Origin of the sequence: Microbacterium tenebrionis (assembly GCF_020682665.1) — a bacterium.
GTDB classification, from domain to species: Bacteria; Actinomycetota; Actinomycetes; order Actinomycetales; family Microbacteriaceae; genus Microbacterium; species Microbacterium tenebrionis.
The window spans coordinates 170,506-227,087 of sequence record NZ_JAGTTM010000003.1; the positions used below are offsets into that span (position 1 = coordinate 170,506).

The 56,582-nt window shown below is 68.6% G+C and carries 54 protein-coding genes, 1 tRNA gene and 1 pseudogene (2 of these 56 only partly in view); 37 read left to right on the forward strand and 19 right to left on the reverse strand.

Annotated features, from left to right (window positions below; genetic code table 11):
• The 5 genes from leuS to KEC56_RS09965 form a co-directional block, all read left to right on the forward strand.
• On the forward strand, window positions 1-20 hold the 3' end of the coding sequence (gene leuS, locus KEC56_RS09945) for a leucine--tRNA ligase (RefSeq protein ID WP_227530832.1). It extends 2,560 nt beyond the left edge of the window; only the last 20 of its 2,580 coding nucleotides appear in the window; its start codon lies beyond the left edge, outside the window; its stop codon occupies window positions 18-20.
• Window positions 21-137: 117 nt separating this feature from the next.
• On the forward strand, window positions 138-734 hold the full coding sequence (locus KEC56_RS09950; RefSeq protein ID WP_227530833.1) for a ComEA family DNA-binding protein: 597 nt from the start codon (window positions 138-140) through the stop codon (window positions 732-734).
• Between the two features lie 11 nt (window positions 735-745).
• Complete coding sequence (locus KEC56_RS09955) at window positions 746-3,130, forward strand: ComEC/Rec2 family competence protein (RefSeq protein ID WP_227530834.1); 2,385 nt, start codon at window positions 746-748, stop codon at window positions 3,128-3,130.
• Window positions 3,131-3,139: 9 nt separating this feature from the next.
• Window positions 3,140-4,198, forward strand: coding sequence for a DNA polymerase III subunit delta (gene holA, locus KEC56_RS09960; protein WP_227530835.1), 1,059 nt, complete (start codon window positions 3,140-3,142; stop codon window positions 4,196-4,198).
• Between the two features lie 22 nt (window positions 4,199-4,220).
• Complete coding sequence (locus tag KEC56_RS09965) at window positions 4,221-4,904, forward strand: histidine phosphatase family protein (RefSeq protein WP_227530836.1); 684 nt, start codon at window positions 4,221-4,223, stop codon at window positions 4,902-4,904.
• A 58-nt stretch (window positions 4,905-4,962) separates the two neighbouring features.
• On the opposite strand, the gene rpsT is transcribed toward KEC56_RS09965, so the two are convergent.
• On the reverse strand, window positions 4,963-5,223 hold the full coding sequence (gene rpsT / locus KEC56_RS09970) for a 30S ribosomal protein S20 (RefSeq protein WP_175988163.1): 261 nt from the start codon (window positions 5,221-5,223) through the stop codon (window positions 4,963-4,965).
• Between the two features lie 206 nt (window positions 5,224-5,429).
• On the opposite strand from rpsT, the pseudogene KEC56_RS09975 reads away from it, so the two are divergent.
• A pseudogene (locus tag KEC56_RS09975) lies at window positions 5,430-5,741 on the forward strand (MFS transporter); the annotation flags it as partial.
• A gap of 62 nt (window positions 5,742-5,803) precedes the next feature.
• Here the strand turns inward: KEC56_RS09975 and KEC56_RS09980 are convergent.
• The 5 genes from KEC56_RS09980 to KEC56_RS10000 all read right to left on the reverse strand — a co-directional run bounded on the left by KEC56_RS09980 (window position 5,804) and on the right by KEC56_RS10000 (window position 12,323).
• Window positions 5,804-6,556: an alpha/beta fold hydrolase gene (locus KEC56_RS09980; protein ID WP_227530837.1), complete on the reverse strand. Its 753-nt coding sequence runs from the start codon at window positions 6,554-6,556 to the stop codon at window positions 5,804-5,806.
• A gap of 83 nt (window positions 6,557-6,639) precedes the next feature.
• Complete coding sequence (locus KEC56_RS09985) at window positions 6,640-8,349, reverse strand: ABC transporter family substrate-binding protein (RefSeq protein ID WP_227530838.1); 1,710 nt, start codon at window positions 8,347-8,349, stop codon at window positions 6,640-6,642.
• Window positions 8,350-8,482: 133 nt separating this feature from the next.
• Window positions 8,483-10,411, reverse strand: coding sequence for an ABC transporter ATP-binding protein (locus KEC56_RS09990; RefSeq protein ID WP_227530839.1), 1,929 nt, complete (start codon window positions 10,409-10,411; stop codon window positions 8,483-8,485).
• Entirely contained in the window at window positions 10,408-11,328 is a 921-nt protein-coding gene (locus KEC56_RS09995) for an ABC transporter permease (RefSeq protein ID WP_227530840.1), read from the reverse strand. Before KEC56_RS09995 ends, KEC56_RS09990 begins: the two co-directional genes overlap by 4 nt.
• A gap of 11 nt (window positions 11,329-11,339) precedes the next feature.
• Window positions 11,340-12,323, reverse strand: a complete 984-nt coding sequence (locus KEC56_RS10000) for an ABC transporter permease (RefSeq protein WP_175988171.1) — start codon at window positions 12,321-12,323, stop codon at window positions 11,340-11,342.
• Between the two features lie 232 nt (window positions 12,324-12,555).
• Here KEC56_RS10000 and lepA point away from each other — a divergent pair, with 232 nt between their 5' ends.
• The 15 genes from lepA to KEC56_RS10075 all read left to right on the forward strand — a co-directional run bounded on the left by lepA (window position 12,556) and on the right by KEC56_RS10075 (window position 28,181).
• Window positions 12,556-14,406: a translation elongation factor 4 gene (gene lepA / locus KEC56_RS10005; RefSeq protein WP_227530841.1), complete on the forward strand. Its 1,851-nt coding sequence runs from the start codon at window positions 12,556-12,558 to the stop codon at window positions 14,404-14,406.
• Between the two features lie 54 nt (window positions 14,407-14,460).
• Complete coding sequence (locus KEC56_RS10010; protein WP_227530842.1) at window positions 14,461-15,111, forward strand: DUF1990 domain-containing protein; 651 nt, start codon at window positions 14,461-14,463, stop codon at window positions 15,109-15,111.
• Window positions 15,111-16,328, forward strand: coding sequence for a radical SAM family heme chaperone HemW (gene hemW / locus KEC56_RS10015; RefSeq protein WP_227530843.1), 1,218 nt, complete (start codon window positions 15,111-15,113; stop codon window positions 16,326-16,328). The genes KEC56_RS10010 and hemW overlap by 1 nt, the downstream gene beginning before the upstream one ends.
• A gap of 54 nt (window positions 16,329-16,382) precedes the next feature.
• Window positions 16,383-17,417 carry a heat-inducible transcriptional repressor HrcA gene (gene hrcA / locus KEC56_RS10020; RefSeq protein WP_175988179.1) on the forward strand — a complete coding sequence of 345 codons (1,035 nt, stop codon included), beginning with the start codon at window positions 16,383-16,385 and terminating at the stop codon, window positions 17,415-17,417.
• A 39-nt stretch (window positions 17,418-17,456) separates the two neighbouring features.
• Window positions 17,457-18,569, forward strand: coding sequence for a molecular chaperone DnaJ (gene dnaJ / locus KEC56_RS10025; RefSeq protein WP_227530844.1), 1,113 nt, complete (start codon window positions 17,457-17,459; stop codon window positions 18,567-18,569).
• A 40-nt stretch (window positions 18,570-18,609) separates the two neighbouring features.
• On the forward strand, window positions 18,610-19,338 hold the full coding sequence (locus KEC56_RS10030; protein ID WP_227530845.1) for a 16S rRNA (uracil(1498)-N(3))-methyltransferase: 729 nt from the start codon (window positions 18,610-18,612) through the stop codon (window positions 19,336-19,338).
• A 335-nt stretch (window positions 19,339-19,673) separates the two neighbouring features.
• Entirely contained in the window at window positions 19,674-20,021 is a 348-nt protein-coding gene (locus KEC56_RS10035) for an HIT domain-containing protein (protein WP_227530846.1), read from the forward strand.
• A 52-nt stretch (window positions 20,022-20,073) separates the two neighbouring features.
• Window positions 20,074-21,102 carry a PhoH family protein gene (locus tag KEC56_RS10040; RefSeq protein WP_227530954.1) on the forward strand — a complete coding sequence of 343 codons (1,029 nt, stop codon included), beginning with the start codon at window positions 20,074-20,076 and terminating at the stop codon, window positions 21,100-21,102.
• Window positions 21,096-21,557 carry an rRNA maturation RNase YbeY gene (ybeY, locus tag KEC56_RS10045; protein WP_175988311.1) on the forward strand — a complete coding sequence of 154 codons (462 nt, stop codon included), beginning with the start codon at window positions 21,096-21,098 and terminating at the stop codon, window positions 21,555-21,557. Before KEC56_RS10040 ends, ybeY begins: the two co-directional genes overlap by 7 nt.
• Window positions 21,554-22,828, forward strand: coding sequence for a hemolysin family protein (locus tag KEC56_RS10050; RefSeq protein ID WP_175988187.1), 1,275 nt, complete (start codon window positions 21,554-21,556; stop codon window positions 22,826-22,828). The genes ybeY and KEC56_RS10050 overlap by 4 nt, the downstream gene beginning before the upstream one ends.
• Entirely contained in the window at window positions 22,821-23,717 is an 897-nt protein-coding gene (gene era / locus KEC56_RS10055; RefSeq protein ID WP_175988189.1) for a GTPase Era, read from the forward strand. Before KEC56_RS10050 ends, era begins: the two co-directional genes overlap by 8 nt.
• 1 nt (window position 23,718) lies before the next feature.
• Entirely contained in the window at window positions 23,719-24,654 is a 936-nt protein-coding gene (locus tag KEC56_RS10060; protein ID WP_227530847.1) for an NADP-dependent oxidoreductase, read from the forward strand.
• Between the two features lie 189 nt (window positions 24,655-24,843).
• The gene (gene leuA / locus KEC56_RS10065) at window positions 24,844-26,598 is read left to right on the forward strand and encodes a 2-isopropylmalate synthase (RefSeq protein ID WP_175988193.1); all 1,755 of its coding nucleotides are present in this window, start codon (window positions 24,844-24,846) and stop codon (window positions 26,596-26,598) included.
• A gap of 36 nt (window positions 26,599-26,634) precedes the next feature.
• Window positions 26,635-27,375 (forward strand): DNA repair protein RecO, encoded by a 741-nt coding sequence (gene recO, locus KEC56_RS10070; protein ID WP_227530848.1) that lies wholly within the window; start codon window positions 26,635-26,637, stop codon window positions 27,373-27,375.
• Window positions 27,372-28,181 (forward strand): isoprenyl transferase, encoded by an 810-nt coding sequence (locus KEC56_RS10075; protein ID WP_227530849.1) that lies wholly within the window; start codon window positions 27,372-27,374, stop codon window positions 28,179-28,181. The genes recO and KEC56_RS10075 overlap by 4 nt, the downstream gene beginning before the upstream one ends.
• Here KEC56_RS10075 and KEC56_RS10080 read toward each other — a convergent pair.
• Window positions 28,115-28,744, reverse strand: a complete 630-nt coding sequence (locus KEC56_RS10080; RefSeq protein WP_227530850.1) for a P-loop NTPase family protein — start codon at window positions 28,742-28,744, stop codon at window positions 28,115-28,117. The two genes, KEC56_RS10075 and KEC56_RS10080, sit on opposite strands and share 67 nt — an antisense overlap.
• Before the next feature lie 53 nt (window positions 28,745-28,797).
• Between KEC56_RS10080 and KEC56_RS10085 the strand changes: the two genes are divergently transcribed.
• Window positions 28,798-29,484, forward strand: coding sequence for a DsbA family oxidoreductase (locus tag KEC56_RS10085; protein ID WP_227530851.1), 687 nt, complete (start codon window positions 28,798-28,800; stop codon window positions 29,482-29,484).
• A 6-nt stretch (window positions 29,485-29,490) separates the two neighbouring features.
• Here the strand turns inward: KEC56_RS10085 and KEC56_RS10090 are convergent, their stop codons facing one another.
• Window positions 29,491-30,015, reverse strand: a complete 525-nt coding sequence (locus tag KEC56_RS10090) for a glutathione peroxidase (protein WP_227530852.1) — start codon at window positions 30,013-30,015, stop codon at window positions 29,491-29,493.
• A 62-nt stretch (window positions 30,016-30,077) separates the two neighbouring features.
• Here KEC56_RS10090 and dusB point away from each other — a divergent pair, with 62 nt between their 5' ends.
• The 5 genes from dusB to KEC56_RS10115 all read left to right on the forward strand — a co-directional run bounded on the left by dusB (window position 30,078) and on the right by KEC56_RS10115 (window position 35,398).
• Window positions 30,078-31,232: a tRNA dihydrouridine synthase DusB gene (dusB, locus tag KEC56_RS10095; protein WP_227530853.1), complete on the forward strand. Its 1,155-nt coding sequence runs from the start codon at window positions 30,078-30,080 to the stop codon at window positions 31,230-31,232.
• On the forward strand, window positions 31,222-32,586 hold the full coding sequence (locus tag KEC56_RS10100) for a deoxyguanosinetriphosphate triphosphohydrolase (RefSeq protein WP_227530854.1): 1,365 nt from the start codon (window positions 31,222-31,224) through the stop codon (window positions 32,584-32,586). Before dusB ends, KEC56_RS10100 begins: the two co-directional genes overlap by 11 nt.
• On the forward strand, window positions 32,586-34,436 hold the full coding sequence (gene dnaG / locus KEC56_RS10105; RefSeq protein WP_227530855.1) for a DNA primase: 1,851 nt from the start codon (window positions 32,586-32,588) through the stop codon (window positions 34,434-34,436). The genes KEC56_RS10100 and dnaG overlap by 1 nt, the downstream gene beginning before the upstream one ends.
• Before the next feature lie 14 nt (window positions 34,437-34,450).
• Window positions 34,451-35,227, forward strand: a complete 777-nt coding sequence (locus tag KEC56_RS10110; protein WP_227530856.1) for an ATP-binding cassette domain-containing protein — start codon at window positions 34,451-34,453, stop codon at window positions 35,225-35,227.
• A 95-nt stretch (window positions 35,228-35,322) separates the two neighbouring features.
• A tRNA-Asn gene (locus tag KEC56_RS10115) sits at window positions 35,323-35,398 on the forward strand.
• Window positions 35,399-35,450: 52 nt separating this feature from the next.
• Here KEC56_RS10115 and KEC56_RS10120 read toward each other — a convergent pair.
• Both KEC56_RS10120 and def read right to left on the reverse strand, forming a co-directional pair.
• Window positions 35,451-35,987 (reverse strand): septum formation family protein, encoded by a 537-nt coding sequence (locus KEC56_RS10120; protein ID WP_227530857.1) that lies wholly within the window; start codon window positions 35,985-35,987, stop codon window positions 35,451-35,453.
• A gap of 56 nt (window positions 35,988-36,043) precedes the next feature.
• A complete protein-coding gene (gene def / locus KEC56_RS10125; protein WP_227530858.1) occupies window positions 36,044-36,610 on the reverse strand; it encodes a peptide deformylase in 567 nt (188 codons plus the stop codon).
• Window positions 36,611-36,671: 61 nt separating this feature from the next.
• On the opposite strand from def, the gene KEC56_RS10130 reads away from it, so the two are divergent.
• Window positions 36,672-37,670 carry a DMT family transporter gene (locus tag KEC56_RS10130; RefSeq protein ID WP_227530955.1) on the forward strand — a complete coding sequence of 333 codons (999 nt, stop codon included), beginning with the start codon at window positions 36,672-36,674 and terminating at the stop codon, window positions 37,668-37,670.
• A 3-nt stretch (window positions 37,671-37,673) separates the two neighbouring features.
• Here the strand turns inward: KEC56_RS10130 and pgl are convergent, their stop codons facing one another.
• The 6 genes from pgl to tkt are packed head-to-tail and all read right to left on the reverse strand — an operon-like array spanning window position 37,674 to window position 45,781.
• Entirely contained in the window at window positions 37,674-38,453 is a 780-nt protein-coding gene (gene pgl, locus KEC56_RS10135; protein ID WP_227530859.1) for a 6-phosphogluconolactonase, read from the reverse strand.
• A 5-nt stretch (window positions 38,454-38,458) separates the two neighbouring features.
• Window positions 38,459-39,394 carry a glucose-6-phosphate dehydrogenase assembly protein OpcA gene (locus KEC56_RS10140; RefSeq protein ID WP_227530860.1) on the reverse strand — a complete coding sequence of 312 codons (936 nt, stop codon included), beginning with the start codon at window positions 39,392-39,394 and terminating at the stop codon, window positions 38,459-38,461.
• The gene (zwf, locus tag KEC56_RS10145; RefSeq protein ID WP_227530861.1) at window positions 39,391-40,938 is read right to left on the reverse strand and encodes a glucose-6-phosphate dehydrogenase; all 1,548 of its coding nucleotides are present in this window, start codon (window positions 40,936-40,938) and stop codon (window positions 39,391-39,393) included. Before zwf ends, KEC56_RS10140 begins: the two co-directional genes overlap by 4 nt.
• 27 nt (window positions 40,939-40,965) lie before the next feature.
• Complete coding sequence (locus KEC56_RS10150) at window positions 40,966-42,573, reverse strand: phosphoglucose isomerase-related protein (RefSeq protein WP_227530862.1); 1,608 nt, start codon at window positions 42,571-42,573, stop codon at window positions 40,966-40,968.
• Complete coding sequence (gene tal, locus KEC56_RS10155) at window positions 42,570-43,682, reverse strand: transaldolase (protein WP_175988219.1); 1,113 nt, start codon at window positions 43,680-43,682, stop codon at window positions 42,570-42,572. Before tal ends, KEC56_RS10150 begins: the two co-directional genes overlap by 4 nt.
• Entirely contained in the window at window positions 43,679-45,781 is a 2,103-nt protein-coding gene (gene tkt / locus KEC56_RS10160; protein ID WP_264675230.1) for a transketolase, read from the reverse strand. Before tkt ends, tal begins: the two co-directional genes overlap by 4 nt.
• Window positions 45,782-45,994: 213 nt before the next feature.
• On the opposite strand from tkt, the gene KEC56_RS10165 reads away from it, so the two are divergent.
• The gene (locus KEC56_RS10165) at window positions 45,995-46,909 is read left to right on the forward strand and encodes a heme o synthase (protein WP_372456271.1); all 915 of its coding nucleotides are present in this window, start codon (window positions 45,995-45,997) and stop codon (window positions 46,907-46,909) included.
• On the opposite strand, the gene KEC56_RS10170 is transcribed toward KEC56_RS10165, so the two are convergent.
• Complete coding sequence (locus tag KEC56_RS10170; protein WP_227530864.1) at window positions 46,855-47,307, reverse strand: hypothetical protein; 453 nt, start codon at window positions 47,305-47,307, stop codon at window positions 46,855-46,857. The genes KEC56_RS10165 and KEC56_RS10170 overlap by 55 nt on opposite strands.
• 45 nt (window positions 47,308-47,352) lie before the next feature.
• Window positions 47,353-48,456 (reverse strand): COX15/CtaA family protein, encoded by a 1,104-nt coding sequence (locus KEC56_RS10175; protein ID WP_227530865.1) that lies wholly within the window; start codon window positions 48,454-48,456, stop codon window positions 47,353-47,355.
• 231 nt (window positions 48,457-48,687) lie between these two features.
• Between KEC56_RS10175 and sufB the strand changes: the two genes are divergently transcribed.
• The 6 genes from sufB to KEC56_RS10205 are packed head-to-tail and all read left to right on the forward strand — an operon-like array spanning window position 48,688 to window position 53,862.
• Window positions 48,688-50,106, forward strand: coding sequence for a Fe-S cluster assembly protein SufB (gene sufB, locus KEC56_RS10180; protein WP_227530866.1), 1,419 nt, complete (start codon window positions 48,688-48,690; stop codon window positions 50,104-50,106).
• A 2-nt stretch (window positions 50,107-50,108) separates the two neighbouring features.
• Entirely contained in the window at window positions 50,109-51,263 is a 1,155-nt protein-coding gene (gene sufD / locus KEC56_RS10185) for a Fe-S cluster assembly protein SufD (RefSeq protein ID WP_227530867.1), read from the forward strand.
• Entirely contained in the window at window positions 51,260-51,586 is a 327-nt protein-coding gene (locus tag KEC56_RS10190; protein ID WP_227530868.1) for a non-heme iron oxygenase ferredoxin subunit, read from the forward strand. The genes sufD and KEC56_RS10190 overlap by 4 nt, the downstream gene beginning before the upstream one ends.
• A gap of 1 nt (window position 51,587) precedes the next feature.
• Window positions 51,588-52,358, forward strand: a complete 771-nt coding sequence (sufC, locus tag KEC56_RS10195; protein ID WP_175988237.1) for a Fe-S cluster assembly ATPase SufC — start codon at window positions 51,588-51,590, stop codon at window positions 52,356-52,358.
• Between the two features lie 9 nt (window positions 52,359-52,367).
• On the forward strand, window positions 52,368-52,697 hold the full coding sequence (locus KEC56_RS10200; protein ID WP_175988239.1) for a metal-sulfur cluster assembly factor: 330 nt from the start codon (window positions 52,368-52,370) through the stop codon (window positions 52,695-52,697).
• Between the two features lie 7 nt (window positions 52,698-52,704).
• Complete coding sequence (locus KEC56_RS10205) at window positions 52,705-53,862, forward strand: MalY/PatB family protein (RefSeq protein WP_227530869.1); 1,158 nt, start codon at window positions 52,705-52,707, stop codon at window positions 53,860-53,862.
• A 95-nt stretch (window positions 53,863-53,957) separates the two neighbouring features.
• Here KEC56_RS10205 and KEC56_RS10210 read toward each other — a convergent pair whose 3' ends face one another.
• The gene (locus KEC56_RS10210) at window positions 53,958-54,194 is read right to left on the reverse strand and encodes a hypothetical protein (protein WP_227530870.1); all 237 of its coding nucleotides are present in this window, start codon (window positions 54,192-54,194) and stop codon (window positions 53,958-53,960) included.
• Window positions 54,195-54,220: 26 nt separating this feature from the next.
• On the opposite strand from KEC56_RS10210, the gene KEC56_RS10215 reads away from it, so the two are divergent.
• Together KEC56_RS10215 and KEC56_RS10220 are read left to right on the forward strand one after the other, a co-directional pair.
• Entirely contained in the window at window positions 54,221-55,819 is a 1,599-nt protein-coding gene (locus tag KEC56_RS10215) for an ABC-F family ATP-binding cassette domain-containing protein (RefSeq protein WP_175988246.1), read from the forward strand.
• Window positions 55,820-55,922: 103 nt separating this feature from the next.
• Window positions 55,923-56,582, forward strand: partial view of a class I SAM-dependent methyltransferase gene (locus KEC56_RS10220; protein WP_227530871.1) — the 5' portion only. Its footprint extends 90 nt past the window's final position; only the first 660 of its 750 coding nucleotides appear in the window; it begins with the start codon at window positions 55,923-55,925; its stop codon lies off the right edge, out of view.

Here is a 56,582-nt window from a genome sequence, read left to right on the forward strand (position 1 = left end):
ACTTCGCCGTGAAGGGCTGAGCGAGCCCGGGGCGAATCGCAGCCGTTCATCCTGCACATCCGGCTCGGACGCTCGGGTATCCACGGAACGGGTGCATCCGGCATCCGATGATGCGCACGCGCGTCTAGCGTGGCGGGGTGCCAGCGACTGAACCCGCGCCTGCGCCCCGCGCGCGTCTGCGGTTGAGCATCGGCGCAGCCGTCGTGCTCGGCCTCGTGGTGCTCTCGGGTGCGGTCGGACTCGGCATCATGCGCGGGCAGGCGCAGCCGACGCAGACCGTTCAGGTCGACGCCTCCGACGAGGGAGTCGTGGCCGGCGGAGAGCTGTACGTGCACGTGCTGGGCGAGGTCGCACGTCCCGGCCTCTACGTCCTCGAGCCCGATGCCAGGGTCGTCGACGCCATCGCCGCTGCCGGCGGAACGCTCGACGACGCCGATCTCCAGGCGGTCAACCTCGCGCGACCCCTCAGCGACGGCGAGCAGCTCATCGTCCCGGCGGTGGGCGCCGCCCCGGAAGGAGGCGAGGGCACCCCGGTCGGCGACGGCCTCGTCGATCTGAACAACGCGGATCAGGCGGCGCTGGAGACGCTGCCGAGGATCGGCCCGGCGCTCGCGCAGCGGATCATCGACTGGCGCGAGACGAACGGACGCTTCGCCTCCGTCGATGACCTGCTCGCCGTTCCCGGCATCGGCGAGAAGCTGCTGGCGGGGCTGCGCGACCTGGTGCGGGTGTGACGGGTGGAGTCGTGAACGCCGTGACCGGAGTGCGCGACCTGCGTCTGGTCCCGTTCGCGCTGCTCGTGTGGGGCACGGCGCTCGCGTGCGTCTTCGTGCCGGAGCTCTCCTGGTGGTTGGCCGGTCTTGCGACGGCAGCGGGAATCGGGGTGCTCCTCCTCATGCTCCGCCGGAGCCGTCGCGGGGAGGCCGGCCCGGCGCTACCGGGCCCGGCGCGCCGTGACCGTGCGCGAGGCGGGCTCGCCGTCGTCGTGCTGTTCGGGGCGGCCGCGGCGTCGGTGACCACGGGCCTCGCGGTGCCCCAGCGGGCCGCCGCATCCGATCTCGACGGCCGCGTGGTCGAGGTGATCGCCGAGGTCTCGTCCTCGTCGTCCGTCGGCAGCGACGGGCGGATGTGGTTCGACGTGCAGAGCGTGCGCGCTGGAACGCTCGGTGCGCCGGAGCCCCTCGTCGTGCCGATGCGGGTGGGCGTCGATCCGGCTGCCGGTCTCGATCTCGGCGCTCTGATCCGCGTGACCGGCGACGCCATGGCGACCGATCCGGGGGAGCGGGCCGCCGTCGTCGTGTTCGGCATGCGGGTCGAGATCCTCCGCCCGGCGGAAGGTGCCTTCGGCATCGCGGCGCAGGTCCGCGAGGACTTCGTCGAGCGGGCGAAGCGGCTTCCCGAACCCGGCGCAGGTCTGCTGCCGGGTCTCGCCGTGGGCGACACGAGGGCCGTGAGCGAGGAGCTCAACGCCGCGATGCTCACGAGCGGGCTCAGTCATCTCACCGCGGTGAGCGGGGCGAACTGCGCGATCGTGGTGGGAGCGGTCTTCTGGCTCGTCGGCCTGTGCGGCGGCGGTCGGCGGTTGCGGGTCGTTCTCGCGCTGACCGCGCTGGCCGCTTTCGTCGTGCTCGTCACTCCCGAGCCGAGAGTGGTCCGCGCCTCGGTGATGGCGGCACTGGCGATGCTGACGCTCCTGTGCGGCAGACCGAGCGCGGGCGTCGGCGTGCTGTGCCTGGCCGTGACGGGCATCCTCATCTCCGATCCATGGCTCGCGACGACGCCCGGCTTCGCGCTGTCCGCGGCGGCGACGGCCGCTCTGATCGTCCTCGCCCCGCCGCTCGCGCGAGGGATGTCGCGATGGATGCCGCAACCGCTTGCCCTGGCGATCGGCATCCCCGTCGCAGCCCAGTTGACGTGCGGGCCGATCATCGCGCTGTTCGCGGAGCAGCAGTCCATCATCGGCATCCCCGCGAACCTGCTGGCCGACCCCGCCGCACCCATCGCCACGGTCGTCGGGCTGCTGGCGTGCCTCGCCGCGCCGATTCCGCCGATCGCCGACCTCTTCGCGGCCTCAGCCTGGCTCCCCGCCGCATGGATCGCGACGACGGCGACCGTCTCGGCGGCCGTACCGGGCGGCACGGCGCTGATCGTCCCGGGGATCGGCTCGGCTGTCGTGGTGGCCGTGCTCAGCGCAGCGATCGGGATCGCACTCGCAGGGACGACGCCGTTCGCAGGCGGTCTCGATCGGTGGTCGCGCGTGGCCGCCACGGCGGTCCTCGTGTTCGCCGGCGGTCTGCTCGGTGCGCGGATGCTGGTGACCGGACCGCTCGTCACGGCAACGGTGCCCGAGGACTGGACGATCGCGGCGTGCGATGTCGGGCAGGGCGACGCGCTGGTCGTGCGCTCGGAGGGCCGCATCGCGCTGATCGACACCGGCATGGAGCCCGAGCCGCTCCTGAGCTGTCTGGCGGCTCTGGGAGTGGACCGGATCGACCTGCTCGTCCTCACCCATTTCGACGCGGATCACGTCGGTGCGGCCGGGGCGATCGTGGGCCGCGCCGGCATCGTCCTGCACGGCCCGGTGCAGGAAGTCGGCGAGCAACGTCTGCTCGCGCAGTTCCGGGAGGCCGGTGCGGAGGTCGTCGAGGCATCTGCCGGCATGCACGGGTCGCTGGGCTCGGCGCGATGGCGGGTGCTGTGGCCGCAGAAGGACTCGGCGGCGTTCCCGGCCGGCAACGACGCCAGCCTCGTCCTGGACTTCGAGGGCGGCGGTGTTCCGCGCTCGCTCCTCCTCGGCGACCTGTCCGAGACGCCGCAGCGCATGCTCTCCACCCGGCTGCGCACCACCTACGCGGTCGTGAAGGTCGCCCATCACGGGAGCGCCGATCAGGACCCTGCGCTGTACGCGCGCATCAGCCCCGCCGTCGCGATCTTCAGCGCGGGCGCCGACAACGACTACGGGCATCCGCGCGATGAGACCATCGCGATCACGGAGGGCACTGGCGCAGTCACTCTTCGCACCGACCGTCAGGGGCGCATCCTCATCGGACTCGACGGCGACCAGCTCGCCGTCTGGACCGAGCGCGAAGACAGCCCCGCCGAGACCGCCGATGTCGATCACCCCGAGTAGGCTCGGATCATGGCCGCTCCTCGTTCTTCAGCCCGTGGTGGCACAGCCCGCGGCGGAGCGAAGGCGACCAGGATTCCGCAGATCTCCTGGCGCGAACCGCGTCCGGCACCGGTCGCGCTCGTCTCGGGTCCTGAAGAGGTCTGCGCCGAACGGGCGATCGCCGGCATCCGCGACTACCTGCGCGCCGAGGATCCGGCGCTCGAGGTGAGCGACGTCCGCGCCGACGACTACGCGCCCGGCACGCTCCTCTCGCTGACGTCTCCGTCGCTGTTCGGCGAGCCGCGCCTGGTCCGCGTGTCCGGTGTCGAGAAATGCAACGACGCGTTCATCCAGGAGGCCGTGGCCTACCTCGATCATCCGCAGGAGGGGGCGACCGTCATCCTCCGCCACACCGGGGCGAGTGTGCGCGGCAAGAAGCTGCTCGACGCACTCCGTGCCGGATCGGGCGACGGCATCGAGATCGCCTGCCCGACGATCAAGCGCGACAGCGACCGAGTCGACTTCGCTTCAGGGGAGTTCGCCGCGGCGCGGCGCCGGATCGCGCCCAACGCGCTGCGCGCCCTGGTCTCGGCTTTCGCCGACGACCTCACCGAGCTCGCCTCGGCCTGCCAGCAGCTCATCCGAGACGTCGACGGCGACATCTCCGAAGAGACGGTCACCCGCTACTACGGCGGGCGCGTCGAGGTCTCCGCCTTCGTCGTCGCCGACACCGCGATCGCGGGGCGGTACGGGGAGGCGCTGATCGCGCTGCGGCATGCGCTCGACTCCGGCGCCGATCCCGTGCCCATGGTGGCGGCCTTCGCGATGAAGCTGCGCACCATGGCCAGGGTCGCCGGCCACCGCGAGCCCAGTCGCAGCCTTGCGCAGCGCCTCGGTATGAAGGACTGGCAGGTCGATCGCGCCCGGCGCGACCTCAGCGGCTGGAACGAGCGATCCCTGGGACTGGCGATCCAGGCGACCGCACGAGCCGATGCCGAGGTCAAGGGTGCCGCCCGCGACCCGATCTTCGCACTCGAGCGCATGGTCACCGTCATCGCGACCCGGGCGCCGTTCGGCGAACAGGCATAGGCTCCGCTCGTAGGCTGGGAGCATGAGACTCCTGCTCATCCGTCATGGCCAGACCCCCAGCAACGTCGCCGGCGCGCTCGACACGGCGCGGCCCGGCGCCCCGCTGACCGCGCTCGGTCGTGCGCAGGCCGCCGCGATCCCCACCGTGCTCGCGGCGGAGTCGCTCGACGCGGTCTACGCGTCGCCGCTGATCCGCACCCAGCTCACGGGTCGCCCGCTCGCCGACGTCCGCGAACTCGACATCGTCGTCCGGGAGGGGCTGGAGGAGATCTCGGCCGGAGACTACGAGATGCACACGGACGCGGACGCCGTCCAGGCGTACGTCGAGGCCGGATGGCGCTGGGTGAACGGCGACCTCGATCACGCCATCGCCGGCGGCGAGAGCGGTCACGACTTCTTCGACCGATACGACGCGGCGATCGCCGAGATCGCACGGTGGCACGAATCCGCCGTCGTCGTGAGCCACGGCGCGGCGATCCGCGTGTGGGCCGCGACCCGCTCGGTGAACATCCCGTCGGCCGAGGCCGCACGACGCCGCCTGCAGAACACCGGCATGTGCGTGCTCGAAGGCGACCCCGAGGGCGGCTGGCTGCTCGAGGACTGGCGCGAGGAGCCCCTCGGGGGCACGGACCTGGAGGACAGGCTCGCGCACGATGTCACCGGGGAGCCCGAGGACGCCGAAGAGGTGATCGCCGAGGGGCGCTGACACGATACGACGAAGGCCCGCCCCGCGAACGGGACGGGCCTTCGTGAAACCGAGCGGCTCAGAGAGCGGCGACCTGCTTGGCGATCGACGACTTGCGGTTCGCAGCCTGGTTCTCGTGGATGACGCCCTTGCTGACGGCCTTGTCGAGCTTCTTCGAGGTGACCTTCAGCGAAGCTTCGGCAGCGGCCTTGTCGCCCTTGGCGATGGCCTCGCGGGTGCTGCGGACGAGGGTCTTGAGCTCGGACTTCACAGCCTTGTTGCGGATGCGAGCCTTCTCGTTGGTCTTGTTGCGCTTGATCTGCGACTTGATGTTTGCCACGCGTGACGCTTTCGTTCAGTGATTGATGGGAAGTGCCGTGAGCAGGAAGAGGGCTGCCTCCGGCGGTCGTGAGGGACGAACCCACACGCAAGCCAAGAATCGAGTCTACCAGGTCTGGCAGGAATCCATTGCGCGTCGCTCCCGCGCGGGGGTGCGGATGCGCCGAGGACGACCTGCACGTGCTCATCGTGAGCTACACGGTCTTCGTGGTCGCGGCATCCCTCATCGCCGGGTCGATCTCGGATCGCACCGGCAGGCGCAAGCCGATCGTCATCATCGCGGCGCTCGTCCAGGCGCTGTCGGCTGTGCTGATCCTCATGTCGCCCACCTTCGTCGGGACGGCCATCGCCGCGGCGGTCATGGGCGTCGGATACGGCGCGTACATGGCGGTCAGGATGGCGCTAGCGACGGATCTGCTTCCGCGTCCGGAGCACCACGCCCGCGACCTCGGGGTCGTGAACGTCGCAGCGAACCTCGGTCAGCTGCTCGGGCCGCTCCTCGGGGCGGGTCTGGTGGCCCTGGTCGGTGGATTCTGGCTGCTGTTCCTGGTCGCCGGCATCCTCTCGGTGCTCGGGGGCGGTCATGACGATCGCCGTGCGGGCTCCTGTGATGCCTCGCTCCGATGCAGCGTCGCGATCGCCACGTCCAGCAGGGCGTTGAAGACGCGCGGCCGCATGGCGGTGACCAGGTGCGAGGTGCGCGGCACCACGATGAGTTCGGAGTGCGGGGTGAGCCTGCGGAACAGGCGCTCCTGCATCCGCAGCTGATCGAACTGGCCGTTGATCCACCACACCGGCATCGTGAGCCGGGTGAGGTCAGCGGCGAGGTCCAGGGCCCCCAGGCTCGCGAGGGCTGCGTCCTGCGTGTCGAGCGCGTAACCACCGGCGGCGAAGTCCGGTCGCGTCTCCTCGGGAATCGTCGCTGCGAGCACGCGTTCGGTCAGCCACATGCCCCGGTCGGGCAGGGCGTCGAAGGCTCGCGCGAGCGTCCGGTACGTGGCGAGCCCTGCACCGCGGGGGAACGCCGTGCACGACGCGCCGATGAACGCGGACACCGGGGGAGCGGCCTCCGAGCCGGCGTACGCGACGGACACCAGGCCGCCCATGGAGTGCCCGGCCAGCAGCACCGGCCCGCGGCTCGCGGCTTCTTGCACGGCCTCGTCGATCGTCGCGAACGCGGCCTCGAGGGTGAACGTCTCATCCATGCGCGACCCGTGCCCGGGCAGATCGACGGCGACGGCGGGCACGTCGCGCCCGGCGAGGTGCTCCATCTGCGCGCGCCACATCGTGCGCGAGGTGCGGATGCCGTGAACGAGGACGACCTGGACGTTCATGGTCACAGCATACGAAGAAGCGGGGCCGGTGGATGAACCACCGACCCCGCTCATTTCGACAGGCTCAATGTCCCGTCAGAGAATCACTTCTCCCAGCCCACGTTCTCCACCGGCTGGACGCCGAAGCCGTCCAGGCCCACGTAGGGCTCAGGGGTGAGGTTCGCAAGACCGGTCTTGACAGCCGAGATCGACGGACCGTTGTAGAGCGGGATGAGGCCCCACTCCTGGAAGATCTCGGCCTCGAGCTTCATGGCCGCAGCCGTCTGCTCCTCAGCGGTCGGCAGGGACTCGACCTCGTCGTGGATGCGCTGATCGGTCTCCTCGTTCTGGACGCCCGAGAGGTTCAGGCCCATGTCCATGCAGTACAGCTGGCAGAACCAGGCCGCACCGAACGGGTCGGAGGAGGTGAAGCGCAGCGACGAGACGTCCCAGTTCTTCGAGGTGTAGTCAGCCGAGAAGTCGGTCGACGGACGGACGTCGATCTGGAAGTCGATGCCGACCTCCTTCATCTGCTGCTGCAGCGCCTTGGCAAGAGCCTCAGCGGTCGCGTCATCGCTCCAGACGGGGTAGACGACCGAGAGCTTCTCGCCGTCCTTCTCGCGGATGCCGTCTTCGCCCTCGGTCCAGCCGGCCTCGTCGAGGAGAGCCTTCGCGTCGTCCGGGTTGTACTCCCAGCCGGCCTCAGCCAGTGCGTTGGAGTAGCCGGGCTGGAACGGGAACAGCGTCAGGGATCCTGCCGGCTCCTCCTCGTAGTCCAGGCCGTTCCAGGCGATCTGCTTCTGCTGGTCGATGTTGATGGCCTTGAAGAACGCCTCGCGGACCTTGACGTCCGAGAACTGCGGCTTCTCCGCGTCGACCTGGATCAGCGTGTTCGCCGTCTGGGTCGAGCGGTAGATGGTGATGTCCTCCATGTCCTTGACCTGCTCGAGGCGGTCCTTGGTGCTCACACCGACCATGTCGATCTCGTCGGCCTTGAAGGCGTTGATCGAGGCCGAGGCCTCCATGCCCTGGAAGGAGACCTTGTCGAGCAGCGGCTCGTTGCCCCACCACTCCTCGTTCGGGACGAACGAGATGTACTCGGAGTTGGCGTCGAACTCGTCGACCTTGTACGGGCCGGCGCCCCACTCGGGGTGCGGGTTGTCGATCATGGCCGTGTTGAAGGTCTCGGGGTCGGCCAGTGCCGGGTGGATGATGCCCGTGAGGAACGGCATCTCCGGCCAGGCGAACTCGCCGTCGAACTTCACGATCGCGGTCTTGGCGCTGTCGCCCTGCTCGACCGAGGTGATGGCCTTGTAGCCGTCGGTCGCGTTCGGGTTGAACTCCTCGTTCGTGCCGTTGTTGGCCTTCCAGGTCGCCTCGATGGCGGTCCAGTCCATGTCGGTGCCGTCGTTCCAGTGCGCGTCATCCGTGAAGGTGAACGTGATCTGGGTGTTGCCGTCGACCGTGTCGATCTTCCACTCGTCGAGGTACGCGTCGTTCTTGTACGGCGTGCCGTCGTCCTCCTGCAGGAGGATCTGCGGCATGTACCACGCGGCGACGCGGGCCGTGTCAGCGGAAGCGTCTCCGTTGAACGCGTTCAGCTGCTCCGGGATCTCGTTGATCGGGAAGCGGACTTCTCCGCCCGTCTGCAGGTTCTCGCGGGGCTGCGGGTTGTAGTCGGCGAATGCGGTCTCGGTCGGCTCGTTGCCGCCGTCGCCGCTGCCGCCGTCGTTACCGGACGACGCACAGCCCGCGAGGGCAAGTGCGAGGGCTCCGCTGAATGCGATCGCCCCCATCAGCTTGTGCTGCTTCATGGTGCTCCTTTCGCCTTTCGGCGTGTCATATTGCGAGAATAGTTCGCACCGTGGCGGAATTCGCCTGCTCGGAGTGAATGGCGCCTAACTGTTATCGGACGGTGACCCTCTGTTACCGGCCGTTAACAGAGCGTCACCGGCCGACGGGTTCGGCCTGCATCGTCTCCGGGTTGAAGATCAGTCGTTCGCGCCCGCGCTCGATGTCGGGATCGGGCACCGGGATGGCCGAGAGCAGCGCCTTCGTGTAGGGATGCTTCGGGTTCTCGAAGATCTCGTCCACGTCGCCGTGCTCGACGAAATCGCCGAGGTACATCACCGCGACGCGATCGGCGATGTGCCTGATCACGGACAGGTCGTGCGCGACGAACAGGTACGACAGGCCCAGCTTCACCTTCAGCTCGTCGAGCAGGTTGATGACGCCGGCCTGGATCGACACGTCCAGCGCCGAGACGGGCTCATCGAGCACGATGATCTTCGGGTTCGTGGACAGGGCGCGGGCGATGCCGATGCGCTGGCGCTGACCGCCGGAGAACGCCCCGGGGAACCGGTCGATGTGGGCGGGGTTGAGACCGACGAGATCCATGAGCTCCCGGACGCGCCGGTGCACCTCGTCCTTGGGCGTGCCGATGGCGTGCAGCGGCTCGGCGATGACATCGGCGACGGTCATGCGCGGATCGAGAGCGCCCATCGGGTCCTGGAAGACGATCTGGATGTCGCGGCGGACCTGGCGCTCCACCTTGCGGCTGGTGATGTCGTTGACGCTCGTGCCGTTGATGATGATGTCGCCGCCGTCCTGCTTGACAAGATCCATGATCTGCAGCAGCGTCGTCGTCTTGCCCGAGCCGGATTCGCCGACGATCGCCATCGTCTCGCCCTCGCGCACGTCGAAGGTGACGTTCTTGACCGCGTGCACCTCGCCGACCTTGCGCTTGAGGAACGCGCCCTTCAGAAGCGGGAAGGTCTTGTTGAGGTTCCGGACGTCGAGGGTCACAGGGCGCTGCTCGCGGGGCGTGCGCGTCAGGTCGCTCTCCGGTGCCTCGTGCACGGGATAGACCGGGAGTCCGCCGATCATCCCGCCGTCCGAGATCTCATCCGCGCGGATGCAGGCGGCCCGGTGCGGTGCGCCGGTGCCGGTGGCGACGTCGACGAGGTCGGGTTCGCGCGTGCGACACGCGTCGATCGCGATCGGGCAGCGGTCGGCGAACGGGCAGGCGTCGGGCAGATCGATCAGCAGCGGCGGGTTGCCCTTGATGGGGACCAGCGGCTCCTTCTCGGCCTTGTCGACGCGCGGGATCGCTCCGAGGAGGCCGATGGAATACGGCATCCGCGTGTGGTGGAACAGCTCGCCCACGGGCGCGTGCTCGATGGGCTTTCCCGCGTACATGACCATGACGTCGTCGGCCATGCGCGCGACGACGCCCATGTCGTGGGTGATCATGATGGTCGCGGCGCCCGTCTCCTGCTGCGCCTTCTCGATCAGGTCGAGGATCTGCGCCTGGATCGTGACGTCGAGCGCGGTGGTCGGCTCGTCGGCGATGATCAGCTTCGGGTTGTTCGCCATCGCGATGGCGATGACGACGCGCTGACGCATGCCGCCGGAGAACTCGTGCGGGAAGCCCTTCATGCGCTTCTCCGGCTGCGAGATCCCGACGAGTGTCAGCAGCTCGATCGCGCGGTCCCACGCCTGCTTCTTGGTGAGGCCGCGGTGCACCGTGAGCGCCTCGATCAGCTGGTCGCCGATCGTGAACACCGGGGTCAGCGAGGTCAGCGGGTCCTGGAAGATCATCGCGAGACCATTGCCGCGGATCACCGACATCTGCTTGTCGGACTTGCCCAGAAGCTCCTGGCCGTCGTAGATGATCGAACCGGTGACCTTGGCGTTCTCGTCGAGCAGGCCCATGATCGCCAGCGACGTGACGGACTTGCCGGAGCCGGACTCGCCGACGATGCCGAGGGTCTTGCCCTCATCCAGGTCGAACGAGACGCCGCGCACGGCATCCACGCGCCCGGCCTCGGAGGCGAAACTGACCTTGAGGTCGCGAACGGAGATGATGGCGCTCATGCGCGGCCTCCTGCAGCAGAGGTGGGATCGAGGGCGTCGCGCAGACCGTCCGAGACGAGTGCCATCGAGACGGTCAGCAGCGTGAGCGCCGCGGCGGGGAAGTAGAACAGCCACGGCGCGCTGGTGATCGTGTTCGCGCCGGAGCCGATGAGCGATCCCAGCGACACGTCGGGGATCTTCACGCCGAAGCCGATGAACGACAGGCCGGTCTCGGCCATCACGGCTCCGACGATGCCGAGCGTGAAGTTGATCACGAGCAGCGAACCGATGTTCGGGATGAGGTGGCGCAGCACGATCCGGAAGCCGCCGACGCCCATGTAGCGCGAGGCGTGCACGTACTCGCGCTCGCGCAGCGACAGGGCGGTGGTCCAGACGACGCGGGCGGGGAAGTACCAGCCCGTCACGAAGATCATGATCAGTGCGATCACGCGCCAGTCGCCGCCGGAGCGGTTCGACAGCAGCGACAGGATCAGGAAGCTGGGGACGACCATCATGAAGTGGATCACCAGCAGCGTGAGCTTCTCGGTGCGCCCGCCGAAGTAGGCGGCGGCGGTTCCGATGATGGCCGACAGGATCGTCGTTCCCAGCGACACGGACACGGCGATCATGAGCGAGCGCTGCAGGCCGATGGCTACCTGGGCGAAGGTGTCGTTGCCGGATGCCGTCGTGCCGAACCAGTGGTCGGCGGAGGGGCCGGTGCCAAGGTTCAGGAAGTCGAGCTCGATGTGGTCGTATCGGGCGATCAGCGGTCCGACGATGGCGAACAGCACGAGCAGCACGAAGATGATGATGCCGCCGACGGCCGGCTTGTTGCGCATGAAGCGGCGGGTGTAGAGGGTCCACTTCGACATCGGCTTCCGGCCGGAGCCCTTGTCGGCGACAGGTTCGGCGGGGGAGGTGACGGTGGGGTCGATCATTTCAGTCATGCTCAGCTCACCCTCACTCGCGGGTCGAGGACCACGACGATGATGTCGGACAGGATCGCGCCGATCGCCACCATGACGGCGCTGAAGGCCGCGACCGCGACGACACCGTTGATGTCGCTTTTGACGATGGTCTCGATGAAGTACTTGCCCATTCCGTTCCAGGCGAAGATCGTCTCGGTCAGGATCGCGCCGGTGAAGATGCCGGGGATGCTGAAGGCGACCTGCGTCGCGACCGGGATGAGCGAGGTGCGCAGCGCGTGCTTGCGGATCGCCTGCTGCTTGGTCAGGCCCTTGGCGCGTGCCGTGCGGACGTAATCGGCGTTGATGTTGTCCAGGAGCAGCGTGCGCTGGAGGAAGTGGGTTCCCGCGTAGCCCGTGATGACCAGGGCGATCGTGGGCAGGGTCACGTGCTGCAGTTTGTCGATGAGGACGGGGAAGAACCCTTCGACACCCTTGCTCGCCGCCCCGGTGACGAAGAAGATCCGGGCGCCGAACAGGTCGTTGATCGCGATGGCGAGAAGGACCAGGCCGAGGGCTGCGACGATGACGTTGATGTTCATCGTGATGATCGAGGTCGCCTGGCCGATGCGGTCGGCGAGTTTGTACTGACGCGATGCGGTGTACACGCCGAGCGCGATGCCCAGCACGGTCATGATCACCGTTGCGCCGAGAACCAGCTCCGCGCTCACCCACATGCGGTAGGCGATCTGCTCGTTGACCGATCCGCCTGTCGGGCTGACACCCCAGTCCCAGCGGAACAGGATGGAGCTGAACCAGTTCCACCACCGCTCCCAGATCGGCACGGTGTCGCTGAGGTTGCGCGGCTCGAGGAGGTTGACGATCTGCTCTTCACTGAGCGGAGGGCGTCGACCGACGAAGTTGTTCCGGGGGTTCAGAAAGCCCCACGCAAGGAAGAACGTGATGTTGGTCGCCACCACGATCATCAGCAGCCAGCCGAGGAAACGGCGCAGGAGATACTTGATCAAGGTGTTGTCTTTCTCTTTGCAGGCGCGCTCGGGATCGGCCGACGCAACGCAGAGTCGGATGTATTCAAACATCTCTGGCTCTCATGTGCGACCGATCCGGACAGCGTCTGGTACGGAGTCGGGTTGCAACTGACACTCGGTGTCGCCGATCTGTACAGGGCAACCTCGCGAGACTATCACCGGTCATAGCGAATCGAGCATTAGGTGCGCCTGACCGTAGACTGCTGGAGACATGTCACCACGCGCCCTCACCCCGCTCTCGCCTGCCGCAACGCCGCCGGCGCAGATCCGGAACTTCTGCATCATCGCCCACATCGACCACGGCAAGTCGACTCTCGCCGACCGCATGCTGCAGATCACCGGTGTCGTCTCCGACCGCGACATGCGGGCGCAGTACCTCGACCGCATGGACATCGAGCGCGAGCGGGGCATCACGATCAAGAGCCAGGCCGTCCGGATGCCGTGGGACGTCGACGGCGGGACCTACGCCCTGAACATGATCGACACCCCGGGACACGTCGACTTCACGTACGAGGTGTCGCGCTCGCTCGCGGCGTGCGAGGGCGCGATCCTGCTCGTCGACGCCGCTCAGGGCATCGAGGCCCAGACCCTGGCGAACCTCTATCTGGCGCTCGAGAACGATCTGCACATCATCCCCGTGCTCAACAAGATCGATCTGCCTGCAGCCGACCCCGACCGCTTCGCGAAGGAGCTCGCCGACCTCATCGGCGGCGACCCCGACGACGTGCTGCGCGTATCCGGTAAGACCGGTGTCGGCGTCGAGGAGCTCCTCGACCGCATCGTCGCCGACGTCCCGGCTCCCGTCGGGGATGCCGAAGCGCCGGCCCGGGCGATGATCTTCGACTCGGTGTACGACGCGTACCGCGGCGTCGTCACCTACGTGCGCATGGTTGATGGGAAGCTCGAGCCGCGCGAGCGCATCCAGATGATGTCGACCCACGCCAACCACGAGCTCCTCGAGATCGGCGTGTCGAGCCCGGAGCCGATCCCGTCGAAGGGGCTCGGCGTCGGTGAGGTGGGCTACCTCATCACCGGTGTGAAGGACGTGCGCCAGTCGAAGGTCGGCGACACTGTCACGACGAGCCGGGACGGCGCGACGCAGGCGCTGGCGGGCTACACCGATCCCAAGCCCATGGTCTTCTCCGGCATCTACCCGATCGACGGCAGCGACTACGCCGAGCTGCGCGAGGCGCTCGACAAGCTGAAGCTGTCCGATGCTTCCCTGCAGTACGAGCCGGAGACCTCCGTCGCCCTCGGCTTCGGCTTCCGATGCGGGTTCCTGGGGCTCCTGCACCTCGAGATCATCACCGAGCGGCTCAGCCGCGAGTTCGGGCTCGACCTCATCACGACGGCTCCGAGCGTGATCTACGAGGTGACCACCGACACCGGCGACACGGTCATGGTCACGAACCCGAGCGAGTACCCGGACGGGCGTGTGGCATCGGTCGCCGAGCCCATGGTGAAGACGGCGATCCTGCTGCCCAAGGACTACGTGGGCACCGTGATGGAGCTGTGCCAGTCGCGCCGCGGATCGCTGCTGGGCATGGAGTACTTCTCGGAGGAGCGCGTCGAGCTGCGGTACATGATGCCGCTCGGCGAGATCGTGTTCGACTTCTTCGATCACCTGAAGTCCAAGACGCAGGGGTATGCGAGCCTCGACTACGAGCCCGCCGGGCAGCAGACCGCCGACCTCGTCAAGGTCGACATCCTGCTGCAGGGCGACAAGGTCGATGCGTTCAGCGCGATCGTGCACCGCGACAAGGCCTACTCCTACGGGACGCTCATGACGGAGCGCCTGCGCAAGCTCATCCCCAGGCAGAACTTCGAGGTCCCCATCCAGGCCGCCATCGGCGCGCGGATCATCGCCCGCGAGACCATCCGCGCACTGCGCAAGGACGTGCTCGCCAAGTGCTACGGCGGTGACATCAGCCGCAAGCGCAAGCTGCTCGAGAAGCAGAAGGAGGGCAAGAAGCGCATGAAGATGGTCGGCCGCGTCGAGGTCCCTCAGGAAGCGTTCATCGCGGCGCTCTCCGGCGACGTCGACGGCAAGGACAAGAAGTAGCAGGACGTGCCCCGTCCGGGGCATCGTTCAGGTAACGGAAGTAATCTGGATCTCATGCGGCGCGGAACTTTCCGAGACGACACGGTCGACTATGCGGCGGTCGGGGCGACGCACGCGCCCGATCTCATGCAGTATCCGCCGGAGCGCAGCGTCCCCGCCGAGGAGACCTGGCGGCTGGGCAGCGGCGAGGAGCGGTTCCGCACAGCCGGAGACGCCCTGCTGTCGTGGACGGCGCAGCGCGCCGCAGGTCTGAGCGTCGAGGACGTGCGCCCGGCATCCGGCCCCGCGTACGCAGGAGTGAGCTTCGACGCCGACGGCAATCCGGTCGCGCCGAGCAAGCGCGAGGTCGAGCAGCGCTTCGACGCGGAGGGCACGCCCTTCGCCGGACCCGGCATGACGCTGCGGCTGCGCGGACGCGTGGCCCGCATGCGTGCGGATGCCGAACTGCGCGTGATCTCGGTCACCGAGGAGGCGCGCCGGATCGGCCTCGTGCTCGGCACCATGGGCGGCTCCGTCGTCAGCGGCGAGGAACTCTTCGACATCGAGTGGCGCGACGACGACTCGGTCTGGTTCACCGTGCGTGCGTTCGATGCGCCCAACTCCGTGCTGTACCGGATGGTTCCCGGCCTGCTCAGGCGGCGTCGCAAGGAGCTGTTCGCCCGGTACCTGCGGGCGATCTCACCGCTGTACACCACGCCTCTGTGATGGCGGGACCACTGCCGATCGGCGATCCAGCCCCCCGCGACGGTGCGCTCCCCGCAGATCTCCCCATCGATCGGGATACGCCGTTCTCGGCATACCTCCACGTTCCGTTCTGCCGCGTGCGCTGCGGCTACTGCGACTTCAACACCTACACGTCGGGGGAACTGCGCGGAGCACGTCAGGACGAGTACGCCAACACACTGATCAGGGAGATCGCGCTGGCCGGGCGGGTGCTCGGCGACGCCGGCGCCCTGCGCCCGATGGACACGGTGTTCTTCGGCGGCGGTACGCCGACGCTCCTGCCGCCGGGCGACCTGGCGCGGATGCTGGATGCCGCCGTATCGGCATTCGGCATCACTGACGGCGCCGAGGTCACGGTCGAGGCGAATCCGGACACGGTGACGCCCGAGGTCGCCCGCACCCTTGCGGATGCTGGCGTGACACGGCTCTCGGTCGGCATGCAGTCGGCCGTGCCGCACGTGCTCGCAGCGCTCGATCGCACGCACCGCCCGGAGAACGTGCGGACGGCGGTCGACGCCGCGCGGGAGGCGGGCCTCGCCGTGAGCGTCGACCTCATCTACGGTGCCCCCGGCGAATCGCTCGCCGACTGGGAGGCCTCTCTGGACGCCGCGACCGCACTCGAGTCCGATCATGTCTCGGCCTACGCGCTGATCATCGAGGACGGCACCAAGCTCGCCAGGCAGATCCGTCGCGGCGAGGTGCCGGCCCCGGACGACGACGTTCAGGCAGACATGTACGAGCTCGCCGATGAGCGTCTCGCGGCAGCAGGTTTCGACTGGTACGAGGTGAGCAACTGGGCCAGGGGCGACGACCAGCGCTCGCGCCACAATCTCGCGTACTGGCGGGGCAGCGACTGGTGGGGCTTCGGGCCGGGTGCGCACAGCCACGTCGCGGGGCTCCGCTGGTGGAATGTGAAGCACCCGGCGGCGTACGCGCAGCGGCTCGCGGCATCCGAATCGCCCGCGGCGGGCACCGAGCGTCCCGACCGTGAGGCACACCTGCTCGAGCGGGTGCTGCTGGAGACGCGCCTGGCGGACGGCATGGCGATCGTCGATCTTCCTGAGGCGACGCGCCCGAGGGTCGCAGGTCTGATCGCTGACGGCCTGGTGGATGCTGGAGCCGCGATCCGCGGCCGCGTCAGACTGACCCTGAAGGGGCGTCTTCTGGCCGACGCGGTGGTGCGCGAGCTGACCGATTAGCTCAGCGAGTAGAATTGGCACTCTGAGTATTCGAGTGCCAGAGAGGAGCGCATGATGGTCTCAGAACGTGGACTTCAAGTGCTCCGCGCGATCGTGCAGGACTACGTCGAGACGCACGAGCCCGTCGGCAGCAAGTCGATCGTAGACCGACACTCCTTCGGCGTCTCAGCCGCGACGATCCGCAACGACATGGCGCTCCTCGAGGACGAGGAGCTCATCACGGCGCCGCACACCTCATCGGGCCGGGTGCCGACGGACAAGGGCTACCGGGTCTTCGTCAACCATCTCGCGCAGCTGCGTCCGCTCTCGGGCGCGCAGCGCACCGCGATCGAGTCGTTCCTCACGGACCCGGCAGACCTCGACGACCTCATGGCGCGGACCGTGCGCGTGCTGACGCAGCTGACCGGCCAGGTCGCCCTCGCGCAGTACCCGTCGTTCGCCCGTGCGCATCTGACGCACATCGAACTCGTCTCGCTCGCTCCCAACAGGCTGCTCGTCGTGCTCGTGACGGACGCGGGCGGGGTCTCGCAGCGCATCGCCGTGCTGCCCGCCGATCTCGACGAGTCCGACGTCGCCGTGCTGCGGGCGCGGCTTTCGGCTCAGTTGATGGGGCAGACCGTGCGGGAGGCGACCGACCGCGTCCAGACGCTCGGCGAGGGATCCGAGGGAACACGCGTGGATCAGGCGATCAGGCTGCTCGCCGGGATCATCGGCGAGGAGATCGCGGAGTTCCGCCAGGAGCGGCTCGTGATGGCGGGGGCGGCGACACTCGCCCGGCGCGAACAGGACTTCCGCGGCAGCATCCATCCTCTGCTCGAAGCGATCGAGGAGCAGGTGACGCTGCTGCGGCTGATGAGCGAGATGATCACGGACGAGCAGGGCCTCGCGGCGAGCATCGGCACCGAGAACGAGGCGTTCGGGCTGCCGGAGGCGTCGATCGTCGCGAGCAACTACCTGACGCCGGGCGGGACGGCGCGCGTCGGCGTGATGGGCCCGACCCGCATGGACTATCCGAGTAACCTCGCGGCGGCGCGGGCCGTGGCCCGCTACCTGTCCAGGCTGCTCGATGAGGACGAGGCCGGCCGCTGAGCGGCTCGGCCGGAAGCACGCACACGCAGGAAGGTGATTGTGGCGGACCACTACGAGGTCCTCGGGGTGTCGCGAGACGCGTCGACGGATGAGATCAAGAAGGCCTACCGGAAGCTGGCGCGTCAGCTGCACCCGGATGTGAACCCGGGTGAGGATGCTGCGGAGCGGTTCAAGCTCGTCACGCACGCGTACGACGTGCTCGGCGACGAGGACTCCCGTCGCCGCTACGACATGGGCGGCGGGGACGGTGCCGGAGGAGACTTCGGTGGCTTCGGCGGCTTCGGCGACATCTTCGAGACGTTCTTCGGAGCGGCTCAGGGCGGCGGACGCGGCGGGCGGCCCCGGTCGCGCAGGGAGCGGGGCCAGGACGCCCTGGTGCGCGTGACCCTCGACCTCGGCGACGTCGTCTTCGGCGCCCACCGCGAGATCGAGGTCGACACCGCCGTGCTGTGCGAGACGTGCCAGGGATCGTGCACGCAGCCGGGCACGTCACCCGTCACCTGCGATATCTGCCACGGTACGGGCCACGTCCAGCGCCAGGTGCGCAGCCTGCTCGGCAACGTCGTCACCTCGCAGCCGTGTGGCAGCTGCCAGGGCTACGGCACCGTCATCCCGCATCCGTGCGCGACGTGCAACGGCCAGGGACGCGTGCGCTCGCGCCGCACGGTGTCGCTCGACATCCCCGCCGGTGTCGAGACCGGGCTGCGGCTGCAGCTGCCAGGCTCCGGCGAGGTCGGACAGGCCGGCGGACCGAACGGCGACCTGTACGTCGAGGTGACCGTCTCGCCGCACGCCGCGTTCAGCCGCGACGGCGACGACCTCCTCGCGACGCTGGAGGTCTCGATGGCCGACGCCATCCTCGGGACGGAGACCTCGATCGACGGCCTCGACGGCAATGTCGATCTCGAGATCCGGCCGGGCGTGCAGTCCGGTGACGTGCTCACGATCAAGGGCCGGGGCATCACGCCACTGCGCGGCAACCAGCGTGGCGATCTGCGGGTCGGCGTGCAGGTGGTGACTCCCACCAAGCTCGACTCGGCGCAGCGCGCCCTCATCGAGGACTTCGCGAAGAAGCAGAAGGCGCCCGGTCCTCAGTTGGCGCAGTTCCAGCAGGGGCTGTTCTCGAAGCTCCGCGACCGCTTCAAGCACTGAACATCCCGTACTGACCGTCTCTGGACCGATCGGAGAACCCATGGCCCTGCACTTCCTCGTCGAGAGTTGCGCCGGCGCCGCCGTCGGCGACATCGTGGAGCTGATGGGTGCCGAGGCGAAGCACGCGGCCGTCGTCCGGCGAGTGCGCGTGGGGGAGTCGGTCACGCTCGGCGACGGACGCGGCGTTTGGCTCGAGGGCGAGGTGCGGAATGCGTCGCCCTCCCGCGTCGACGTCCTGATCACCGGGCGTTCGGCGACGGAGGCGCCGCCAGTGAGACTGATCCTCGCGCAGGCGCTCGCGAAGGGCGATCGCGACGAGCTCGCGGTGCAGGCCGCGTGCGAACTCGGCGTCGACGAGGTCATGCCCTGGCAGGCATCCCGCAGCGTCTCGCGTTGGGAGGGCCCGAAGGCTGTGAAGGGCCGCGAGCGCTGGGCGACGATCGTCCGCGAGGCGGCCAAGCAGGCGCACCGGCCGTGGGTGCCCGCCGTCGCCGAGCCCGCGTCGACCGCTCAGCTGATCGCCCGCTCCGAGGGCGCGCGGATGCTGGTGCTCGATCCGGCGGCGACGACTCCGCTGTCGCACCTCGCCGCAGACGATCGCGACCTGGTGCTCGTCGTCGGTCCCGAGGGCGGGATCTCGCCCGAGGAGCTGGCCGCCTTCGAGGCGGCAGGGGCAGAACGCGTGCGTCTGGGCGAGACGGTGCTGCGCACGTCGACGGCCGGCCCGGCAGCCATCGCCGTCCTCTCCGTCGCCCTCGGCCGCTGGTAGTCCGGTTCGGCGCGGCTGCCGGGCCCAGCATCCCGGTTCCAGCATCCCGGTTCCCGCATCCCGGTTCCCGCATCCCGGTTCCCGCATCCCGGTTCCCGCATCCCGGTTCCCGCATCCCGGTTCCCGCATCCCGGTTCCCGCATCCAGAGACCTCTCGTTGCCTACGAGACCTCACCTGATTCACGTCGTTGCGAGGGGGTTTCGTCGCTGCCGAGAGGTCTGTGGATGCTGAGGAGAGGTCTGTGGAGGCTGAGGAGAGGTCTGTGGATGCCGCGGCGCGGCGCGCGCCTGAAGGCCGCCGGCCCGGGAGACATTCGTCCACGTAGACTGAGAGCATGACCGAACCGTCGATCTTCACTCGCATCCGCACCGGCGAGATCCCCGGTGAGATCGTGGTCGACACCGGCACGGTCTTCGCGATCCGCGACATCAATCCGCAGGCTCCGTTGCACATGCTCGTCATCCCGAAGACCGAGCAGTACCGCGACGTCACCGAGCTCGCCGCCGGAGACCCTGGGCTGCTGGCGGACATGGTGGCTGTCGCGAAGCAGATCGCCGCCGAGCACGCGAACGGCGAGTATCGTCTGATCTTCAACAACGGACCCAGCGTCGCTCAGTCCGTCTTCCACGTGCACGCCCATGTGCTCGGCAATCTCGAGGAGAACAAGCTCGTTGGCTTCTGACGATTCGACCACCCCGTCCGTGACAGAGCGCATCTACGCGGACGGCGTCGCCATGGTGCAGCTGCTCGGTCCGCAGGACCGTCTGCTGCGCATGCTCGAGAAGCAGCATCCGCACGTCGAGGTGCTCGTCCGCGGAAACGAGATCACGCTGACCGGCGAGCCCGTCCTCGTCGCCGACGCGAAGGCGCTGGTCGATGAACTCATCACGATCACGCGCGAGGGTGCGGATCTCGCGCCGTCCGACGTCGAGACCTCGGCGCGGATGCTCCGCCATGAGGGCGGTCCGCGCCCGAGCGAGGTGCTCGGCGAGGCGATCCTGTCGACCAGGGGCAAGGTCATCCGCCCGAAGACACCCGGTCAGAAGGAGTACGTCGACGCGATCGACGAGAGCACGATCGTGTTCGGCATCGGCCCGGCGGGAACAGGAAAGACCTACCTGGCGATGGCAAAGGCCGTCCAGGCCCTGCAGCGTAAAGAGGTCGAGCGCATCATCCTCACGCGCCCTGCCGTCGAGGCGGGGGAGCGGCTGGGCTTTCTGCCCGGCACGCTGACCGACAAGATCGACCCGTATCTGCGACCGCTCTACGACGCGCTCAACGAGATGATGGACCCCGAGATCGTCCCGCGCCTGATGGCGACGGGGACCATCGAGGTCGCCCCGCTGGCGTACATGCGCGGGCGAACGCTCAACGACTCCTTCGTCGTGCTCGACGAGGCGCAGAACACCACGCCCGAGCAGATGAAGATGTTCCTCACGCGCCTCGGATTCGGCACGAAGATGGTCGTCACCGGCGACATCACCCAGGTCGACCTGCCCCAGGGCGCGTCGGGCCTGCGTCTGGTGACTCGCGTCCTCAAGGACATCGACGACATCCACTTCGCCCGCCTCACGAGCGAGGACGTCGTCCGCCACTCACTCGTCGGCCGCATCGTCGACGCGTACAGCGAGTACGACGAGCAGCGCACCGCTGCCCGCCATGAACGCGAACAGGCTTCGGAGTTCGCCAATCGGGCCGAACGCCGCTCCGGTCAGCGCCCCGGACCCCGCGATCGCATGCCCAGACGAGGACACTCATCATGATCGAGATCAACAACGAGTCCGCGATCGCCGTCGATGAGACGGTGCTGCAGCGGCTGACCGACTTCAACCTCGCGCAATTGCACGTCAGCGCGGATGCCGAGGTTGCGATCGTCCTCGTCGACGAGGGCGCGATGGAGGCGCTGCACGTCCAGTGGATGGACGAGCCGGGCCCGACCGACGTGCTGAGCTTCCCCATGGACGAGCTGCGCCCCGGCACCGAGGACCGTCCGACCGCTCCGGGTCTGCTCGGAGACATCGTCCTGTGCCCGCAGGTCGCCGAGACGCAGGCGCAGGCAGCCGGACACTCCCTGATGGACGAGCTGATCCTGCTCACCACGCACGGGCTGCTGCACCTGCTCGGCTTCGACCACGCAGAGCCCGACGAGGAGCGTGAGATGTTCGGGTTGCAGAAGGAGCTGATCAGCGGCTTCGCGCGCGCTGAACGCAGCCGATGACCGAGATCCTCCTGCTGATCGCCGCGGTCCTCCTGGTGGCGTTCGGCGGCCTCATGGCCGCCATCGAAGCCGCATACAGTGTGACCTCGCGCGCCGACCTCGCCGACATGGCGTCGAACGGTCGCAACGCGACGGCGCTGGGCCGTATCGGCGACGACCTTGACGCGCACGTCAACGCGGTCTCGTTCATCCGCGTCATCGTCGAAGTGACCGCAGCCGTGCTCGTGACGGTCGCCTTCACCTTGCTCTTCGACAACATCTGGTGGGCGATGCTCGCCGCAGCAGTCCTCATGACAGGGATCACGTTCGTGCTCGTCGGCGCGAGTCCCCGCGCATTCGGCCGACAGCGCTCCGAGAGCATGATCCGGGGGACGGCGTCGATCGTCCGCGGCGTGCGCATCATCCTCGGGCCGCTCGCCCAGGGCCTGGTCGTCCTCGGTGACAAGGTGACACCCGGCACCGGCCGCAGCTCGTTCACGAGCGAGGACCAGCTGCTGAGCATGGTCGATGAGGCGGCATCCAACGACCTCATCGAAGAGGACGACCGCGACCTCATCCACTCCGTGTTCGACTTCACCGACCAGTTCGTGCGCGCCATCATGGTGCCGCGCACCGAAATGGTGACGGTTGACGCCGAGGCGACGACCGACGAGGCCATGTCGCTGTTCCTCCAGCGCGGAATCTCGCGCGCGCCGGTGGTGGACGACGACGCCGACGACGTCGTCGGCATGCTGTACCTGAAGGATCTCGTGCAATTCGCCTACCGCGACGAGCAGGCGTGGCGTGCCGCACCCATCCGCCCGATCGCTCGGCCGGCGACCTTCGTGCCCGAGTCCATGCGAGCCGAGACCCTGCTTCAGCAGATGAAGCGGGATGCCGTGCACGTGTGCCTCGTGGTCGACGAGCACGGCGGGATCTCTGGTCTGGTGACGCTCGAGGACCTCATCGAGGAGCTCGTCGGGGAGATCTCCGACGAGTACGACCACGCCGCCGCCGAGGTCGTCGACCTGGGAGGCGGGCGCTACCGCGTGAGCGCCGGGCTCTCGCTCGACGACGTCGGCGACCTGTTCGGCATCGAGCTCGACGACGAGGACGTCGATTCGATCGGCGGACTGCTCGGCAAGGCCGTCGATCGAATCCCGCAACCGGGCGACACCGCGACGATCGACGGTCTCGTGCTCACCGGCGGCGCCTCGCGCGGTCGCGGGCGCGGCATCGCCACCGTGTTCGTCGAGCGGGCCGCGGCACCAGAGGAGACCCAGGATGACTGAATCGTTCCGCAGCGGGTTCGCGACCTTCGTCGGGCGCCCCAACGTCGGCAAGTCGACGCTCACGAACGCTCTCGTCGGCGAGAAGATCGCCATCACGAGCGAGAAGCCGCAGACGACCCGGCGCGCGATCCGCGGCATTCTGAACCGGCCCACCGGTCAGCTGGTCATCGTCGACACACCCGGCATCCACAAGCCGCGAACGCTACTGGGTGAGCGGCTCAACGACCTCGTCGAGCAGGTGCTCGGAGACGTCGACGTGATCGGATTCTGCGTGCCCGCGACCGAGAAGATCGGCCCGGGCGACCGGCGGATCGCGGCGTCCCTCGACGGCTACCCCCGTGCGAAGAAGATCGCGATCGTCACGAAGACGGACGTCGCCGAGCGTGACCAGATCACCGAGCGCCTCATCGAGGTCGACGCTCTGCGCGAGGACTGGGCCGCCGTCATCCCGCTCTCGGCGCTCACCCGCGACCAGCTCGACATCCTCACCGACGAGATGCTCGCCCTCATGCCCGAGGGCCCCGCGCTCTACCCGGATGGCGTCGTCACGGACGAGTCCGTCGAGGACCGCATCGCCGAGATGATCCGCGAGGCAGCCCTCGACGGCGTGCGCGACGAGCTGCCGCACTCGATCGCGGTCGTCGTCGACGATGTCGCGCCCCGCGAGGACAGCGACCTGACCGACGTGCACGCCTCGATCATCGTCGAGCGGGACAGCCAGAAGGCGATCATCATCGGTCGCAAGGGCTCGCGGCTCGCCGATGTCGGCAAGCGCGCCCGCGTCGGGATCGAGGAGCTGCTCGGCACCCGGGTGTTCCTGGGGCTCCACGTCAAGGTCGCCAAGGAATGGCAGCGCGACCCGAAGCAGCTGGGTCGCCTGGGCTTCTGACATGGCGGTGCACTGGGTCGCGACGCAGTGGGGGAGCCCCGAGCAGTGGGAGCTCCTCGAGTACGAACCACCGGTACCGGATGCCGGAGAGATCACGGTCCGCGTGCACGCGGCCGGGGTGAACCCGGCGGATGCCAAGCACGTTGCCGCTCCGCGCGCGGGGATGCAGCTGCCCGTGCCGATCGGCTACGAGATCTCCGGCGTCGTCACGGCGGTCGGACCCGGCACGCGCATCGGCTCGGGCGCCGTCGCGATCGGCGACGAGGTGCTGGCGTTCCGCGTGCGGGGCGGATACGCCGATGAGGTCACGATCCCTGCCGAGAAGGCCTTCCGCAAGCCGGCGCGTCTGACGCATCCTGAGGCGGCGAACCTCCTGCTCGCCGGAACCACAGCCGCGCAGATGCTGGCCGTGACGCGAGCAGCCGAAGGTGAGACGATCCTCCTGCACGGCGCGTCCGGGGCCGTCGGGGTCAGCGTGCTGCAGCAGGCGGCGCTGCGCGGCATCCGCGTCGTCGGCACTGCGAGCGAGGCCCGATCAGGCGAGGTCAGTCGATTCGGCGGCATCCCCGTCGTCTACGGCGACAGCTTAGCGGACCGCGTGCGCGCAATCGCGGAAGGACCGATTGCCGCGGCGCTCGACGCGGTCGGCACCGACGAGGCGGTGGATGTTTCGCTCGACCTCGTGCACGACCGCTCGCGCATCGTGACGATCGCGGCGGCAGGGCGTGCCCAGGCGGAGGGGTTCTCGTGGATCGTCGGTTCGCAGCCGGAGAGCACCCGATTCCGCGACGAGGTGCGTGCGGAGCTCGTCGGACTCGCCGCGAGAGGAGACCTCGTCGTGCCCATGGCGGGCACATATCCACTCGCCGATGCGCGCGAGGCGCTGCGCGTCGTCGCGGCGGGGCACCCGGGCGGCAAGATCGCCCTGATTCCGTGAGCTGCGTCGCGGATACGCTTTCGGACCGGTGTGCGCGACGGCATTCGACCCTGTTACGATCAGTCCATGCGCTTCGGCGGTCTGCTTCTTCTTAGCTGCCGCGACGAGTCCTCAAACTAGGGCCTCCCTCGTCGCGGCGCTTGTGCTGGCCCGATCATTCAGATCCGAGATGTAGAGAAGAAGCCCATCATGAAGAACCACCAGCGCCCGTCCGCGATGCCGATTCACAAGTACCGGCCGTTCCATGAGCAGATCGCCGTCGACCTGCCCGACCGCACGTGGCCCGCCCAGCGCATCACCGAAGCGCCTCGCTGGTGCGCGGTCGACCTGCGCGACGGCAACCAGGCCCTCATCGACCCGATGTCCCCCGAGCGCAAGCGGGTCATGTTCGAACTGCTCGTCGGCATGGGTTACAAGGAGATCGAGGTCGGCTTCCCGTCGGCGAGCCAGACCGACTTCGACTTCGTGCGCCAGCTGATCGAAGACGACCTCATCCCCGACGACGTGACCATCCAGGTGCTGACGCAGGCGCGCGAGCACCTGATCGAGCGCACCTACGAGGCGATCGCCGGGGCCAAGCAGGCCATCGTGCACCTGTACAACTCGACGAGCATCCTGCAGCGCGACGTCGTGTTCCGCACCGACAAGCAGGGCATCATCGACATCGCCCTCGAAGGCGCGCGGCTGTGCAGGAAGTACGAGAAGACGGTGCCGGGCACCGAGGTGTACTACGAGTACTCGCCCGAGTCGTACACCGGCACCGAGCTGGAGTTCGCCGTCGACATCTGCAACCAGGTGATCGAGATCTTCGAGCCGACGCCCGACCGCAAGGTGATCATCAACCTGCCGGCGACCGTCGAGATGGCGACGCCGAACGTCTACGCCGACTCGATCGAGTGGATGGGTCGCCACCTGAACCACCGCGAGAACATCATCCTGTCGCTGCACCCGCACAACGACCGCGGCACAGCCGTGGCCGCCGCCGAGCTCGGGTACATGGCAGGCGCGGACCGCATCGAGGGATGCCTGTTCGGCAACGGCGAGCGCACCGGCAACGTCGACCTGGTCGCCCTGGGCGTCAACCTGTTCACGCAGGGCATCGACCCGCAGATCGACTTCAGCGACATCGACCAGGTCAAGCGCACGGTCGAGTACTGCAACCAGCTGCCCGTTCCCGAGCGCAGCCCCTGGGCGGGCGACCTCGTGTTCACGGCCTTCAGCGGATCACACCAGGACGCCATCAAGAAGGGCTTCGAGGCCATGGAGGCTCGCGCGGCCGTCGAGGGGACGACCGTCGACGAGATCGAATGGGCCGTGCCGTACCTGCCCGTCGACCCGAAGGACCTGGGCCGCTCGTATGAGGCGGTCATCCGCGTGAACTCGCAGTCCGGCAAGGGCGGTGTCGCGTACCTGCTCAAGACCGACCACGCGATCGACCTGCCCCGGAAGCTCCAGATCGAGTTCTCGGGCGTCGTGCAGTCCAAGACCGACAGTGAGGGCGGCGAGGTCACGAGCGACCAGATCTGGTCGATCTTCCACGACGAGTACCTCCCCGCCGAGGACGTCGACGCCAAGTGGGGCCGGTTCGAGCTGCTGGCCACGCAGACGCGCAGCGACATGTCCGGCGACGTCGCACTCGACGTGGTCGTCCGCGACGGCGACGACCAGCACAGCGTCACGGCCCAGGGCAACGGCCCGATCGCCGCGTTCATCGAGGTGCTCCGCGGCCAGGGCTTCGACATCACCCTGTACGACTACGTCGAGCATGCTCTCAGCGCCGGCGGCGACGCGCAGGCGGCAGCCTACGTCGAGCTGCAGGTCGACGACCAGCGCCTCTGGGGCGTCGGCATCGACGGCGACATCTCGACCGCGTCGCTCAAGGCGATCGTGTCGGGCGTGAACCGTGCGATCCGCACCCGGGAGCAGCAGCTCGCCGCCGTGTGAGCCCCGGGTGTCCGCCAGGCGGAGGATAATCGAGGGGTGCCCACCTATCGAGACGAAGCGGTGATCCTGCGCACCCACAAGCTCGGTGAGGCGGATCGCATCGTCACCATGCTCTCGCGCCGCAACGGCAAGATCCGTGCGGTCGCGAAGGGCGTGCGGCGCACGTCGTCGAAGTTCGGCTCGCGGCTCGAGCCGTTCATGGTGGCGGACGTGCAGCTGTACCAGGGGCGCTCGCTCGACATCGTCCAGCAGGCCGAGTCGCTCGGCGCCTACGGCAGCGAGATCGCCGCGCATTACGAGCGGTTTACCTCGGCCAGCGCGATGGTGGAGACCGCAGACCGTCTGAGCGATGCCGAGGCGACACCGGAGCAGTACCTGCTGCTCGTCGGAGGGCTGAGGGCTCTGTCGCGCGGCGAGCACGACGCGCGCAGCATCCTGGACTCCTACCTGCTGCGCGTGATGGCGCTGTCGGGCTGGGCGCCGGCTTTGGAGGACTGCGCCCGGTGCGCAGCCCCCGGACCCCACCGGAACTTCGTCGTGCAGCTGGGGGGACTGGTGTGCGGCGACTGCGCGGCCGCCGGTGCGCCGCGGGTCGCCGAGTCGACACTGGCGCTGCTGCGCGCGCTGATCCGCGGCGACTGGGATGCCGTGGATGCTGCGCCCGCAGCCGACACGGCGGCCGCATCCGGCCTCGTGTCGGCGTACACGCAGTTCCACCTCGAGCGCGGCATCCGCTCGCTCGCGCACGTCGGATCCGACCGGGAGGGAACCCGTTGAGCCCGAAGCCGTACACGCACAAGGATGCGGTGGCATACCGCCCGCTGGACTGGACGGGCGTGTACCCGCCGAAGTTCCCGAAGGTGCCGGAGCACGTCGCGATCGTGATGGACGGGAACGGGCGCTGGGCGAACAGGCGTGGACTCACGCGCATTCAGGGGCACAAGGCGGGCGAGGAGGTGCTGCTCGATGTCGTCGCCGGCGCCATCCAGGCGGGCGTCAAGCATCTGTCCGTCTACGCCTTCTCGACCGAGAACTGGGCGCGCTCCCCGGAGGAGGTCCGCTTCCTCATGGGATACAACCGCGACGTGCTGCATCGCCGCCGCGATCAGCTCAACGAGTGGGGCGTGCGCGTGCGCTGGGCGGGACGCAAGCCGCGGCTGTGGGGATCGGTCATCAAGGAGCTGCAGCACGCCGAGAAGCTCACCGCGGGCAACGACGTGCTGACGCTGACCATGTGCGTGAACTACGGCGGGCGGGTCGAGCTCGTCGACGCCATGCGCTCTCTGGCGGGTGAGGTTGCCGCGGGGCGCCTGAAGCCGAACGCCATCAGCGAGAAGATGATCCGCCGCAACCTGTACGTCCCCGAGATGCCGGACGTCGATCTGTTCCTGCGGTCGTCGGGTGAGCAGCGCACCTCGAACTTCCTGCTCTGGCAGTCGGCGTACGCCGAGATGGTGTTCCTCGACACGCTGTGGCCGGACTTCTCGCGCGAGGAGCTGTGGCGGGCGATCGAGATCTACCTGTCGCGCGACCGCCGTTTCGGCGGCGCGGTGGACGCCCCGGACCCCGCTTCCGCTCCCTGAGCCCGTCGAAGGGCTTTCAGCCAGCGCTCCGTCTCACGCGGGTGCCGCAGGCGCACGATCGTCAGGTGCGGGAACTCGTTCTCGACCTGCGGCATCCGCTCATCCCACTTGTGGCGGGTCTTGGTCTGCCACTGGAGGATCGTCTCGTCCTGGTCTTTCTTGAACCAGTCCCAGATCGGCTTCTCGACGTTGCCGTTGTACATCTCGGTGCGCAGGATGCTGCGGCTGAACGTACGGCGCAGCAGCCGCGTCCGCACGATCCGCCACGGATAGTCCAGCCAGATCCCGAGCTGCGCCCGCGGTGTCATGATCTCATCGGTGCCCTTGGACGTGTACTGCCACTCGGTGACCCAGCGGTCGGTGGCGGCGAAGGCCCGCACGTCGTCCAGAAAAGAGGGTCGCGGTGTCCAGTTTGGTCCGTGGTGCAGCGCATCGATCTCGTGATGGGCGAGGTCCCACTGCGCGGCGACGCGGCGGGCGAGGGTGGTCTTGCCCGATCCGGTGACGCCGGCGATCAGCACCCGCTCGGGCCGGAACGGCAGCGGATCATCGGCGGTGAGCATCCGAAGATGCTATCAACGGAATACGTCGCACCTGCGCGAGCGTTGCATCTGTTGTGAGCGAACCCATCTCCATCGACATCTGGTCCGACATCGCCTGCCCGTGGTGCTACATCGGCAAGCGCAATCTCGAAGCGGGACTCGCGTCCACAGCATCCGACGACGACGCCCCGCAAGTCGACATCACCTTCCACTCCTTCGAGCTCTCGCCCGACACCCCCGTCGACTTCGACGGCGACGAACTCGACTTCCTCGCCGGGCACAAGGGCATGCCGCGCGAGCAGGTCGCGCAGATGCTCGACAACGTCACGAACGTCGCCAAGAACGCCGGCCTCGAGTACCGCTTCGACCTGCTCAAGCACACGAACACGGTGAAGGCGCACGAACTGCTCCACCACGCCAAGGCCGAGGGGCTGCAGCACGAGATGGAGGAGCGGCTGATGTCCGCATACTTCACCGAGGGCAAGCACGTCGGCCGCATCGACGACCTCGTCGAGCTCGCGGCCGAGGTGGGGCTCGATGCCGACGCCACCCGCGATGCGCTCGAGAACGACAAGCATCTGCCCGCTGTGCGTCAGGATCAGGCGCAGGCCCGCGCCTACGGCATCCAGGGTGTGCCGTTCTTCGTCATCGACGGGCAGTACGGCATCTCCGGCGCCCAGCCGCCGGAGGCGTTCGCGAACGTCCTCCGCGACCTGTGGTCCAAGCGCGGCGCGCCCGCCGAGGAGCAGCCGGCGGGCTGACGAGCGTCAGCGAGCCAGGGCGCCCTCGATCGCCGAGACGATCTCGGGGGCGTCCGGCTTCTGCTTCGGGCGGAAGCGCTTGACCTGGCCGTCGGGCAGCACGAGGAACTTCTCGAAGTTCCACTCCACACGTCCGGCCTTGCCGCCGGCGTCGGGTGTCTGCTTGAGCGTCTTGTACAGGTCGACGGCGCCCCGCCCGTTCACCTTCACCTTGTCGCCCAGCGGGAACGTCACCCCGTAGGTCGTCGAGCAGAACTCCTGGATCTGCTCCATCGATCCCGGCTCCTGGCCCATGAACTGGTTGCACGGGAAGCCGACGACGCTGAATCCGCGTTCGCCGTACGTCCGCTGCAGCTGCTCGAGCTGCTCGTACTGCGGCGTCAGACCGCACCTGGATGCGACGTTGACGACGAGCACGACGTCGGCGCCGAGGTCGTCGAGAGTCTTCTCGGATCCGTCAGCATCCGTGAACGGGATCTGGCGCACGTTGACTTCAGGAACAGCGGTGTCGGGAGCAGAGGATTCCGTCATATCCACAGACTACGTCCGCCATGCGGCGCCGGGCGCCGCGAGGATGGGAGAATGGTCTGGAAATGACTATTGCCGCAGCCCCCGCCCGCGCCCTGAAGATCGGCCCGATCGAACTCGACGTGCCGGTCGTCCTCGCACCCATGGCGGGCATCACGAACACGGCGTTCCGGCGCCTCTGCCGCGAGTACGGCGCCGGCCTCTATGTCAGCGAGATGATCACCTCGCGGGCCCTCGTCGAGCGCAACGACACGACGATGCGTCTCATCCGCCACCACGAGTCCGAGACCCCGCGGTCGATCCAGCTGTACGGCGTGGATCCTGCGACGATCGCCGAAGCAGTCCGCATCATCGTCGCCGAGGACCACGCAGACCACATCGACCTGAACTTCGGATGCCCCGTCCCCAAGGTCACCCGCAAGGGCGGGGGAGCGGCGCTGCCGTGGAAGACGAATCTGTTCGCCGACATCGTCGACCAGGCTGTGAAGGCCGCGGGTCCCCTGCCGCTCACCGTGAAGATGCGCAAGGGCATCGACCCTGATCACCTCACGTTCCTCGACGCCGGCCGCGCGGCCGAGGACGCCGGGGCCGCAGCCGTCGCGCTGCACGCCAGGACGGCGAGCGAGTTCTACTCGGGGCACGCCGACTGGAGCGCCATCGGCGAGCTCAAGCAGGCGGTCACCAGCATCCCGGTGCTCGGCAACGGCGACATCTGGTCGGCCGACGATGCGGTGCGCATGATGGCCGAGACCGACTGCGACGGCGTCGTCGTCGGACGCGGATGCCTCGGTCGGCCCTGGCTGTTCGGAGATCTCGCGACGGCCTTCGGCGCCGAGGCGCACCCGGTCGATGCCACCCTCGGATTCGTCGCCGACGCGTTCCGCCGGCACGCAGAGCTCCTCGTCGACTTCTTCGACGACGAGGACCACGGATGCCGCGACATCCGCAAGCACGTGGCGTGGTACTTCAAGGGCTACCCGGTCGGCAGCGACATCCGCACGGGCCTAGCCACGGCGCAGAGCCTCGCGCACATCGACGAACTGCTCGGCCAGCTCGACCGGAACGCCCCCTACCCGGGAGCGGATGCCGAGGGACAGCGAGGACGTGCCGGCAGGCCCAAGCGTCCGGCGCTGCCGGAGCGGTGGCTGGAGTCGCGCGAGGTCGCGGCCGAGACCGGTGAGATGCTGCGAGGTGCGGAGATCGAGAACAGTGGCGGTTGAGGGCTACAGCGCGCACGACGCCGAGCGATTCTTCACCCAGACCCACCGATCCGAGCGCGACGACTTCGCGCGCGACCGCGCACGGGTGCTGCACTCCGCGGCTCTTCGGCGCCTCGCGGCGAAGACTCAGGTGCTGAGCCCCGCCAGCACCGCGGACTTCGCCCGCAACAGGCTGACCCATTCGCTCGAAGTCGCACAGGTCGGCCGCGAACTCGCCGCCGCCCTCGGCGTCTCGGCGGACGTCGTCGACACCGCGTGCCTCAGCCACGACCTCGGTCACCCGCCGTTCGGCCACAATGGCGAGCGGGCGCTCAACGAGTGGGCCGAGCCCATCGGCGGGTTCGAGGGCAATGCGCAGTCGCTGCGCATCCTCACCCGGCTCGAGGCGAAGGTCCTCGACGACGACGGCCATTCCGTCGGCCTGAACCTCACCAGGGCGAGCCTCGACGCCACCTGCAAGTATCCGTGGACCGTCGACAGCCCGGTGCCCGACCCCGGCGGCAGGCTCAAGTTCGGCGTCTATCCGGAGGACGAGGCGGTGTTCCGCTGGATGCGCGATGGCGCCCCGGGGCGTCTGCGCTGCATCGAGGCCGAGATCATGGATCTCTCCGACGACATCGGCTACTCGGTGCACGACTTCGAGGACGCCATCGTCAACGGCTACCTCGACGTCGCCCAGCTCTCCGACCCCGGCGAGCACCACGCGCTGGTCAGCCGCATCCAGCAGTGGGTCGGCTACGACTTCACCCGCGAAGAGCTCGAGGACAGCCTGTACCGCCTCACCCGGCAGCCGATGTGGCTGAAGTCGTTCGACCGCTCCCGGCAGGATCTCGCCCGGCTGAAGAACCTCACGAGCGACCTGATCGGCCGCTTCGCGCGGGCCGCGGTGACCGCGACCCGCGAGGCGTACCCCGGGCCGTCGCTGGTCCGCTACAACGCGCACGTCGTCGTGCCGCGCGTCGTCGAGGCCGAGATCGCGGTGCTCAAGGGCATCATGGGACAGGCGATCGTCACGATCGATGCCCGCAAGGGCGTGTACAAGGAGCAGCGCCGGGTGCTGCGGCGCCTCGCGGACGCCCTCTGGTCGACGGACGCCCTGTGGAACGCGGGCGCCGATGTGCTCGAACCGGCCTTCGCGGCCGATTTCGTCGCCGCCGAGACGGATGCCGAACGCGCCAGGGTGGTCGTCGACCAGATCGCGAGCCTCACGGATCAGACGGCGCTGGACTGGCACAGCAGACTCGTCGGTGACATCGATCCGGCCGAGGTCGGGATCTGGACGCCGCGCACGGCGCGCTCGGGATCCCGCCCGCACCCGCACGCGCCGGTTCGGCTGGTCGAAGGGGCGCACTGATGCCCCGCATCCGTCAAGCCGACGTCGACGAGGTCAAGTCGCGCACGAACATCGCCGATATCGTCGGAGAACGCGTCGCCCTGAAGTCGGCCGGCGTCGGATCGATGAAGGGCCTGTGCCCGTTCCACGACGAGAAGAGCCCGAGCTTCCACGTGCGCCCGCAGGTGGGGTACTACCACTGCTTCGGATGCGGCGAGTCGGGCGATGTCTACTCGTTCCTGCGCGCCATGGACCACGTGAGCTTCACCGAGGCCGTCGAGCGCCTCGCCGGGCGCCTGGGCTACACGCTGCACTACGAAGACGGCGGTGCGGCGCCCGAGACGAGCGGCCGCAGCCGGCTGTATGCCGCGAACACGGCGGCTGCGGAATTCTTCCGCGGCCAGTTGCTCACTGCCGAGGCCGAGACCGCTCGGCGCTTTCTCGGGGAGCGTGGCTTCGACGCCGGGGCCGCAGCCCACTTCGGCGTCGGGTACGCCCCGCGCGGCTGGGATGGGATGCTGAAGGCCCTCACCGCGCAGGGATTCAGCCGCGATGAGCTGCTCGGCGCGGGCGTCGTCTCGCAGGGCCAACGCGGGGTGTACGACCGGTTCCGCGGCCGGCTCGTCTGGCCGATCCGCGACGTCACGGGGCAGACGATCGGGTTCGGTGCCCGCAAGCTCTACGACGACGACCAGGGCCCGAAGTACCTGAACACACCCGAGACGATCATCTACAAGAAGGCGCAGGTGCTCTACGGACTCGACCTCGCCAAGCGCGATATCTCGCGCGGCGAACCCCGTCGCGCGGTCGTGGTCGAGGGGTACACCGACGTCATGGCCTGCCACCTCGCCGGGGTCACCACGGCGATCGCGACGTGCGGCACGGCATTCGGCGCCGAGCACATCAAGGTGCTGCGCCGTGTGATGGGCGATGACTCCAGCTCGGGTGAGGTCGTCTTCACGTTCGACGGCGACGAGGCCGGTCAGAAGGCCGCGCTGCGGGCCTTCAGCGAGGACGACCGCTTCAACGCCCAGACCTTCGTCGCCGTCGCGCCGGACGGTCTTGACCCGTGCGACCTGCGCCTGCAGCGCGGGGATGCCGCCGTCCGAGGCCTCATGGACGCGAAGGTGCCGATGTTCGAGTTCGCGATCGATCGCAAACTCCAGGGCTTCGACCTCGCGACCGTCGAGGGGCAGGTCGGAGCGCTGCGCGCAGCGGCCCCGATCGTGGCGGAGATCCGGGATCGGCTCCTGCGGCCCGGCTACGAGCGCGTGCTCGCGCGCCGGCTGGGCATGGACCCCACCGAGGTGCACGCCGAGGTCGAACGCGCCGCGCGCGGCGCCGGCGCGGCGAAGGCCAAGCAGGAGTCTCCGCGCGAGCAGACGGACGCACCGGCGGTGCCGACGGTGACGCTGGTGAGCCTGCCGCGGACCGCTGACGTCGCCGTCGAGCGCGGCATGATCATGGGTGCGCTGCAGTACGGCCATCAGGTGGATCAGTCGATGCTGGCGCGAGCGCTGGAGGCGCCCTTCCGGCATCCGGCGCTCGAGGCGATTCGCGAGACGATCGCCGCCGTGCCCGACCGCACGCGGGTCGGCTGGGCCATGGATGCGGTCAACAGCGTCCGCGAACCGTATCGCGCCCTGGCGGGGGAGCTCTTGATGAGTCCGTTCCCCGCGAAGGATGAGGCGGGCGCCGTCGCATCGACAGCGGATCTGTCGCGCCGCATGATCGTGCGTGGGCTGGAGCGCGAGAAGCACGAGCTGCTCGGTGCGATCCAGCGGGTGCCGGCGGACTCCGACGGCGGGCGTGCGCTGCGCATGCGGTTGCGCGACATCGACGCCGAACGTCAGCGCTTCGCCGAGTCGTAGGGGAGGATGGGGGGATGGCTCGCCATCCCGCCCCGGACCATCTGATCGACTGCTCAGATCTCGTCATCGACAGGATCGGGCACAGCGCACCCACGCGCGCCGTCGACGGTGTCACCTTCGCGCTCCCTCCAGGAGAGCTCATCTGCGTCGCCGGCCCGACGGGCTCGGGCAAGTCCACTCTGGTGGCGGCACTCGCCGGATCCACCGACCCATCGGTGCGGATCGCCGGCGGCAGCGCCGAGGTCTGCGGCGTGAACGTCCGCAAGCCCGGCCGCAGGCACCGTGAGCTCACCTACCTCACCGGATACATCCCGCAGGGCGCCGGTGCGAACCTGCCTCCGACGCTCACCGTCAGCGATGTGATCGCCGAGCCCATCCTCATCCGCGAGAAGCGCGTGAACAGCAGGGCGCTGTCGATCCGCATCGCGACCCTGCTCGACGAGCTGCACCTGCCGCTGGGCGTGGCGGCGAAATTCCCCTACGAGCTCAGCGCCGGGATGCGCCAGCGCGTCGCGATCGCCCGGGCGTTCGTGCTCGAGCCGCGGGTGCTCATCGCCGACGAGCCTCTGGCGAACCTCGACCTCGAGGTGCGCCCTGTCGTCTTCGACGCGATCACCCGGCGACGCAAGGAGCACGGGATGGGTGCTCTGCTCGTCACCAACGACGCGGCGTTCATCCGTGAACTCGATGCCGAGACGCTCAGGCTCAAGGGCGGTCACGTCGTCGCCAGAGGCGTCGGCAAGGACCTCCTGTGGGTGCCGAACGCGGAGGCGGATTCGCGTGCCGGGTGAGCGCGAGCGGACACGCCCGACCGGGGCCGCCGATGTCACGAGCACGGTTCGGAGTTTGCTAAGCTAGTGGAGTTGCCCCGCGCAGCGGAGCACATTCCTCGGTAGCTCAATTGGCAGAGCAGCCGGCTGTTAACCGGCAGGTTCTTGGTTCGAGTCCAAGCCGGGGAGCCAATGCAGAAGGCCCCGTCACCATGACGGGGCCTTCTGCATTCCTCGGGTCGGATCAGACCGCGGCATCCTTCAGCGACCCGGTGACCTCGAGCTGGGTCTGGCCCGTGGCGTCCTCGGGGTCGGGCTTGTAGATGACGCACTGGACGATCCGGTCGTTGGCCTGCGTCCAGGTCTCCTCGGTCGGGGTGATCCACCAGAAGTCGAGGGTCGAATCCGCCCACTCCACGCCGACGAAGTCCGCGAACGCCGGAACGCACTCGGCCTCGACCGCGGCCATGATCTCGTCGTCGCTCGGCAGGTCGCCATCCTCCAGCTCGAACTCGTAGAACACCTCGTCGGTGTGCGGCTCCGAGCAGGGCACGACGTCGAGATCGGTGATCTCGCCGGTGGTGTCGGTGGCGGGCATGCAGTCGCCGACCTTGAGGGAGAAGACGTCGATGTTCGCCCCCTCGGTGACGTTGCCGTCATCATCGCGCTGTGCGTCGCCGCCGCCCAGGATTCCGCTGAGTGCGCTGCAGCCGGTGAGCGCGAGGCTCAGCGCCATGGCAGAGCCTGCGAGCGCCAGTGAGCGCTTGGTGCGCATCTTCATGATCGATCCCCTCCGGAGTGTGTGACGGACGAAGCTGTGAATCGCCCGTGCACAGCCTACCCCTCGAGGTCGTCGATTCCGGGCGTCCAGCTGGCGCCCGGACGCCCCCAGCCGCGCTTGCGGGCGATCTTCTGCACGATCTTCCAGTCGCCGTCGGACAGCCGATCGACGTACAGGATGCCGTCGAGGTGGTCGAACTCGTGCTGCATGATGCGCGCCCTCCAGCCGTCGACCTCGATGCGCACGTCCGCACCGTCCAGGTCGATGCCGGTGACCAGTACGCGGTCGGCGCGTCGCAGCGCGAAGCGCTCACCGGGGAACGACAGGCAGCCCTCGGACTCCTCGTCGGGGTCCGGAGCGCCGGGCTCCGGAGGCGACATCCACAGCACGGGGTTGATGATCGCACCGCGCCACGGGTTGTCCTCGTCGTCGACGTACGAGTAGGTGTAGATGCGGAGCGGCTGACCGACCTGCGGGGCCGCGAGGCCGACGCCCGGAGCGGCATCCATCGTCTCGAACATGTCGGCGACGAGCGTGCGGATCTCGTCGGTGATCTCCTCGACCTCGGATGCAGGGGAGTGCAGGACAGGATCGCCCATGATGCGAATCGGTAGAACAGCCACGCCACAACCCTACTGGCCTCGCATCGCCGGGTAAGGTTCTACTGTGAGCGCGGGGGTGTGGATGTCGGTGGAGGAGGTCAGCGATCAGCTGGTCGGGGCGTTCCAGAACCCGGCACTGCTGCTCGGCATCCCGCTGGCTCTCGCCGGTGCCGTCTTCATGTCTCTCGGAGCGCAGTACCAGCACCGCGGCGTCACCAAGGTGGAGCGCCTGAGCGGCTCTGCCGGCACGAGCGGGCTCAGCTTCGATCAGATCAAGGGGCTGCTCACCCGCCCGTCCTGGATCCTCGGCACGCTCATGCTCGGGCTCGCGATCGTCTGCCAGTTGTCCGCGCTCGCGATCGCGCCCCTCATCGTCGTGCAGCCGCTCGGCGCGATCGCCCTCGTGATCACGACGCTCCTCAACGCCCGCGTCTCCGGACACACGCCGACCAGGCGCTCGTTGACCTCGATCTTTGCCTGCGTCGGCGGGATCTTCCTGTTCGTCTTCCTCGCCGCGATCTTCGCCACGGAGAAGGACGTCACGACCGAGAACCTGTTCGTGATCCTCACGACGCTGCTCGTCGTGATCATCGTCCTCGGCGCGTGCTGGCTGATCCTGCGCCACCGCATGCGCGCGCTGTTCTACGTGATCGGAGCGGGCGTTCTGTACGGCTTCGTCGCCACGCTCGCCAAGGTCATCATCAAGCGCCTGCAGGCGGAGAACTTCGACTGGCTCACGCTCGTCTGCGTGATAGCGCTGGTCGCGGCAGCCGCTGTCGGCGCCTACTTCGTGCAGACGGCGTACAGCTCCGGCCCGCCCGACCTGGTGATCGCCGGCCTCACCGTCGTCGACCCGATCGTCGCCGTCGTCATCGGCATCCTCGTTCTGGGCGAGGCCGCTGCGGCACCGGTGTGGGCGCTCATCGCCTTCGTCGCCATAGGCGCGGTCGCGGTGTGGGGCGTCGTCGGACTCGCGCGCTACCACCCGCAGGTGCTCAGCGAGAGTCAGGAGCTCGGCATCACGCGCGGCAGCGACGGCGAAGCGGGCGACCCCTCGACGGGCCCAGGGATCGGGCGCTGACGCTCAGTAGGCCTGATCGATGAGGTCCTCCGGGACCTCGGCGGCCGCGGCCTCGTCCACGAAGAACACCGTGCGCTTGCGGCCCTTCGCCCCTGCCACGGGCACGTTCGTGTAGCTCGCGCCGGCCAGCGCCAGGCCCAGCGCCGATGCCTTGTCGGCTCCCGTCAGCACCAGCCACACGCGCTTGGACGCGTTCAGCACGGGGCGCGTGAGGGTGACGCGCTCGGCGGGCGACTTGGGGGAGTCGCGGACGGGGAGCACCGCGGCATCCGTCGCCGTCACCTCCGCGCGGTCGGGGAACAGGGAGGCGATGTGACCGTCCGCACCGACTCCGAGGAAGCACACGGCGAACGACGGCCACGCCTCGCCCTCCCCGCCGAAGCGGGCGAGCTCGGCCGCGTACGCGGCCGCCGCCTCGTCGAGCGTGAGCCCGCTGTCGGATGCAGCGACCTCGTGCACGTTCCCGGCGGGCACCTCGATGTGATCGAGCAGCGCCCGGCGGGACTGCACGGCGTTGCGGTCATCGTCGTCGTGCGCGACGAACCTCTCGTCGCCCCACCAGAAGTGCACCAGCGACCAGTCGATCTGCGGGGTCTTCGGGTGCTCGGCGACGGCCTGCAGCACGGCGGCGCCCGTGGTGCCGCCGCTGAGCGCGACGTGGGCGATCCTACCGTTGCGGGTGCGCGTCTTCACCCGTGTGAGGAAACGATCGGCGACCCGCGCGACCACGGCTGCCGAGGTCTGCTCGATGACGACGACCTTGTCGGCGGACGATGCTTCCATGCACCTTACGCTACCGTCTCGGGCGGCTCGAGCTGCTCCCAACCCTCGGTGATGACCCGGCCGTAGAGCACGTCGGGGTCCAGACGCCGCAACTCCTCGGCCAGGCACTCCCGCAGCGTGCGCCGGGGAAGCACGAGGTCGTGGTCGGGCTGACCCGGCTGCGTCAGCACAGCGACACCGGGCACAGGACGCTCGAGGAGGATGTCGCCGGAGGCACGCGTGAGTCGCACCGACTTGATGCCGTCCGACCAGGCCGACGGCGACTCGTACACCCAGTGCACGGGCACCTGGAGCGCGAGCTTCAGCCAGGCCGCGAGCAGCGCGGTCGACGGGGAGTCCGCCGCGCCGCGCACCTCGACCGCCGTGACGGACTCGAACGGCGGCTGGTCGAGCACCGCGGCCAGTTGCTCTCGCCAGCGCGTGAGCCGCGTCCATGCGAGATCCGTGTCGCCGGGCGCGTGCGTCCGGCCGCGCAGGGCCAGCCGGTCGCGGACATCGGGCGTCGTCGCAGCATCCGTGATGCGACGCTGGGCGATGCGCCCCAGCGGCGACGAAGCGGGGTCGGACGGCGCCTCATCGGGCCACCAGGCGACCACAGGGGCGTCGGGCAGGAGAAGCCCGGTGATCAGGCTCTCCTCGTTGCTCGCGGCATCCCCATAGGCCTGGAGGACGATGACCTCGCTCGCACCCGCGTCCCCGCCGATGCGGATCTGCGCGTCGAGGTGCGCCTCGCCCTCGCCGGTGGTCAGCACGATCACGCGCATCGGATGCTCGCGCGAGGCATCGTTGGCAGCGTCGATCGCCGCCTCTGCGACGCCGTTGCGCGCCGAGATGACGAGGGTGAGCACGCGGCCGAGAGCGACGGCGCCGCCCTCTTCGCGCACCTTGACGAGCTGCTTGGCGACCTGGCTGACGGTCGTGTCGGGAAGGTCGATGATCACGGTCGTCTCCAGACTCGTCCGTCGCGGGCAAGGAGGGCGTCGGCGGATACCGGGCCCCAGGAGCCGGGGGCGTACTGCTCGAGCGGTCCGCCCTGCGCGGCCCAGTGCTCCTCCACCGGGTCGAGGATCTTCCAGCTCAGCTCCACCTCCTCATGGCGGGGGAACAACGGCGGGTCGCCCAGCAGCACGTCGAGGATCAGCCGCTCGTACGCCTCGGGACTCGCCTCGGTGAAGGCGTGGCCGTAGCCGAAGTCCATCGTCACATCGCGGACGTTGGTGCCGGGGCCGGGGACCTTCGACCCGAAGCGGATCGTCACGCCCTCATCGGGCTGGACGCGGATCACCAGAGCGTTCTTGCCGAGCTCAGCGGCGTTCCCGCGGCCGAACAGGTGCTCGGGCGCCCGGTTGAACACCACGGCGATCTCGGTGACGCGCCGGCCCAGGCGCTTGCCGCTGCGCAGGTAGAACGGCACGCCGGCCCAGCGGCGATTGGCGATCTCGAGCTTGATCGCGGCGTACGTCTCGGTGATGGACTCGGGGTTCATCCCGTCCTCTTCGAGGAAGCCGACCACCTTCTGGCCGCCCTGCCAGCCGCCTGCGTACTGTCCGCGAGCCGTCGCGGTCGACAGGTCCTCGGGCAGCGTGACGGCGGCGAGCACCTTCTCCTTCTCCGCGCGCAGGTTCTCGGCGGAGAGGCTGATGGGCTCCTCCATCGCGGTGAGCGCGAGCAGCTGGAGCAGGTGGTTCTGGATGACATCGCGGGCGGCGCCGATGCCGTCGTAGTAGCCGGCGCGGCCGCCGACGCCGATGTCCTCGGCCATCGTGATCTGCACGTGGTCGACGTAGTTGCGGTTCCAGATCGGCTCGTACAGCGCGTTGGCGAAGCGCAGCGCGAGGATGTTCTGAACCGTCTCCTTGCCGAGGTAGTGGTCGATGCGGAAGATCGAGTCCGCCGGGAACGCGACCTCGAGCGCCTCGTTCAGGGCCCTGGCCGACTCCAGGTCGTGACCGAACGGCTTCTCGATGACGACGCGGCGCCACTGGTCTTCGCCGCGATCCTCGCCGACGAGCCCCGATTCCTTCAGCTGCTTCGCGACGAGCGGGAACGCCTTCGGCGGGATCGACAGGTAGTACGCGTGATTGCCCATCGTGCCGCGTTCGACGTCGAGCTTCTCGACGGTTTCGCGGAGCTTCGCGAACGACTCCGGATTGTCGAACTCGCCTGAGACGAAACGGATGCCCTGGAGCAGCTGCTTCCAGGTGTCCTCGCGGAACTCGGTGCGCGCGTGCTCCTTGACGGCCTCGTAGACGACCTGGGCGAAGTCCTGGTCCTCCCAGTCGCGTCGGGCGAAGCCGACCAGCGCGAAACCAGGGGGCAGCAGCCCCCGGTTCGCGAGGTCGTACACGGCCGGCATGAGCTTCTTGCGGGACAGATCGCCGGTCACACCGAAGATCACCAGCGCGCTGGGCCCTGCGATTCGGTTGAGACGGCGGTCATCGGGATCGCGCAGCGGGTTGTGGCCGCGTGAGACGGGAACGGTCATCGGTGGGGGGATGCTCCTGGTCGTGGACTACTTCTGGGCGGCTTCGAACAGCGCCAGCACGTCTGCCGAGTCGTCGGAGATGGTCAGCGACACGACCGGGCGGCCGTGCTCTGCGAGAACGCCGGCGTCGCCGGCGGCCTGTGCCTGGATGAGCTGCCCGAACGTGAACGGCCGCCCGGGGATCTCGAGGTCGACATCGGTGCGCTCCAGGATCTGCAGGTACACGCCCTGTGCCGGTCCGCCCTTGTGGTACTGGCCGGTCGAGTGCAGGAAGCGCGGGCCCCATCCGAACGTGGTCGGCCGACCGGAGTCAGCCGCGACCAGTTCGCGCAGGCCCTGCAGCTGCGGCAGCTCGAGACGGTTCACATACGCCTGGATCGAGACGTACCCGTCCTCGGGAAGGCGTGCCCACAGGGCGTCCATGACGGCCTCGATGTTCTCGGATTCGGCCAGTGCCGGATCCGAGACGCGCACCTCGATGCCATCCTGCACGAACGCCGGCTCGGTCGGCTCGGGGCGGGCGTCCAGAAGGCCGCGTGCGGCCACCTTCGCCGACTCGACGTCGGGCTGATCGAACGGGTTGATGCCGAGCAGGTAGCCGGCGATCGCGGTGGCGTACTCCCAGACGATGAAGTTCGCGCCCAGCGAGCCGCTCACGAGGATCTCGCCCTCGTGCCGTTCGCGCAGGTGGAACTCGTTCGCGTCGTCGACGAGCCGCGCGATCTGCAGGTCTGCGGGGACGTCGTCGAGCTCGGGGGAGACCGGCAGGAGCACGACGGGAAGGATGCCCGTGCCGTCCTTGCCTGTGGACTCGGCGATGAGCTGCTCGATCCAGTCCGGCAGGCCCACGATGTGCGTGCCGTCGGTCACGAGCCCGAGCTTGTCGCGGCGGGGGTCCGTGGCCGCGATGGCCGCACCGAGGCGCAGTGCCGGGTTATCGGCCTGATCGACGGCGACCTGCAGCATCGTGGCCTCGGCCTCGTCGAGGAGTTCGGCGATGTCGACCCCGGCGAGGCCCGACGGGACGAGCCCGAACGCCGTCAGTGCCGAGTAGCGGCCGCCGACGTTCGGGTCGGCGTTGAAGACGCGGTAGCCGGCCTCGCGTGCGTACGCATCGAGCGGGGAACCGGGGTCGGTCACGACGACGATGTGCTCGACCGGGTCGACGCCGATGTCGCGGAACGCGGCTTCGAACGTGCGGCGCTGCGAGTCTGTCTCGACGGTCGAGCCGGACTTCGATGACACGACGAGCACGGTGGCGGCGAGGTCGTCGTCGAGGGCGGCGAGCACCTGACCGGGGGCGGTCGAGTCGAGGATCGTCAGCGGCACGCCGGCCGTCTGGGCGATGACCTCCGGCGCGAGCGAGGATCCGCCCATGCCTGCCAGCACCACCCGGGTCACGCCCTTGTCGCGCAGGTCGTCGCGCAGCGCGACGATCTCGTCGACGAGCGGACGAGAGACCGACACGGCCTCGACCCAGCCGAGGCGCTTCGCGGCCTCTTCCTCGGCCGCAGGACCCCACAGCGTGGAGTCGAACGCGGTGATGCGCGAGGCGATGAGGTCGCTGACCAGCTGCGGGACGACCGCGTCGATCGCGGCCTTCGCCGCCCCGGATGCGTGGATCGAGAAGGTCATCGCTGGGCCTCGAGCGCCTCGGCGACCTGGGTGAGCAGGTCGTGCCAGGAGTCGATGAACTTCGCGACGCCCTCGTCCTCGAGCACCTGGGTGACGTCGGCGAAGTCGACGCCGACCTTCTCGAGTCCGGCGAAGACCTCGCGGGCCTCGTCGTAGCGGCCGGTGATGGTGTCGCCGGTGACGACGCCGTGGTCGAACGTGGCTTCGAGAGTCTTCTCGGGCATCGTGTTCACGACGCCCCGGGCGACGAGCTCGGTCACGTAGAGGGTGTCGGGGAGAGCCGGGTCCTTGACGCCGGTGGACGCCCACAGCGGGCGCTGCAGGCTCGCGCCGGCATCCAGCAGCGCCTTGGCGCGGTCGCCCGCGAACGTCTTCTCGAAGAGCTCGTAAGCGAGTCGGGCGTTGGCGAGCCCGGCCTTGCTCTTGAGAGCGAGTGCCTCGTCGGTGCCGATCGCGGTCAGGCGCTTGTCGGTCTCGGTGTCGACGCGCGACACGAAGAAGGAGGCCACGGACTGGATCGTCGACAGGTCGATGCCGGCGTCCTTCGCGGACTCGAGACCCGTCAGGTACGCGTCGATGACCTCGGCGTAGCGCTCGAGGCTGAAGATCAGCGTGACGTTGACGCTGATCCCGGCGCCGATGGCCTGCGCGATCGCGGGGAGCCCGGCCTTGGTGGCGGGGATCTTCACGAGGAGGTTCGGTCGGTCGATCTTCGCCCAGAGCTCCTTCGCCTGCGCGACGGTTCCCTCGGTGTCGTGCGCGAGGTCGGGGGAGACCTCGATCGACACGCGGCCGTCGACGTGCCCCGAGGCCTCCCACACGGGGCGGAAGACGTCGAGCGCTGCGGCGACGTCCTGCGTGGTGGCCGCGAACACAGCCTCCTCGGCGCTGGCGCCGGACGCTGCGAGCTCGGTGACCTGAGCGTCGTACGAGGTGTTGTTCTTGTCGGTGATGGCGTTCGCGAAGATCGTCGGGTTCGTGGTGACGCCGGTCACGTTGCGCGACTCGATCAGCTCGGCGAGGTTGCCCGAGTCGATGCGGCTGCGGGAGAGGTCGTCGAGCCAGATGCTGACGCCGGCATCGTGAAGCTGAGAGGTGGGGGTGCTCATGCGTTCTCCTTGATGGTCTCGCGGGCCGCCTCGACGACGGCTTCGGCGGTGATGCCGAACTTCTGGAACAGGGTCTTGTAGTCGGCGGAGGCGCCGAAGTGGTCGATGGCGACCGAGCGTCCGGTGTCTCCGACGATGCCGCGCCAGGTCAGGGCGGAACCCGCCTCGACGGAGACGCGCGCCTTCACCGCGGCCGGCAGCACCGATTCGCGGTACGCGGCATCCTGCTCGTCGAACCACTCCAGCGACGGAGCGGACACGACGCGGGCGTTCACGCCCTCTGCCGCGAGGGTCTCGCGCGCCGTGACGGCGAGCTGGACCTCGGAACCGGTGGCGATCAGGATGACATCCGGAGTGCCGCTCGGGGCCTCCGCGAGCACGTAGGCGCCCTTGGTGGCGTTGTCGGCGGAGGCGAACACGTCACCGGATGCCGTGCCGTCGCCGCGCCCGAACACCGGGATGTTCTGACGGGTCAGCGCGATGCCGGCGGGTCCGGCGTGGCGGCGCAGCAGCTCGAGCCAGACGACCGAGGTCTCATTCGCGTCGGCGGGCCGCACGACGGTGAAGTTCGGGATCGCGCGGAGCGTCGCGAGCTGCTCGATCGGCTGGTGGGTCGGGCCGTCCTCGCCGAGGGCGACGGAGTCGTGGGTCCAGACGAAGATGCTCGGGATGTTCATCAGAGCTGCCAGGCGCACGGCAGGGCGCATGTAGTCGCTGAAGATCAGGAACGTGCCGCCGAACGCGCGGGTCGGACCGTGCAGCACGATGCCGTTGACGATCGCGCCCATCGCGTGCTCGCGGATGCCGAAGTGCAGCACCCGGCCGTACGGGTTGCCCGACCACTCGTGGGTCGACCACTCGGACGGGATGAACGAGGGCGCGTCCTTGATGGTGGTGAGGTTGGACTCGGCGAGGTCTGCCGAACCGCCCCACAGCTCGGGGAGCTCTGCGGCGAGGGCGTTGATGACCTGACCGGAGGCCGCGCGGGTCGAGACGTCCTTGCCGGCCTCGAATGCGGGGAGCGCGGCCTGGATGCCGTCGGGCAGCGCGTGCTCCTCGAGACGATCCAGCAGCGCCTTGCGCTCGGGGTTCGCCTCGGCCCACGCGTCGAACGACTTCTGCCATTCCGCCCGCTCGGCCGCAGCGCGCTCCGCGAGTGCACGGGTGTGCTCGATGATGTCGTCGGCGACGACGAAGCTCTGCTCCGGGTCGAAGCCGAGCACCTTCTTGGTCGCGGCGAGCTCGTCGGCGCCGAGGGCGGAGCCGTGGATCTTGCCGGTGTTCTGCTTGCCGGGCGAGGGCCAGCCGATGATCGTCTTCAGGATGATCAGCGATGGCTTGGACGTCTCGCCCTTCGCGGCCTCGAGCGCGGCGTGCAGTTCCGCGACGTCCTCGACGTACTCGCCGGTCTTCTTCCAATCGACCGTCTGCACCTGCCAGCCGTACGCCTCGTAGCGCTTCGCGACGTCCTCGGTGAACGCGACGTTCGTGTCGTCCTCGATCGAGATCTGGTTCGAGTCGTAGATCGCGATCAGGTTGCCCAGCTGCTGGTGCCCGGCGAGCGAGCTCGCCTCGCTCGTGACGCCCTCCTGCAGGTCGCCGTCACTGGCGATCACGTACACGAAGTGGTCGAACGGGCTGGTGCCCGCGGGGGACTCGGGGTCGAACAGCCCGCGCTCGTACCGGGCGGCATAGGCGAAGCCGACCGCGGAGGCCAGGCCCTGACCCAGGGGGCCGGTCGTGATCTCGACGCCCTTGGTGTGGCCGTACTCGGGGTGGCCGGGAGTGAGCGAACCCCACGTGCGCAGCGCCTTGAGGTCGTCGAGCTCGAGACCGAAGCCGCCCAGGTACAGCTGCACGTACTGCGTGAGCGACGAGTGCCCAGCGGAGAGGATGAAGCGGTCGCGGCCCAGCCAGTCGACGTCGCTGGGGTCGTGGCGCAGCACTCGCTGATACAGCAGATACGCGGCCGGAGCCAGGCTCATCGCGGTTCCTGGGTGACCGTTGCCGACCTTCTCGACGGCATCCGCCGCCAGAACCCGTGCGGTGTCCACCGCGCGTCGATCGATCTCAGCCCACTGCAGTTCGGTCACGGTCATGCCCCTTCCAACGACATTCGAAGGCGCCCGATTCCCTGGCGCATCCGCATCGTCACGGACAGGTGCGCAGCGCCGGGCGCGCGAGTGGTTTCAGCTTAGACCCGCGGCGGACCCAGGGCGATGACATTTCATTCCGTTGCCGCACGATCGCAGCCAGCACCCCTGCACTAGACTGGTGGGGTAGTCGGAGTGTGCGCGGAGGAGGCGATCGATATCTCTACGATGTCGCAGACGACGGCGGTGAAGCGGACGATCGGCAGCACTGTCAAGGCGTACGTCTCTCTGACGAAACCCCGCGTGATGGAGCTCCTCCTCGTCTCCACCGTTCCGGTGATGTTCCTGGCTCAGGGCGGCATGCCCGACCTCTGGCTCGTCGTCGCGACCGTGATCGGCGGCGCGATGAGCGCTGGCTCTGCCGCGTCGTTCAACATGTACATCGACCGCGACATGGACGCGCAGATGCACCGCACGGAGAACCGGCCGCTGGTCACGGGGGAGATCACGCCCCGCGCCGCGCTGATCTTCTCGTGGGTGCTCGCCGTCGCATCCACCGTCTGGCTGTGGCTGACCACGAACTGGTTGACGACGGCGCTCTCGGTCGCCGCGATCTTCTTCTACGTCGTGATCTACACGCTGATCCTCAAGCGCCGCACCGAGCAGAACATCATCTGGGGCGGGATCGCCGGCTGCTTCCCCGTCGTGATCGGATGGTCCGCCGTCACGGAGGATCTGGCGTGGCCCGCGATCGTGCTGTTCGCGCTCGTCTTTCTGTGGACGCCTGCGCACTACTGGCCGCTGTCCATGAAGTACCGCGACGACTACTCGGGTGCGGATGTGCCGATGCTCGGTGTCACGCGCAACGCGTCGCAGGTGGGGTTGCAGGTCATCCTCTACGCATGGGCGACGGTCGCCTGCTCGCTCCTGCTGATTCCCGTCGCCGGCATGGGCCTGGTCTACACGGCTTCCGCGCTCGTCTTCGGCGGCTGGTTCATCTACGAGTCGCACCGCCTGTACGACCAGGCGGTGCGAGGCTCGAAACCGCGCCCGATGCGCGTCTTCCATGCGTCGATCAGCTACTTGACGCTGATCTTCCTCGCGGTCGCGATCGATCCGCTGCTGCCGTTCTGATCCTCTGATCCATCCTCGGGCGCATCGTCGCCGTCCGTCGGCGCCTCCGCGGCGTCCGGCGCGGGCTCCATGGCGTCGTCGGAGGCTGGAGCCTCGTCGTCCGCCGTCCAGTCGATCGGCTCGACGACGACGGGGGCGGCCGGGATCAGGCTCTTCGCTGCGGCGAGCACGAGGGCGAGCAGAACGCCGAGGACGCCTGCGCCGAGGATCGCCGCACCGGCCGTGATCCACGCCTGACCGACGTAGACCTCGACGTTCGTCGCGGTTCCGTCGAGCAGCGTCGTCTGCATCGTCGTCGCGTTGTCCCACACGAGCCAGCCGCCCACGGTCGCCGATGCGACCGAGAGGGCGAGCAGCAGCCAGTACGGGATGCTTCGGGTCAGTGACTTGTTGAACATGCGTGCCAGCATCCACACTCTTCTGATGCGCGCACGATGTGTGGGCTATGCGTCGGCTGAGCGGACCCGCTTCAACCGGAGCACGACGACGGTGTACGCCGCCGCGGTCAGCGAGGCGAGCACCATGTGGATGCCGACGAGGATCTCCGGCAGCCCCTCGCGGGCCTGCCAGACGCCGACGGCGATCTGCACGGCGATCGCGATCGCCAGCACGAGCAGCCAGCGTCGCGGCTCGAGGCGCAGCATCCACGCGGAGACCATCAGCGCGGCGACGAGCGCGGCGAGGATGTACCCCGGCCACGAGTGCACGTGCGCGAGCACAGTGGCGTCGAATCCGTCGCGGATGACGTTCGCATCGCCCGAGTGCGGCCCGGACCCCGTCGTGAGGACTCCGAAGAAGATGGTCGCGGCCAGCGCCAGGCCGGTGACGTGGGAGAGGATCGCGAACCAGCGGGGCACTGCGCGAACGCGGGGGCCTGCCGGATCGTGCATGCGCACGAGGTAGGCGGCGGTGACGCACACGAGCAGCAGCGAGGAGGCGTAGTGGAAGCCGACGATGAATGCATTCAAGTCGGTGATGACGGCCAGGCCCCCGACGACGGCCTGCGCCATGACGCCCGCCAGGACGATCCACGCGAGCACGACGAGATCGCGTCGCCGCTCCGCGCGCCGCACCGAGTCGACCGCGGCGACGAGGACGGACACGAGGAGGGCTCCGGAGAGGAACCCGAACGCGGGCAGGCCGAACGGATCGGTGATGAAGTAGGCGGCGAGCCCTGCCGCGATGCCGCCGACGGCGAACCAGACCGCGCGCATGACGAGGGCCCGGCCGCCCACGGCTCCGAGCGTCAGGAGCAGGACGGCGAGGGCGAGCAGGCCGACGACGCCGGTCATGGTGCGATTGGCGAACTCGATGATGCCGTGGACGCCCTGCACCTCGTAGATCGGCACGAGCGACTCCGGGGTGCACAGCGGCCACTCCGAGCAACCGAGTCCCGAACCGGTCAGACGCACGGCGCCGCCGGTGCCGATGATGATCACCTCGGCGAGGAACGACAGCCACGCGAGCACGCGCAGCGGCCTGCCGAACACCGGCTGCAGCCGATCCGATCGCGTCGATGAGGCAGGGGGTGCGATGGTGTCGGGCATGCGTCCTCCGGCTCGCTCCTGTGCATGCGGGCGCGGCCCGGTTGCCAGGGGGAACCTGTAGAATCGGATTGTGGTGATGTGCGCGCTGAGCGCGAAGCGTATCACTGACAGTTTAGGCGCGAAGAATGCGTCCGTAATGAGGCCCACCAGCGGCAGCGAACCCCACTCCCATCAGTGAGGTCCGTCATGCCGGGGCGGATGACACCGTTGAGGCCCAGCAAGGAGAGTGTGATGTCGGATGTGCTGATCGACCGCCCAGAGCTCGAAGGTCTGGGGGTGTACGAATTCGGCTGGCACGATGCGGACGCCGCGGGAGCCGTTGCCAAGCGCGGTCTCTCCGAGGATGTCGTCCGCGGCATCTCCGCGCTCAAGGACGAACCGGAATGGATGCTGAAGACCCGTCTGAAGGGCCTGCAGCTGTTCGGACGCAAGCCGATGCCGACCTGGGGGGCAGACCTCAGCGAGATCGACTTCGACAACATCAAGTACTTCGTGCGCTCCACCGAGAAGCAGGCGCAGTCCTGGGAGGAGCTCCCGGCCGAGATCCGCGAGACCTACGAGAAGCTCGGCATCCCCGAGGCCGAGCGTCAGCGCCTGGTCGCCGGGGTCGCCGCGCAGTACGAGTCCGAGGTCGTCTACCACCAGATCCGCGAGGACCTGGAGGAGCAGGGCGTGATCTTCATGGACACCGACACGGCGCTGCGCGAGCACCCCGAGTTCTTCGAGGAGTACTTCGGCACGGTCATCCCCGCCGGAGACAACAAGTTCGCAGCCCTCAACACGGCCGTGTGGTCGGGCGGATCGTTCGTGTACGTGCCCAAGGGCGTGCACGTCGAGATCCCGCTGCAGGCGTACTTCCGCATCAACACCGAGAACATGGGACAGTTCGAGCGGACGCTGATCATCGCCGATGAGGACAGCTACGTCCACTACATCGAGGGCTGCACCGCGCCGATCTACAAGTCCGACTCGCTGCACTCGGCCGTGGTCGAGATCATCGTGAAGAAGAACGCCCGCGTGCGCTACACGACGATCCAGAACTGGTCGAACAACGTCTACAACCTCGTCACGAAGCGCGCCGTCGCCCACGAGGGCGCGACCATGGAGTGGGTCGACGGCAATATCGGCTCCAAGGTGACCATGAAGTACCCGTCGATCTACCTGATGGGCGAGCACGCCAAGGGCGAGACGCTCTCGGTCGCCTTCGCCGGTCCCGGTCAGCACCAGGACGCCGGCGCGAAGATGGTGCACATGGCGCCGTACACGCAGTCGTCGATCGTCTCCAAGTCGATCGCGCGCGGCGGCGGACGCGCAGGCTACCGCGGCGAGGTCCGCGTCGACCCCTCGGCCCACCACTCCGCCAACTCCGTCGTCTGCGACGCGCTGCTCGTCGACACCCAGTCGCGCTCGGACACCTACCCGTCGATCGACATCCGGGTCGACGACGTCCAGCTCGGCCACGAGGCCACGGTCTCGAAGGTCAGCGAGGAGCAGTTGTTCTACCTGATGTCGCGGGGCCTCGAAGAGACCGAGGCGATGGCGATGATCGTGCGCGGCTTCATCGAGCCGATTGCACGCGAGCTGCCGATGGAGTACGCGATGGAGCTGAACAAGCTCATCGAGATGGGCATGGAAGGATCGGTCGGCTGAGCATGACGACTGCATACACCGAGGTCGAGCCTGCCTTCGTGCCGGTCCAGACCCGTTCTGAGCGGCCGCGTTCGTTCGACCCCGACGAGTTCGGCGCCCCGAGCGGTCGCGAGGTCAACTGGAAGCACACGCCCGTCGCACAGCTCGAGCGGCTGTTCGCACCCGCCGGCGAGAACGACGGCGTCGTCTACGACGTCGAGAGCGGCGAGCAGTTCATCGTCGCGCCCCTCGCGGCGGGTGATGCGCCGCGCGGCGAGATCTTCGTCCCGGAGGACGTCGTGGCCGCGGCCGCATGGCAGGGTACCGACGCCGCCATGCACGTGCGCATCCCCCGCGATGAGGAGGTCGCCGAACCCGTCCTCGTGACGATCACCGGGCAGGGCGCCGATAAGCGCGCCGACGCTCACATCGTGATCGAGGCCGAGGAGAACAGTTCGGCTACCGTCGTCCTGCGCCACCGAGGATCCGCCCAGTACGCGCAGAACGTCGAGATCATCGCGCGCGCCGGCTCCCGACTCACCGTCATCACGGTCCAGCGCTGGGACGACGACGCCGTGCACGCGGCATCCCACCAGGCGCGCGTCGACAAGGACGCCTTCCTCAAGCACTTCGTCATCAGCTTCGGGGGCGGCGTCGTGCGCGTGAACCCGAACGTCGAGCTCGTAGGCACCGGCTCCGAGGGCCGCCTGTACGGCCTGTCGTATGCCGACGCCGGTCAGCACCTGGAGAGCCAGGTGTACCTGCACCACAAGGGTGCCCACACCACCGGAGACGTCCTCTACAAGGGCGCGCTCCAGGGCGACGGTGCACGTAGCGTGTGGATCGGCGACGTACTGATCGGTCCGGATGCCACGGGCACGGACTCGTACCAGGCGAACCGCAACCTGGTGCTCACCGAAGGCGCGCGCGCCGATTCGATCCCGAACCTCGAGATCCAGACCGGTGACATCCAGGGCGCCGGTCACGCCAGCGCCACCGGTCGCTTCGACGACGAGCAGCTGTTCTACCTGCAGGCCCGCGGCATCTCTGAAGAAGAGGCGCGTCGACTGGTCGTGCTCGGCTTCCTCAGCGACATCGTGCAGCGCCTCGGCATCCCGGCCATCGAGGAGGAGCTACTGGCCGCGATCGAGACGGAGCTCGCGGCGGTGAACGCGTGAGCGCGCAGCGCGCGTGCGGCGTGAGCGACCTCGAGCAGGACACCCCGCTGCGCGTCGAGCTCGACGGCGTGCCGATGGCGCTCGTTCTCGACTCCGACGGTGAGATCCACGCCATCGGAGACACCTGCACCCACGGCGACATCTCGCTGTCCGAGGGCTTCGTCGAAGGCAAGACGCTGGAGTGCTGGGCTCATGGCTCGGCCTTCTCGCTGTGCACCGGCAAGCCCCTCAACCTCCCTGCTTTCGAGCCCGTCCCGGTCTACGTCGTCGAGATCGACGGCGACGACGTGCTCATCGACCCGACCGTCACGAAGGAAGTCTGAAATGTCTGTTCTCGAGATCCGCGATCTGCATGTCTCCGTCGAGACCGAGGCCGGGGCGACCCCGATCCTCAACGGCATCGACCTCACCATGAAGACCGGTGAGACCCACGCGATCATGGGCCCGAACGGCTCGGGCAAGTCGACGCTGGCATACACGATCGCCGGTCACCCGAAGTACACCGTCACGGGCGGCACCATCACGTTCGACGGCGAGGATGTGCTCGAGATGTCCGTCGACGAGCGCGCACGCGCGGGACTCTTCCTCGCGATGCAGTACCCGGTGGAGATCCCGGGCGTCACCGTGACGAACTTCCTGCGCACCGCCAAGACCGCGCTCGACGGCGAAGCGCCCTCGATCCGCTCCTGGACCAAGGACGTCAAGACCGCCATGTCGAACCTGCGCATGGACCCGAAGTTCGCGCAGCGCAACGTCAACGAGGGCTTCTCGGGCGGCGAGAAGAAGCGCCACGAGATCCTGCAGCTCGAGGTGCTGAAGCCCAAGTTCGCGATCCTCGACGAGACCGACTCCGGCCTCGACGTCGACGCGCTGAAGATCGTCTCCGAGGGTGTCAACCGCGCCAAGGAGGCCACGGGCCTGGGCGTGCTGCTCATCACGCACTACACCCGCATCCTGCGCTATATCCGTCCCGACTACGTGCACGTCGTCGTCGCGGGCAAGATCGTCGAGGAGGGCGGGCCCGAGCTCGCCGACCGCCTCGAGGAAGAGGGCTACGACCGCTTCCTCGACCCCTCGGCTCCCATCGAGGCGTAGGCTGATCGCATGACCGCGACTCTTGCCCCGGAGAAGTACGACGAGGTCACCGAAGCTCTCAAGGACGTCATGGACCCCGAGCTCGGGATCAACGTCGTCGACCTCGGCCTCATCTACGACCTGGCCTGGGACGACGAGAACGATGCGCTCGTGATCCACATGACGCTCACGAGCGCCGGATGCCCGCTGACCGACGTGCTCGAGGAGCAGACGGCGCAGGCACTGGACTCGGTCGTCGACCGCTTCCGCATCAACTGGGTGTGGATGCCGCCGTGGGGGCCCGAGCGGATCACCGACGACGGGCGCGACATGATGCGCGCGCTCGGCTTCGCCATCTGACACGGCCGTGAAGGTCGAGGCGCTTCCGCTCGAGCAGCTCCGCGAGCGCACGAGCGAGAAGTGGCGCGAGTACCCGGCCGACGTGCTGCCGCTGTTCGTCGCCGAGACGGACTTCCCACTCGCGCCGGCGATCACGGAGGCGCTCGAGCGCGCCGTACGCATCGGCGACACCGGGTACGTCGCATCGCGCACCCCGCTGGCCGAGGCGTTCGCCGGTTTCGCTGAGCGCCGGTACGGCTGGTCGCCCGACTCCGCGCGGATGCGGTCGACTGCCGACGTCAGCATGGGCATCGTCGAGATCCTGCGCCGGGTGACGAGGCCCGGCGACCGCGTCATCGTCACCACGCCGGTGTACCCGCCGTTCTTCGACCTCGTCGAGGAGGCAGGCGCTGTCGTCGAGCGGGTGCCGCTGCGCGACACGGGCAGCGAGTGGGAGCTCGACCTCGACGGCATCCGCACCGCGTTCGAGACCGGAGCGCGGGCGCTGCTGCTGTGCAACCCGCACAATCCGACCGGTACGGTGCACTCCGCCGCATCCCTCGAGTCCCTCGCCGAGATCGCCCTCGCGCACGGCGCGACCGTGGTTTCCGACGAGATCCACGCCCCGCTCGTCCAGCCGGGGACGGTCTTCACTCCGTTCCTGAACGTCTCCGACGCCGCTCGCGCGATCGGCTACGCCGTCGTCAGCGCGAGCAAGGCGTTCAACCTCGCGGGTCTCAAGTGCGCGCTGATGGTGACGGCATCCGACCAGACCGCGCGTCTGGTTCGCGGCCTGCCCGTCGAGGTGGAGTGGCGCACCGGCCAGTTCGGGATGCTCGCGGCCACCGCTGCCTTCTCCGAGCGGAGCGACCCGTGGCTGGACGGACTGCTGACGACGCTCGACGATAACCGGCGTCTGCTGGGCGATCTGCTCGCGGCGCACCTGCCCACGGCACGCTACCGGTCACCGGATGCCGGCTACCTCGCCTGGATCGACCTCACCGATCTCGGTTGGGGGACGAACCCATCCAAGCGCATCCTGCGCGAGGCGAAGGTCGCACTCCACTTCGGACCGGCGTTCGGGGTCGAGGGCGCATGCCACGTCCGGCTGAATTTCGGGACGAGTCCTGAGATCATCACCGCGGCGATCACGCGCATCGCCGCGCTGGATGTACCGGGCGCATGAGCGTCGCGACGACCCCGTCGATCTGGGATCGCGAGCGCACCGCCTCAGCCGTCCCGGCGGTCGCGGCTCACGCGCCTTCTTGATCCGCATGGGTGTCATCCTGCCACCCGCGCGGATGCGTGCCCGGCGACCTCGCTCTCGTCGTGCGGAGTCGCATCCTCGGCGGCGCGGGTGCGCCCGCGGCGACGGAAGGCGGTCACCCGATCGATCACGAGCCCGATGACGAGGGCGGCGGCGATGCCGATCACCACGTCATACTTCAGAGGGGTCTTCGGTGCGCCGTCGGCCCCGGCGGGGCGACCTATACTGGGAGGCTGGCCGTTCGGCCGCATCCCCCTTGAAGAAACGGACTTCCGCTGTGCTTGCCGTGCAGGACCTCGAGATTCGCGTGGGCGCGCGCCTCCTCATGGAGAACGTGTCGTTCCGCGTCGCCGACGGCGACAAGATCGGCCTCGTCGGGCGCAACGGCGCGGGCAAGACCACCCTGACCAAGGTGCTCGCGGGCGACGTCCTGCCCTCGGGAGGCAAGGTCACGCGCTCCGGCGAACTGGGCTATCTGCCGCAGGATCCGCGCTCCGGCGACCCCGAGATGCTCGCCAGGACCCGCATCCTCGACGCGCGTGGGCTCGGTTCGATCCAGCTCGGCATGGCGAAGGCCGCCGAGGACATGGCATCCGACGACGCAGCGGTGGCCGAGAAGGCGATGCGGAAGTTCGCGAACTTCACCGAGCGGTTCGAGTCGCTCGGCGGCTACGCGGCCGAGGCGGAGGCGGCATCCATCGCCAACAACCTCTCGTTGCCCGACCGCATCCTCGATCAGCCGCTCAAGACCCTCTCGGGTGGTCAGCGCCGGCGCATCGAGCTGGCCCGCATCCTGTTCTCGGACGCGCAGACCATGATCCTCGACGAGCCGACCAACCACCTCGACGCCGACAGCGTCGTGTGGTTGCGCGAGTTCCTCAAGGGGTACAAGGGCGGACTCATCGTCATCAGCCACGACGTCGAGCTCGTCGGCGAAACCGTGAATCGGGTGTTCTACCTCGACGCGAACCGTCAGGTCATCGACACGTACAACATGAACTGGAAGAACTACCTGCGTCAGCGCGTCGCCGACGAGGAGCGCCGCAAGAAGGAGCGCGCGAACGCCGAGAAGAAGGCGACGCAGCTGCAGATGCAGGCGGCACGGTTCGGCGCGAAGGCGTCCAAGGCGGCAGCGGCGCATCAGATGGTCGCGCGCGCCGAGAAGCTGCTGTCGGGTCTCGAGGAGGTCCGCGAGGCCGACCGCGTCGCCAAGCTCCGGTTCCCCAAGCCCGCCGCGTGCGGCAAGACGCCGCTGATGGCATCCGGCCTTTCGAAGTCGTACGGATCGCTGGAGATCTTCACGGATGTCGACCTCGCGATCGACCGCGGCTCCAAGGTCGTCGTGCTGGGCCTCAACGGTGCCGGCAAGACGACGCTGCTGCGCATGCTTGCGGGCGTCGACCAGCCCGACACCGGTCAGCTCGAGCCGGGGCACGGACTCAAGGTCGGCTACTACGCGCAGGAGCACGAGAACCTCGACGTGAACCGCTCGGTGCTCGAGAACATGGTCTCGGCAGCGCCCCACATCACCGAGACCGAGGCGCGCAAGGTCCTCGGATCGTTCCTGTTCACCGGCGACGACGTGCTCAAGCCCGCAGGCGTCCTCTCCGGCGGTGAGAAGACCCGCCTGTCGCTGGCGACGCTCGTGGTGTCGTCGGCGAACCTGCTGCTGCTCGACGAGCCGACGAACAACCTCGATCCCGCGTCCCGTGAGGAGATCCTCGGCGCGCTCGCGCACTACGAGGGCGCCGTGGTGCTCGTCTCGCACGACCCGGGTGCCGTGCAGTCGCTGAACCCCGAGCGCGTGCTCATCCTGCCCGACGGCGTGGAGGACATCTGGAGCCAGGAGTACCAGGACCTCATCGAGCTCGCATAGCGCGCAGGCGCCCCTCCCCGAACCGGTCCTTGCCCTCCGAAAACGGCGTGGCACCGCCTGTTTCGTCGCGTAGGACATGTCTCGGGCGGGGTAGCGTCGGAGCATGGCGGATCATCAGCAGCTGGCGAAGTCCTTCGAAAGCATCGGCGAGGAGTACGACCGCTACCGGCCGGGGTTCCCCGTCGCCGCGGCGGAAGAGATCGTGCCGGAGCGCGTGGATGCCGTCCTCGACCTCGGCGCAGGGACGGGCAAGTTCACCGAGCTGCTGGTCGCTCGTGCCGAACGCGTGATCGCGGTCGAGCCGTCGGTCGCGATGCTCGACGTGCTGCGGACGAAGCTGCCGGCCGTCGAGGCACTGGAGGGCGGTGCGGAGGGGATCCCGCTGCCGGACGGATCGATGGATGCCGTCACCGTCGCGCAGGCGTTCCACTGGTTCGATCGGGATGCCGCGTGCGCCCAGATCCGGCGGGTGCTGGTGCCGGGCGGGATGCTCGGTCTGCTGTGGAACCACTCCGATCCGGCATGCACATGGGATCGCGCCTGCACGCGGGTGGCGCACCCGGCCGTGACCGACGACACCGATGCGACCACGGCATCCGCCGCCGAGGAGCTTCCCGGCTTCACGTTCGACCACCGCACCGAGCTCGCCTGGTCCGAGCCGATCACCCGTGACGCGTACATCCGGCGATGGCTGACGGTCAGCAGTTTCCTCGCGGCGGACGAAGCCACACGTGCGAGCATGGTCGGCGAGCTCGAACGCATC

What these genes read in the sequence shown, in the direction of transcription:
- era (WP_175988189.1), top strand. Translation starts at nt 22,821, where the DNA reads ATGACTGAATCGTTCCGCAGCGGGTTCGCGACCTTCGTCGGGCGCCCC.
- lepA (WP_227530841.1), top strand. Translation starts at nt 12,556, where the DNA reads ATGTCACCACGCGCCCTCACCCCGCTCTCGCCTGCCGCAACGCCGCCG.
- hrcA (WP_175988179.1), top strand. Translation starts at nt 16,383, where the DNA reads ATGGTCTCAGAACGTGGACTTCAAGTGCTCCGCGCGATCGTGCAGGAC.
- leuA (WP_175988193.1), top strand. Translation starts at nt 24,844, where the DNA reads ATGAAGAACCACCAGCGCCCGTCCGCGATGCCGATTCACAAGTACCGG.
- sufD (WP_227530867.1), top strand. Translation starts at nt 50,109, where the DNA reads ATGACGACTGCATACACCGAGGTCGAGCCTGCCTTCGTGCCGGTCCAG.
- KEC56_RS10120 (WP_227530857.1), bottom strand. Translation starts at nt 35,987, where the DNA reads ATGAAGATGCGCACCAAGCGCTCACTGGCGCTCGCAGGCTCTGCCATG.
- dusB (WP_227530853.1), top strand. Translation starts at nt 30,078, where the DNA reads ATGACTATTGCCGCAGCCCCCGCCCGCGCCCTGAAGATCGGCCCGATC.
- KEC56_RS10010 (WP_227530842.1), top strand. Translation starts at nt 14,461, where the DNA reads ATGCGGCGCGGAACTTTCCGAGACGACACGGTCGACTATGCGGCGGTC.
- KEC56_RS10175 (WP_227530865.1), bottom strand. Translation starts at nt 48,456, where the DNA reads ATGCCCGACACCATCGCACCCCCTGCCTCATCGACGCGATCGGATCGG.
- KEC56_RS10030 (WP_227530845.1), top strand. Translation starts at nt 18,610, where the DNA reads ATGGCCCTGCACTTCCTCGTCGAGAGTTGCGCCGGCGCCGCCGTCGGC.
- tkt (WP_264675230.1), bottom strand. Translation starts at nt 45,781, where the DNA reads ATGACCGTGACCGAACTGCAGTGGGCTGAGATCGATCGACGCGCGGTG.
- KEC56_RS10110 (WP_227530856.1), top strand. Translation starts at nt 34,451, where the DNA reads ATGGCTCGCCATCCCGCCCCGGACCATCTGATCGACTGCTCAGATCTC.
- holA (WP_227530835.1), top strand. Translation starts at nt 3,140, where the DNA reads ATGGCCGCTCCTCGTTCTTCAGCCCGTGGTGGCACAGCCCGCGGCGGA.
- KEC56_RS10080 (WP_227530850.1), bottom strand. Translation starts at nt 28,744, where the DNA reads ATGCTCACCGCCGATGATCCGCTGCCGTTCCGGCCCGAGCGGGTGCTG.
- KEC56_RS09965 (WP_227530836.1), top strand. Translation starts at nt 4,221, where the DNA reads ATGAGACTCCTGCTCATCCGTCATGGCCAGACCCCCAGCAACGTCGCC.
- KEC56_RS09990 (WP_227530839.1), bottom strand. Translation starts at nt 10,411, where the DNA reads ATGAGCGCCATCATCTCCGTTCGCGACCTCAAGGTCAGTTTCGCCTCC.
- KEC56_RS10060 (WP_227530847.1), top strand. Translation starts at nt 23,719, where the DNA reads ATGGCGGTGCACTGGGTCGCGACGCAGTGGGGGAGCCCCGAGCAGTGG.
- KEC56_RS10090 (WP_227530852.1), bottom strand. Translation starts at nt 30,015, where the DNA reads ATGACGGAATCCTCTGCTCCCGACACCGCTGTTCCTGAAGTCAACGTG.
- KEC56_RS10200 (WP_175988239.1), top strand. Translation starts at nt 52,368, where the DNA reads ATGACCGCGACTCTTGCCCCGGAGAAGTACGACGAGGTCACCGAAGCT.
- KEC56_RS10050 (WP_175988187.1), top strand. Translation starts at nt 21,554, where the DNA reads ATGACCGAGATCCTCCTGCTGATCGCCGCGGTCCTCCTGGTGGCGTTC.
- tal (WP_175988219.1), bottom strand. Translation starts at nt 43,682, where the DNA reads ATGAGCACCCCCACCTCTCAGCTTCACGATGCCGGCGTCAGCATCTGG.
- KEC56_RS10035 (WP_227530846.1), top strand. Translation starts at nt 19,674, where the DNA reads ATGACCGAACCGTCGATCTTCACTCGCATCCGCACCGGCGAGATCCCC.
- KEC56_RS10040 (WP_227530954.1), top strand. Translation starts at nt 20,074, where the DNA reads ATGGTGCAGCTGCTCGGTCCGCAGGACCGTCTGCTGCGCATGCTCGAG.
- dnaG (WP_227530855.1), top strand. Translation starts at nt 32,586, where the DNA reads ATGCCCCGCATCCGTCAAGCCGACGTCGACGAGGTCAAGTCGCGCACG.
- KEC56_RS10150 (WP_227530862.1), bottom strand. Translation starts at nt 42,573, where the DNA reads ATGACCTTCTCGATCCACGCATCCGGGGCGGCGAAGGCCGCGATCGAC.
- hemW (WP_227530843.1), top strand. Translation starts at nt 15,111, where the DNA reads ATGGCGGGACCACTGCCGATCGGCGATCCAGCCCCCCGCGACGGTGCG.
- KEC56_RS09985 (WP_227530838.1), bottom strand. Translation starts at nt 8,349, where the DNA reads ATGAAGCAGCACAAGCTGATGGGGGCGATCGCATTCAGCGGAGCCCTC.
- KEC56_RS10170 (WP_227530864.1), bottom strand. Translation starts at nt 47,307, where the DNA reads ATGTTCAACAAGTCACTGACCCGAAGCATCCCGTACTGGCTGCTGCTC.
- pgl (WP_227530859.1), bottom strand. Translation starts at nt 38,453, where the DNA reads ATGGAAGCATCGTCCGCCGACAAGGTCGTCGTCATCGAGCAGACCTCG.
- zwf (WP_227530861.1), bottom strand. Translation starts at nt 40,938, where the DNA reads ATGACCGTTCCCGTCTCACGCGGCCACAACCCGCTGCGCGATCCCGAT.
- sufB (WP_227530866.1), top strand. Translation starts at nt 48,688, where the DNA reads ATGTCGGATGTGCTGATCGACCGCCCAGAGCTCGAAGGTCTGGGGGTG.
- KEC56_RS09980 (WP_227530837.1), bottom strand. Translation starts at nt 6,556, where the DNA reads ATGAACGTCCAGGTCGTCCTCGTTCACGGCATCCGCACCTCGCGCACG.
- KEC56_RS09995 (WP_227530840.1), bottom strand. Translation starts at nt 11,328, where the DNA reads ATGATCGACCCCACCGTCACCTCCCCCGCCGAACCTGTCGCCGACAAG.
- sufC (WP_175988237.1), top strand. Translation starts at nt 51,588, where the DNA reads ATGTCTGTTCTCGAGATCCGCGATCTGCATGTCTCCGTCGAGACCGAG.
- KEC56_RS10210 (WP_227530870.1), bottom strand. Translation starts at nt 54,194, where the DNA reads ATGCGGCCGAACGGCCAGCCTCCCAGTATAGGTCGCCCCGCCGGGGCC.
- KEC56_RS10130 (WP_227530955.1), top strand. Translation starts at nt 36,672, where the DNA reads ATGTCGGTGGAGGAGGTCAGCGATCAGCTGGTCGGGGCGTTCCAGAAC.